The sequence below is a fragment of the Pedobacter jeongneungensis genome, from assembly GCF_000633455.1.
GTDB classification, from domain to species: domain Bacteria; phylum Bacteroidota; class Bacteroidia; order Sphingobacteriales; family Sphingobacteriaceae; genus Pedobacter; species Pedobacter jeongneungensis_A.
The window spans coordinates 115344-173014 of the sequence record NZ_AYMG01000011.1 but is presented as its reverse complement, the minus strand read 5'-3'; the positions used below and the strand labels follow the sequence as shown (position 1 = coordinate 173014).

The 57671-nt window shown below is 38.7% G+C and carries 53 protein-coding genes and 1 riboswitch (2 of these 54 cut by a window edge); of the genes, 27 read left to right on the top strand and 26 right to left on the bottom strand.

The genetic code is table 11. The features are described from left to right. A protein-coding gene (gene namA / locus U859_RS0111095) for an NADPH dehydrogenase NamA (RefSeq protein WP_025143443.1) crosses the window boundary here: on the top strand, positions 1 to 212 show its 3' portion. It extends 868 nt beyond the left edge of the window; only the last 212 of its 1080 coding nucleotides appear in the window; its start codon lies beyond the left edge, outside the window; its stop codon occupies positions 210 to 212. Positions 213 to 585: 373 nt separating this feature from the next. Here namA and U859_RS0111090 read toward each other — a convergent pair whose 3' ends face one another. Then, entirely contained in the window at positions 586 to 2898 is a 2313-nt protein-coding gene (locus tag U859_RS0111090; RefSeq protein ID WP_025143442.1) for a TonB-dependent receptor, read from the bottom strand. Positions 2899 to 3012: 114 nt separating this feature from the next. Beyond that, entirely contained in the window at positions 3013 to 3345 is a 333-nt protein-coding gene (locus U859_RS0111085) for a hypothetical protein (protein WP_162799918.1), read from the bottom strand. A gap of 162 nt (positions 3346 to 3507) precedes the next feature. On the opposite strand from U859_RS0111085, the gene U859_RS0111080 reads away from it, so the two are divergent. From U859_RS0111080 to U859_RS0111055, 6 genes are all read left to right on the top strand, one after another. Further along, a complete protein-coding gene (locus tag U859_RS0111080; protein WP_025143440.1) occupies positions 3508 to 3936 on the top strand; it encodes a hypothetical protein in 429 nt (142 codons plus the stop codon). Continuing rightward, on the top strand, positions 3936 to 4508 hold the full coding sequence (locus U859_RS0111075) for a TlpA family protein disulfide reductase (protein WP_037505351.1): 573 nt from the start codon (positions 3936 to 3938) through the stop codon (positions 4506 to 4508). The genes U859_RS0111080 and U859_RS0111075 overlap by 1 nt, the downstream gene beginning before the upstream one ends. Positions 4509 to 4615: 107 nt before the next feature. Further along, the gene (locus U859_RS0111070; protein ID WP_025143438.1) at positions 4616 to 5119 is read left to right on the top strand and encodes a GNAT family N-acetyltransferase; all 504 of its coding nucleotides are present in this window, start codon (positions 4616 to 4618) and stop codon (positions 5117 to 5119) included. Beyond that, positions 5119 to 5601 carry a MarR family winged helix-turn-helix transcriptional regulator gene (locus tag U859_RS0111065; RefSeq protein WP_025143437.1) on the top strand — a complete coding sequence of 161 codons (483 nt, stop codon included), beginning with the start codon at positions 5119 to 5121 and terminating at the stop codon, positions 5599 to 5601. Before U859_RS0111070 ends, U859_RS0111065 begins: the two co-directional genes overlap by 1 nt. A gap of 70 nt (positions 5602 to 5671) precedes the next feature. Beyond that, positions 5672 to 6730 (top strand): nucleoid-associated protein, encoded by a 1059-nt coding sequence (locus U859_RS0111060; RefSeq protein WP_025143436.1) that lies wholly within the window; start codon positions 5672 to 5674, stop codon positions 6728 to 6730. Positions 6731 to 7396: 666 nt separating this feature from the next. After that, positions 7397 to 7957, top strand: coding sequence for a transposase (locus U859_RS0111055; RefSeq protein ID WP_205314384.1), 561 nt, complete (start codon positions 7397 to 7399; stop codon positions 7955 to 7957). 133 nt (positions 7958 to 8090) lie between these two features. On the opposite strand, the gene U859_RS0111050 is transcribed toward U859_RS0111055, so the two are convergent. The 6 genes from U859_RS0111050 to U859_RS0111025 form a co-directional block, all read right to left on the bottom strand. After that, positions 8091 to 9437, bottom strand: a complete 1347-nt coding sequence (locus U859_RS0111050; protein WP_025143434.1) for a DUF58 domain-containing protein — start codon at positions 9435 to 9437, stop codon at positions 8091 to 8093. Positions 9438 to 9693: 256 nt separating this feature from the next. Beyond that, positions 9694 to 10671, bottom strand: coding sequence for an AAA family ATPase (locus tag U859_RS0111045; RefSeq protein WP_025143433.1), 978 nt, complete (start codon positions 10669 to 10671; stop codon positions 9694 to 9696). After that, positions 10652 to 11842: a DUF4350 domain-containing protein gene (locus tag U859_RS0111040; protein WP_025143432.1), complete on the bottom strand. Its 1191-nt coding sequence runs from the start codon at positions 11840 to 11842 to the stop codon at positions 10652 to 10654. Before U859_RS0111040 ends, U859_RS0111045 begins: the two co-directional genes overlap by 20 nt. Then, on the bottom strand, positions 11839 to 12567 hold the full coding sequence (locus U859_RS31045; RefSeq protein WP_025143431.1) for a DUF4129 domain-containing protein: 729 nt from the start codon (positions 12565 to 12567) through the stop codon (positions 11839 to 11841). Before U859_RS31045 ends, U859_RS0111040 begins: the two co-directional genes overlap by 4 nt. 1 nt (position 12568) lies before the next feature. Further along, entirely contained in the window at positions 12569 to 13453 is an 885-nt protein-coding gene (locus U859_RS0111030; protein ID WP_025143430.1) for a hypothetical protein, read from the bottom strand. A gap of 1 nt (position 13454) precedes the next feature. After that, positions 13455 to 14408, bottom strand: a complete 954-nt coding sequence (locus U859_RS0111025; protein WP_025143429.1) for a stage II sporulation protein M — start codon at positions 14406 to 14408, stop codon at positions 13455 to 13457. A 188-nt stretch (positions 14409 to 14596) separates the two neighbouring features. Here U859_RS0111025 and U859_RS0111020 point away from each other — a divergent pair, with 188 nt between their 5' ends. Beyond that, complete coding sequence (locus U859_RS0111020) at positions 14597 to 15340, top strand: RDD family protein (RefSeq protein ID WP_025143428.1); 744 nt, start codon at positions 14597 to 14599, stop codon at positions 15338 to 15340. Here the strand turns inward: U859_RS0111020 and U859_RS30370 are convergent. The 5 genes from U859_RS30370 to U859_RS0110995 all read right to left on the bottom strand — a co-directional run bounded on the left by U859_RS30370 (position 15337) and on the right by U859_RS0110995 (position 18325). Further along, positions 15337 to 15732: a DUF2752 domain-containing protein gene (locus tag U859_RS30370; protein ID WP_025143427.1), complete on the bottom strand. Its 396-nt coding sequence runs from the start codon at positions 15730 to 15732 to the stop codon at positions 15337 to 15339. The genes U859_RS0111020 and U859_RS30370 overlap by 4 nt on opposite strands. Further along, positions 15732 to 16082: a CD225/dispanin family protein gene (locus U859_RS30365; RefSeq protein ID WP_025143426.1), complete on the bottom strand. Its 351-nt coding sequence runs from the start codon at positions 16080 to 16082 to the stop codon at positions 15732 to 15734. Before U859_RS30365 ends, U859_RS30370 begins: the two co-directional genes overlap by 1 nt. Before the next feature lie 85 nt (positions 16083 to 16167). After that, complete coding sequence (locus U859_RS0111005) at positions 16168 to 16893, bottom strand: SGNH/GDSL hydrolase family protein (RefSeq protein WP_025143425.1); 726 nt, start codon at positions 16891 to 16893, stop codon at positions 16168 to 16170. Between the two features lie 43 nt (positions 16894 to 16936). Beyond that, on the bottom strand, positions 16937 to 17665 hold the full coding sequence (lipB, locus tag U859_RS0111000; RefSeq protein WP_025143424.1) for a lipoyl(octanoyl) transferase LipB: 729 nt from the start codon (positions 17663 to 17665) through the stop codon (positions 16937 to 16939). A 12-nt stretch (positions 17666 to 17677) separates the two neighbouring features. Further along, on the bottom strand, positions 17678 to 18325 hold the full coding sequence (locus tag U859_RS0110995; RefSeq protein ID WP_025143423.1) for a 4'-phosphopantetheinyl transferase family protein: 648 nt from the start codon (positions 18323 to 18325) through the stop codon (positions 17678 to 17680). 71 nt (positions 18326 to 18396) lie between these two features. Here U859_RS0110995 and dcd point away from each other — a divergent pair, with 71 nt between their 5' ends. From dcd to purD, 5 genes are all read left to right on the top strand, one after another. Beyond that, the gene (gene dcd, locus U859_RS0110990; RefSeq protein WP_025143422.1) at positions 18397 to 18933 is read left to right on the top strand and encodes a dCTP deaminase; all 537 of its coding nucleotides are present in this window, start codon (positions 18397 to 18399) and stop codon (positions 18931 to 18933) included. A 584-nt stretch (positions 18934 to 19517) separates the two neighbouring features. Continuing rightward, entirely contained in the window at positions 19518 to 22208 is a 2691-nt protein-coding gene (locus U859_RS0110985) for a carboxypeptidase-like regulatory domain-containing protein (RefSeq protein WP_025143421.1), read from the top strand. Between the two features lie 116 nt (positions 22209 to 22324). Next, positions 22325 to 23086 carry an enoyl-CoA hydratase/isomerase family protein gene (locus tag U859_RS0110980; protein ID WP_025143420.1) on the top strand — a complete coding sequence of 254 codons (762 nt, stop codon included), beginning with the start codon at positions 22325 to 22327 and terminating at the stop codon, positions 23084 to 23086. 136 nt (positions 23087 to 23222) lie between these two features. Beyond that, positions 23223 to 24104, top strand: coding sequence for an SDR family oxidoreductase (locus U859_RS0110975; protein ID WP_025143419.1), 882 nt, complete (start codon positions 23223 to 23225; stop codon positions 24102 to 24104). A gap of 284 nt (positions 24105 to 24388) precedes the next feature. After that, complete coding sequence (purD, locus tag U859_RS0110970) at positions 24389 to 25660, top strand: phosphoribosylamine--glycine ligase (protein WP_025143418.1); 1272 nt, start codon at positions 24389 to 24391, stop codon at positions 25658 to 25660. Between the two features lie 89 nt (positions 25661 to 25749). On the opposite strand, the gene U859_RS0110965 is transcribed toward purD, so the two are convergent. Both U859_RS0110965 and U859_RS0110960 read right to left on the bottom strand, forming a co-directional pair. Then, positions 25750 to 26904 carry a TlpA disulfide reductase family protein gene (locus tag U859_RS0110965; protein WP_025143417.1) on the bottom strand — a complete coding sequence of 385 codons (1155 nt, stop codon included), beginning with the start codon at positions 26902 to 26904 and terminating at the stop codon, positions 25750 to 25752. A gap of 143 nt (positions 26905 to 27047) precedes the next feature. Then, positions 27048 to 28229 carry a formimidoylglutamase gene (locus U859_RS0110960; protein WP_025143416.1) on the bottom strand — a complete coding sequence of 394 codons (1182 nt, stop codon included), beginning with the start codon at positions 28227 to 28229 and terminating at the stop codon, positions 27048 to 27050. Positions 28230 to 28300: 71 nt separating this feature from the next. Between U859_RS0110960 and U859_RS0110955 the strand changes: the two genes are divergently transcribed. Continuing rightward, the gene (locus tag U859_RS0110955) at positions 28301 to 29263 is read left to right on the top strand and encodes an SDR family NAD(P)-dependent oxidoreductase (protein ID WP_025143415.1); all 963 of its coding nucleotides are present in this window, start codon (positions 28301 to 28303) and stop codon (positions 29261 to 29263) included. After that, a complete protein-coding gene (locus U859_RS0110950) occupies positions 29263 to 30564 on the top strand; it encodes an HAD-IB family phosphatase (protein ID WP_025143414.1) in 1302 nt (433 codons plus the stop codon). The genes U859_RS0110955 and U859_RS0110950 overlap by 1 nt, the downstream gene beginning before the upstream one ends. A gap of 174 nt (positions 30565 to 30738) precedes the next feature. Here the strand turns inward: U859_RS0110950 and U859_RS0110945 are convergent, their stop codons facing one another. Continuing rightward, complete coding sequence (locus U859_RS0110945; protein ID WP_025143413.1) at positions 30739 to 32016, bottom strand: voltage-gated chloride channel family protein; 1278 nt, start codon at positions 32014 to 32016, stop codon at positions 30739 to 30741. Positions 32017 to 32035: 19 nt separating this feature from the next. Next, positions 32036 to 32097: riboswitch (Fluoride riboswitch) on the bottom strand. A 64-nt stretch (positions 32098 to 32161) separates the two neighbouring features. On the opposite strand from U859_RS0110945, the gene U859_RS0110940 reads away from it, so the two are divergent. Beyond that, a complete protein-coding gene (locus U859_RS0110940; protein ID WP_025143412.1) occupies positions 32162 to 33127 on the top strand; it encodes a tryptophan 2,3-dioxygenase family protein in 966 nt (321 codons plus the stop codon). A gap of 145 nt (positions 33128 to 33272) precedes the next feature. After that, positions 33273 to 34337, top strand: coding sequence for a branched-chain amino acid aminotransferase (locus U859_RS0110935; RefSeq protein ID WP_025143411.1), 1065 nt, complete (start codon positions 33273 to 33275; stop codon positions 34335 to 34337). Between the two features lie 167 nt (positions 34338 to 34504). On the opposite strand, the gene U859_RS0110930 is transcribed toward U859_RS0110935, so the two are convergent. The 5 genes from U859_RS0110930 to U859_RS0110910 all read right to left on the bottom strand — a co-directional run bounded on the left by U859_RS0110930 (position 34505) and on the right by U859_RS0110910 (position 40213). After that, complete coding sequence (locus U859_RS0110930) at positions 34505 to 34969, bottom strand: DUF4920 domain-containing protein (protein WP_025143410.1); 465 nt, start codon at positions 34967 to 34969, stop codon at positions 34505 to 34507. A 335-nt stretch (positions 34970 to 35304) separates the two neighbouring features. Next, the gene (gene radA / locus U859_RS0110925; protein ID WP_025143409.1) at positions 35305 to 36681 is read right to left on the bottom strand and encodes a DNA repair protein RadA; all 1377 of its coding nucleotides are present in this window, start codon (positions 36679 to 36681) and stop codon (positions 35305 to 35307) included. A gap of 506 nt (positions 36682 to 37187) precedes the next feature. Continuing rightward, entirely contained in the window at positions 37188 to 38738 is a 1551-nt protein-coding gene (locus tag U859_RS0110920) for a ribonuclease E/G (RefSeq protein WP_025143408.1), read from the bottom strand. 282 nt (positions 38739 to 39020) lie between these two features. Beyond that, positions 39021 to 39899, bottom strand: a complete 879-nt coding sequence (locus U859_RS0110915; RefSeq protein ID WP_029985645.1) for a tetratricopeptide repeat protein — start codon at positions 39897 to 39899, stop codon at positions 39021 to 39023. Positions 39900 to 39910: 11 nt separating this feature from the next. Next, positions 39911 to 40213: an HU family DNA-binding protein gene (locus U859_RS0110910; RefSeq protein ID WP_025143406.1), complete on the bottom strand. Its 303-nt coding sequence runs from the start codon at positions 40211 to 40213 to the stop codon at positions 39911 to 39913. 169 nt (positions 40214 to 40382) lie between these two features. On the opposite strand from U859_RS0110910, the gene mutY reads away from it, so the two are divergent. Together mutY and U859_RS0110900 are read left to right on the top strand one after the other, a co-directional pair. After that, entirely contained in the window at positions 40383 to 41444 is a 1062-nt protein-coding gene (mutY, locus tag U859_RS0110905; protein ID WP_025143405.1) for an A/G-specific adenine glycosylase, read from the top strand. 55 nt (positions 41445 to 41499) lie between these two features. Continuing rightward, complete coding sequence (locus U859_RS0110900; RefSeq protein WP_025143404.1) at positions 41500 to 41937, top strand: single-stranded DNA-binding protein; 438 nt, start codon at positions 41500 to 41502, stop codon at positions 41935 to 41937. A gap of 325 nt (positions 41938 to 42262) precedes the next feature. On the opposite strand, the gene U859_RS0110895 is transcribed toward U859_RS0110900, so the two are convergent. Continuing rightward, positions 42263 to 43684 (bottom strand): DUF4270 domain-containing protein, encoded by a 1422-nt coding sequence (locus U859_RS0110895; RefSeq protein ID WP_025143403.1) that lies wholly within the window; start codon positions 43682 to 43684, stop codon positions 42263 to 42265. Positions 43685 to 43705: 21 nt separating this feature from the next. Continuing rightward, positions 43706 to 44530: a glycogen/starch synthase gene (locus U859_RS0110890; RefSeq protein WP_025143402.1), complete on the bottom strand. Its 825-nt coding sequence runs from the start codon at positions 44528 to 44530 to the stop codon at positions 43706 to 43708. A gap of 149 nt (positions 44531 to 44679) precedes the next feature. Here U859_RS0110890 and panC point away from each other — a divergent pair, with 149 nt between their 5' ends. The 3 genes from panC (at position 44680) to U859_RS0110875 (ending at position 47022) form a co-directional block, all read left to right on the top strand. Further along, positions 44680 to 45531 (top strand): pantoate--beta-alanine ligase, encoded by an 852-nt coding sequence (gene panC, locus U859_RS0110885; protein ID WP_025143401.1) that lies wholly within the window; start codon positions 44680 to 44682, stop codon positions 45529 to 45531. A gap of 155 nt (positions 45532 to 45686) precedes the next feature. Continuing rightward, on the top strand, positions 45687 to 46037 hold the full coding sequence (gene panD / locus U859_RS0110880) for an aspartate 1-decarboxylase (RefSeq protein ID WP_025143400.1): 351 nt from the start codon (positions 45687 to 45689) through the stop codon (positions 46035 to 46037). A 4-nt stretch (positions 46038 to 46041) separates the two neighbouring features. After that, entirely contained in the window at positions 46042 to 47022 is a 981-nt protein-coding gene (locus U859_RS0110875) for a lysylphosphatidylglycerol synthase transmembrane domain-containing protein (RefSeq protein WP_025143399.1), read from the top strand. Between the two features lie 8 nt (positions 47023 to 47030). On the opposite strand, the gene U859_RS0110870 is transcribed toward U859_RS0110875, so the two are convergent. Continuing rightward, complete coding sequence (locus U859_RS0110870) at positions 47031 to 49409, bottom strand: outer membrane beta-barrel protein (protein WP_025143398.1); 2379 nt, start codon at positions 49407 to 49409, stop codon at positions 47031 to 47033. A gap of 105 nt (positions 49410 to 49514) precedes the next feature. Further along, a complete protein-coding gene (locus U859_RS0110865) occupies positions 49515 to 50585 on the bottom strand; it encodes a helix-turn-helix domain-containing protein (protein ID WP_051584683.1) in 1071 nt (356 codons plus the stop codon). Positions 50586 to 50763: 178 nt separating this feature from the next. On the opposite strand from U859_RS0110865, the gene U859_RS0110860 reads away from it, so the two are divergent. Then, positions 50764 to 51903: an acyl-CoA dehydrogenase gene (locus tag U859_RS0110860; RefSeq protein ID WP_025143396.1), complete on the top strand. Its 1140-nt coding sequence runs from the start codon at positions 50764 to 50766 to the stop codon at positions 51901 to 51903. 67 nt (positions 51904 to 51970) lie between these two features. Here U859_RS0110860 and U859_RS0110855 read toward each other — a convergent pair whose 3' ends face one another. Then, positions 51971 to 52315, bottom strand: a complete 345-nt coding sequence (locus tag U859_RS0110855) for a phage holin family protein (RefSeq protein WP_025143395.1) — start codon at positions 52313 to 52315, stop codon at positions 51971 to 51973. 18 nt (positions 52316 to 52333) lie between these two features. On the opposite strand from U859_RS0110855, the gene U859_RS0110850 reads away from it, so the two are divergent. The 4 genes from U859_RS0110850 to infB form a co-directional block, all read left to right on the top strand. Continuing rightward, on the top strand, positions 52334 to 52765 hold the full coding sequence (locus tag U859_RS0110850; protein ID WP_025143394.1) for a hypothetical protein: 432 nt from the start codon (positions 52334 to 52336) through the stop codon (positions 52763 to 52765). Between the two features lie 121 nt (positions 52766 to 52886). After that, a complete protein-coding gene (rimP, locus tag U859_RS0110845) occupies positions 52887 to 53351 on the top strand; it encodes a ribosome assembly cofactor RimP (RefSeq protein WP_025143393.1) in 465 nt (154 codons plus the stop codon). A gap of 2 nt (positions 53352 to 53353) precedes the next feature. Next, complete coding sequence (gene nusA / locus U859_RS0110840) at positions 53354 to 54598, top strand: transcription termination factor NusA (RefSeq protein ID WP_025143392.1); 1245 nt, start codon at positions 53354 to 53356, stop codon at positions 54596 to 54598. Between the two features lie 62 nt (positions 54599 to 54660). Then, positions 54661 to 57671, top strand: partial view of a translation initiation factor IF-2 gene (infB, locus tag U859_RS0110835; RefSeq protein ID WP_025143391.1) — the 5' portion only. 88 nt of this gene lie beyond the right edge of the window; only the first 3011 of its 3099 coding nucleotides appear in the window; the start codon lies at positions 54661 to 54663; the stop codon falls past the right edge of the window.

Below are 57671 nucleotides of genomic sequence, written 5' to 3'. Positions count from 1 at the left end.
AAATCGGCATTTATACCGGTGCTGTAGGGGTAATTGTTGAGGCGCACCAGGCCGAAGAAATTCTGGAGCAAGGAAAGGCAGATTTAATTTTTATTGCCCGTGAATCGCTGAGAGATGCCTATTTCCCTACACATGCCGCACAGGTACTTGGCGATGATAGCGAATGGCCAAATCAGTATGTAAGGGCCAAAAGGGAAACGTTTAAGAAGTAGTTGAGGACTTCAAATAGTACCGTCATCTCGACTGAAGCGAAGCGAAATGGAGAGATCTCTCCAGACAGATTTCTAGGCTGCGTTACACCCGATAGCTATCGGGTCCGCTCGAAATCGTCATTCCCAACTCGATTGGGAATCTTAATGCAATAAGCTTTAAGATTCCCGCCTGCGCGGGAATGACGATTGTACTAATAGACTCTGTCATTGATAATCCCGTTGAGGATCAGTTATTGTGAAGCAAAATCTATTTTAGATCTATCTACTCCACTGCGGTCGAGAGGACGATTCATCTAAAACGTACTTAAATAAAAAGCGGAGTGATCTCATCGATCAGCTCCGCTTTTTTGTCTATAAATGATATTAGAGGACTTTATTTAACCAGTGTAAAAGGAACATACAATCCGAAAGTGATGTTTCTACCGGTATTGTAAACACCTAAATTAGGATTTTCCTGATCAAAACGACCTGGTTTAAACCTGCTTAAAGCATCGTAATATTTCTGGTTTAACAGGTTATTGGCCGAAACGGATAGTTTAACAGGCTGTTTACCTAAATTAAATGTAGCACCGATTCCAGCGTTTAACAAGGTGTAACCGCTGGTTGGTGTTTCAAAAACATCATCCACACGGGTTTGTTTAAATGCCGAGTTGATGCCAACAGAAAGGTAAGCATCATTTGTACCTTTAAGTTTAGGCTCGAAACGCAGCTCATTTCTCAATGTTCCTGCCGGGATAAACGAAAGTGGTCTGTTTAGCGTATTGTTCTGTGCATGAACGTATCCAAAAGTATTTTCGAAGTGGATAAATGGAACCGGATGGATGGTTAAACTTGCCTCAGCACCATAAAGATTGGCATTTACCTGTCCGTAACGGTAAACATCGAAAAGTGTACCATCAACAGTTCTTTGTTCGCCATTGTTTGATGCGTAAATATAATTGTGGATGTAATTGTTATAAATGCTCGCACTTGCACTCACAATTTTTCCTTCATATTCTAAAGCAGCATCTACCTGATAACTGCGCTCCGGGCTTAATGCAGAATTCCCTATTTCATACCTAAAAGTACCTTCATGTACACCATTTGATCCTAATTCTGCCGGATTTGGTGCACGGAAAGCAGAGCCTGCGTTGGCTTTAAAATTTAATTCATCGTTAAACTGATGTGTAAAACCCAGGGCACCACTTACGTTAGAAAACTTGTTTTTAAAAGGAGCAAAAAGTTCTTCGCCATCATCAAACAATTGTTTTCCGTTATTTTTTCTGAAATCGTAGCGTGCACCGATACTAAAAGTATTATTCTCCCAGTTTTTCTTTGCATAAGCAAAAACACCTAAGCCGAAAGTATCATAGGCTGGGATTAAAAATTCTGTTCCTTTGTTTTGACTATGCGCATCATCTACACTTATACCAAAAACCGGCTGCCATCCATTGGTTTCATGGATATAATATTTTAAGTCGGCATTGTAAGTTTTAAGGTCGAAGAATAAGGCCGGGTCTGGTCCATCCAATTCGCGACGCTGGTTCTGCTGATAACCGAAATCGGCCTTTAAATTACCATTACCTATAATAAAATTGTTATTCAGGGCAATTTTAAAGTGTCTGATATCCTGACGAGGGTATTCTAAAGTACGGTTTTTATAATCGTCGTTGGTAAATGCACTACCATCTTCTTTTACAAAATTTCCATTATCATCTAAAGTTGGTTCGTAGAAACCAATGTTATTATGGAAGTTAGAAACGTTTAAATGTGTGTAACCCCAGCTTTTGTTTAAACCCACCATACCACTTAAATCGGTTTCGTTAAAACCCGAATTAGGAAAATATCCGGTAGGTGTTTTAAAAGAGTAAGCATTTTTATAAGTTCCGCGGGCTCTCCAAACAAAACCATTTTCGTTACCGTTTAACATTAATGAGTTGGCGGTAAGGCCATTGTTGGTAGAGTAATTGGTGATAAATTCACCTTTAACTTGTCCTTCAGGTGCCGAACTAGGTTCTAATAAGTTAATTACACCACCTAATGCGTCAGACCCATACATTAATGAAGCTGCGCCACGTAAAACCTCAATACGGTCTGATTTAAACTGATCAATTTCGATCCCGTGTTCATCGCCCCATTGCTGGCCTTGTTGTTTAATTCCATCATCTAAGGTTACAATCCTGTTGTAGCCTAAACCCCTGATAACAGGTTTAGAAATGGATGGTCCGGTAGTGATCTGCGAAACACCGGGAATTTTAGTCAATGCATCAATTAAGTTGGTTGAGGGCTGTAAAAGCTGATCCTTGCCCACTACTGCTGATGAAGCACTGTTTCTTTTGCTGGTACTGCTGATTAAACTTCCTGTAATTACAATTTCTTTTGTTTCGATTGCCGTAGGCTGTAAAGAGAATTCTAATGCAGCTGCGTTAGCAAGATCTACCACCTGTGTAGCAGTTTTATAGCCTACATAATGTACCTCTACCAGGTAACTTCCTTTTGAAGGAAGGTTGTTCAATGTAAATTCTCCATCGTTATTGGTTACGGCCGAAACCTTTAAATCTGGAATAAAAATGGTTGCACCTGGCAACGTTTGTTTAGTGCTGGCATCAATAACCTTACCTTTTATATTTTTTAAAGCGGCAGCGAAAACAGTGCTGCTTAATAACGTATATAGCATTACCAAGCCGATAAGCTGTAATTTTTTCATGTGTTGTATATGAATAAAAATGATGGAAAAGCAAAAACAATGGCCCATTTGAAGCCTGCTTTAGTTTCTCCTATAAATAAATTTGTTTTAGCGCGGTTGCGCCATAAGAAAAAATTAAGCCAAAGGGGGACCGCGTAAGCAGGTGCGCTTTATTTCGGTAAAGGCATTCTTTAACGTAGGTTCGGTACGGTTAAAAATTTTAGCAGATAAAAAGATCCTGTAAATGTGGTGTGTTTGAACGTAGTTTTTTTCAAAACTTGCATTACAGATTAAACAGGTTTCGCCGTGCGCCTGTACATGACTTACATGTTTACAATGTGCTTCTTTTTGTACAACAGGAACGGGATTGTGATGGTGAAGAACACTCCATGGAGTTAAAGCAATAGCAAACACAATCAGCATAAATGCCGATAAATACTTCTGAATGTTTTGTCTATGCTTTTTCAACTCGCCAAAAGTAGTAATTCTTAAGCAATTATATATATTTGAAAAGTAACATTGCTTTTATAGTGTTGTGACCTGCTATTTTATCAATGGTTTAACCTTAAAAGCCATGATTTCTGATGTTAGGTAAAGAAATCAGGTAAATGCAAAATCAAAATTAACAACATGTCGATATTTGAATGGTTTTTTGAACGGAATAATCCCGGGCCCACTGGTACCGTAGAAACTTATCACCATAAATTATACTGGCCACGCATCTGGATTCTCATTGCCGGGACTGCTGCCTTGATCGCATTCCTTTTTTTTATTTATTGTGTCCCTTTAAATCGGTTAGAAGCTTTCGAAATTGGAAATGCATGTTTAGGTACACTTTTCAGCATCGCTTATTTAGTGGCATCTTATTACATTTATGTTAAGCCAGATTATAATAATATGGGCTTTCTGGGTTTTATTGATAATCCCTTTAAATATACCGATGATGTTAACCGTTTTATGCTATTTTTTCAGGCCATATTACTTCCGGGCAAAATCATTTCCATACCAATTGTAAACATGTTTTCGTTATTGTTTACAGCAAAAAAATCGAACAGTTAATGAAATTTATCAGGAAAAATATATTTAACGCTTTATTTGTCATTTTCCTATTGGTAATTGTTTTTGTACCCGATGCAAAAGCTTTTTTTATTAAAGGATTAATGGAGATTGGTTTTTATAAGCCCAATGTTGAAGCGCCAAAAGAAGATGTTGCAGGTCTGAACGGCATACAGTTTAAAGATGCGAAAGGTAATCTGGTTGATCTGGGCGATTTAAAAGGCAAAGTTATTTTCCTCAACTTCTGGGCAACCTGGTGCCCGCCATGCAGGGCCGAAATGCCTTCGATCAATAAATTGTACACGCAATTTAAAGACGATAAAGATATTGTATTCATTTTTGCCGACGCTGACGGAGATTTTCCAAAATCGACTAAGTTTATGGCCGACCGTAAATATACAATGCCTGTTTATAAAGTAGAAAGCGATATTCCTGAAAAAGTATTTGCCGGCGCCTTGCCCACAACGGTTATTTTCGATAAGCAGGGCAGACTGTCTTTCAGGCACGAAGGCGTAGCAAATTATGCCGATCAAAAGATTATTGATTTTCTTAATAAACTTAAAAATAGCCGTTAACTTCCATCAGCCATAAGGCTTTTCCGAATCAATTTTGATGATGAAATGATATTTCTATTTGCAATATATGTAGTTAACTACATATATTTGTGAAATAATATTTAGCAATGCAAAACGACTTTAAAATTGAAAGATTAAATAATCAATTCTGTGAAGCGATTATCGGGTTAATTCTGCCCATACAACAAATAGAATTTAATGTAGATATCGATCTGGCCGCACAACCAGACTTATTGGATATCGAAAAAAACTACGATGGTACAGGTGGAGCTTTTTGGGGCGCGAAACTGAACGGCGAACTTATTGGTACTATTGCTTTGATTGCACAACCCGATCACCATGCCGGAGCAATCAGAAAGATGTTTGTTAAAAAAGAATTTCGTGGAAAAGAGCTGGGGGTAGCACAGGCTTTATTAAAAACCCTAATCGAATATTGCAGTGATAATAACCTGAATGAAGTATATTTGGGTACCAAAGATATATTGCAGGCTGCCTGCCGCTTTTACGAACGTAACGGATTTAAACAGGTGGCCATGGAAGATCTCCCGGTTTATTTTCCCCGCATGGCTGTTGACAATGTGTTTTATAGCCTGGATTTAAAATCTGTTTAATGGAACAAAATGTAATTGATGCTTCTGGCTTACTGGCCATTTCTACACGTTTACAAAGGCTCAGCGACCAGATCCGCAAGGATGGCCTGTTGATTTATAAAGCATTCGGGATTGATTTTCAGCCGAAATGGTTCCCGGTGCTTTACACTTTATATAAAAAATCGACCATGAGTGTGGTTTCTCTTTCTGAAGAAATTGGTTACGCCCATCCTTCTACCATCAGTTTGTTAAAAGAGCTGGAGAAGGAGAAACTGATCCGTTCTAAAAAGGATAAGGTGGATACCCGTAAACGCCTGGTTGAACTTACAGCACAGGGTAAAACGCTTCTATCAACCATGGAGCCCGTTTGGGAGGTGATCATTAAAGCCACTGCAGAAATTACAAATACAGAAAATAACCTGATGAAGGCCATAAATGAAGTAGAAGCAAGCTTACAAGAGAAAAGCTTTTTACAAAGGGCCGAAGTTTATATTAAAAAATGAGCGAATTATTGAATGAGTGAATTTTGAATGGCAGGAAAGGTTAACCAATGATTTTACTATTTTTGCCACCATGATTTCATTTTTCGAGGCTTCGCTTAAACAACTTTCTATCCACCATACCGGCAATAAACTGGTTGAAGAGTATTATAAATTATCTGATGCCCCTTTAAAAATCGAGGATGAACAGTTAGGCAATCTGTTGATGCAGTATTTCTTAAAGCCTTTTGAAAAGGTAAATGAAGTCTACCGTTTTTACCATCCTAATGATAATTTACAATTAAACGAAGTATTTCATTTTGCGCACGAGATTTTTGAAAACAATGCGCTTTTTCACGAAGACTCGCAACAACTGGCCAAATATTTATACGATGTGGCCAACCACCCCAAAATTAAATCGGGTGAATTGTATGTAGCTTATTTCGAAAAAGTGCAGATAGAGGGGGAGCAGTTGGATGTGTTGGGGATTTTTAAATCAGAAACCAAAGATACTTACCTAAAGGTTTACCCTGAGCTGGATGGCTTTAACATGAGTTATGAGCAGGAGGCCATCAGCATTAACAAATTGGACAAAGGCTGTTTAATTTTTAATGTAGATAAAGAAGAAGGCTATAAAGTTGTAGTGCTCGATCAATCGAAAAGCAGCAACGATTCTGCAGTTTACTGGAAAGATGAATTTTTGAAACTGAAAATCAGGAACGATAGCTATAACCAAACTAATAATGTTTTGGGCGTTTACAAAAACTTCGTTACGCAAAAACTGGATGATGATTATGAAATCAGTAAAGCTGATAAAATCGATCTCTTAAATCGTTCAATGAAGTATTTCAAAGAAAAGGAAACCTTTGATATTGAAGAATTCGGGAATGAAGTAATCGGTAATGCAGAAGGGATAGAATCGTTTAAAAACTATAAGAAAAATTACGAAGAGGAGTTCGAAAGCCCGATTGCCGATCATTTTGAAATTGCAGAATCTGCGGTTAAAAAACAGGCCCGGGCTTATAAAAGCGTGCTAAAACTGGATAAAAACTTCCACATCTATATCCACGGCAATAAAGACATGATTGAGAAAGGTTACGACGATGATAAATCGATGAACTTTTATAAGGTATATTTTAGGGAAGAGGAGTAGGGTTAGTCCTGAGTCGGTAGTCTTAAGTCGTGAGTCTCTTGGCGATTGTTGATTTTGGACTAATGTCAAAGACCAATTCTGATTCGTCGGTCTGTGTCCTCACAGATGGAAACAAATCTTCATTTAACAGATTTCAATTTCATTTCCCAGTAGTTATCGGCTATTGTTCTGTGAGGACACAGACCAAGGATAAGAGTCTCAGCAGGCCGAAGTTGAATTTATTTTCCTCCAACCCCTCGGTCTGTGTCCTCACAGACCGAAACAAATCTTCACTTAACAGATTTCAATTCTTGGTAGTTGTTGATTAATTGGTCTGTGAGGACACAGACCACGGACTCTTGGCGGTCGTCGATTTTGGACTCCAACCCCTCGGTCTGTGTCCCCACAGATCGAAACAAATCTTCATTTAACAGAATTCAATTTCATTTCTTAGCAGTTATTGGCTATTGTTCTGTGAGGACACAGACCAAGGATAAGTGTGTATCCTTATTGAAAGAAATTGAAGTTTTATTCCCTCGATCTGTGTCCTTACAGACCGAAACAAATGTTCATTTAACAGATTTCAATTTCATTTCCCAGCAGTTATTGGCTATTGTTCTGTGAGGACACAGACCAAGGATAAGAGTCTCAGCAGACCGAAGTTGAATTTATTTTCTATTTTTAATAATGGAAAATAATATTTTCAGACAAGATCGTAATTCAAAGATGCTTTTAGAGGAAGTTTATTTTTGGACAGATACGGTTAAAGATTGGAAGAACATATTTTCCATCGACAAGTATAAAATAGTGATAATTGATACTTTAAGGGAATTAGTCAATAGAAAAAAGATTATTGTTTATGCTTTTGTGATTATGCCAAATCATTTGCACTTAGTATGGCAGATGGTGGAGGCGAATGGAAAAGAGATGCCTCATGCAAGCTTTAATAAATTTACTTCCCATCAGATTTTTCAGGATTTAAAGGCTCATCATCTAGATATATTACCGTTTTTTAAAGTATCAGATGCAGAAAGAAATTTTCGTCTGTGGCAAAGAGATCCATTAGCTATTCTTATGGATACGAAGGATAAACTTGAACAGAAAATAGATTACATCCATCTTAATCCCTTACAGGAAAGATGGCAGTTATGCGAAAAACCTGAAGATTACGAATGGTCATCTGCTACGTTTTATGAAACTGGAATTGACAATTATGGATTTTTAACTGATTATAGAAATCTCCTTTAAGGTTTCGGTCTGTGGGGACACAGACCGAGGATAGTGTTTCAGTTTGATTTTTTTAGCAATCAGAATATTAGCAATTGTTGATCGTTGGACCAGGCCTTATGGCGGTCTTTGATTTTGGACTTAAGGCTGTAGACTAAATCCGCTGCTGTGCCTTCAATGCCAAATACTGATTAATAACGTTAACCGTAAGCTTTTGCGGTGGCGTAAGAATGGCTAAAATGCCATGTTTGTTCAATTCCTTAACCATGAGTTTTTTCTCGTAGATAAATTTCTCTGCAATGGTTTTATGATAAATGCCTTCTACATCTTTAGCCGGATCGGTGCTTAAACTTTTTAGTTCTGTATTTTCGAAAAATACAACAACCAGTAAGTGGTATTTTGCAATTCTTTTAAGGTAAGGTAACTGACGTTGAAGTGCCGATAAACTTTCGAAATTGGTAAAGAAAACCAAAAGCCCACGTTGTTTTACCACCGAACGTATCGTAGAATATAAAACTTCGAGATTACTTTCCAGGTATCTTGTTTTTTCTTTGTAAAGCACATTCATAATGCTGCCCAGTTGCGAAGCTTTGCGGTCGGCCGGTACGATAGCTCCAATATTTTCGGATATGGTAATTAAACCAGCCTTATCTTCTTTGAGCATGGCCACTTTTGAGAGCGCTACACTTGCATTGATGGCATAATCAAGCAGGCTTAAGCCTTCAAAAGGCATGCGCATCACCCGCGATTTATCGATGATGCAATAAATGTTCTGCGATTTCTCATCCGTATAGGTATTTACCATCAAACCGCCTTTTCTGGCAGTAGCTTTCCAGTTTATAGTACGGATATCATCGCCACCAACGTAATTTTTAATCTGGTCGAATTCGCTGCTTTGTCCAACTTTTCTGATTTTTTTGATCCCGAATTCAGTTAAATAGCGCGAAACAGCCATCAATTCGTACTGACCAAGATTAATAAATGAGGGATAAACAGGCAGCACTTTCGCTCCATCGAAATTATAACGTCGGCTGATTAAACCCAGTGGCGACCTGATATAAGTCCTGATAAACCCGAAATCATATTCTCCGCGTTTGGTTGGACGTAAGTTATAATGGATTGATTTTATTTCTGCCGGTTTTAAATGGAGCCTAAAATCTTTATCACGGATCTGAAACTGGAAAGGTACTTCGTCAATTACCCGGGCATGTACACCGAAACCATAACGGTTTTTAATTTCAATCTGGATCGGGTTGTCATCTCCGTTGCTCAAGCGTTTCGAAGTAAATCTTTTAACTTCAATCCCATTGCTATTTCGGTACAGGATAAAAAGATCAATAAAAAATAGAATAGCTACAGCTACAGTTACAATTTCGGGGATATCGCCCAGCCAGGCAAAAAAGAACTTCAACAAAAAAAGCACAATACAAAACCCCAGGCCCGTAAATAAACGGTCGGTTAGGAATAGATTGGTATAATATTGCTGAAAGAATTTTTTCAAAGCTGGTTAATCGGTTAATTGTTTGAACTGGTTAACTGTTATGGTAATTGCTAAATTGTTGGATTGCCACATTGCTAAACCGATTGCTGGATTTGAACATTGTGATTTGAACATTGGTAATTGTTTAAATCTGTTAACTGTGAACTGAAAATTGGCAACTGGTAACTGTTTGAGTTATCGATTACCTTCGACTCCGCTCAAGGTGACTTTATTAATAGTAATTAAGACTAAGGACTACAGACTCAAGACTGTGAACTTACCTTGGTACTTCTATTTTTTTAATAATCTGATTTACAATATCGCTTGTGGTTAATCCTTCCATTTCTTTTTCTGGCGATAATAATATCCTATGGGCCAGCACAGGTACTGCCACGGCAATAATATCTTCCGGTGTAACAAAATCACGGTCCTGGATAGCGGCGAAAGCTTTTGCACTGTGTACAATAGCCAATGATGCCCTGGGCGAAGCGCCTAAATAAAGCGACGAATTGTTACGGGTTTCGGTTACGATTTTAGCAATAAACTCCAATAACTTCGGTTCTACAAATAAATTGCGGATAATGGCTCTGGCTTCTTGTATCTGTTTTACTGATAATACAGGTTTTACCTCATTTAACAGCGTTTTGTTCACCAAAGTATGTTGTGCTGTTAAAATGGCAGTTTCTTCTTCCAGGGTAGGATATTTAACTTCGATTTTGAAAAGAAAGCGGTCTAATTGGGCTTCTGGTAAACGGTAAGTTCCTTCCTGCTCAATCGGGTTCTGTGTGGCCAAAACCATAAAAGGTTCATCCATAATGTAAGTATGTCCATCAATGGTTACCTGGCGTTCTTCCATCACTTCAAAAAGTGCAGATTGGGTTTTAGCCGGTGCACGGTTAATTTCATCAACCAGAATAATATTACCGAAAATCGGGCCTTTCCTGAATTCAAAATCACCGGTTTTGGTATTGAAAATCGGGGTTCCCAATACATCTGAAGGCATTAGATCAGGCGTAAACTGTACCCTCGAAAATTGCGCATCTATTGATTTGGCCAGTAGTTTGGCACTTAATGTTTTAGCAACACCCGGAACGCCTTCAATTAAGATATGTCCATCGGCAAGTAAACCAACAATCAAAAAATCAATCACCTGTTTTTGGCCTACTATGATATTTCCAAGTACGGTTCTAATCTGATTTACAGCCGCATTTAATGCACTTAAATCGGTACGTGGGTTAAACTGTTCTTGTTCCATTGCTTTGCGTAATTTTATAAAACTGTTCTATGCTTTCGTTTAAATTGATCAATTGTGTGTCGTTCAGATCACCCATTTTAGGTATTTCGATAAAATACCGGGTTAATGTTTTGGAAAGGGCTTCGTTAATGCCCGTTTTTTCCATTAATAACTGAGAGAATTTATTATCAATATCGTTGGTTTTAAGGTAATACCTGCTCCGCAGATGCTCCATAAAGTAGTTGATTTTTTTTAGGGCTAAATCGAGGTTGTTCCGCTCATTATAGTACACACTGCCTACCACATTAACAAAAGCCAAAGATGAATTAGTAAGCGGATCGGCAATGGGAATAATCCTTTGCCTGCGTTTGATGTCGTAGAAAACAAAAATAATCAAACTGAAAATACTCAGGTAATATGCAAATTTAAGTTCGGGGTGTTTAAAAAATACCCTGAGCACGTCCGTGGTGGTATTTTCCTGTCCTGCAAAATATTCATCAAAGATTATCTGGGTATTTCCCTGCAGGTAACTCAGGGTTTTAGCTGCGTATTCGGCCCCATATTTATCCAATAGGTTAAAATTGGTATAAAACCCAGGCTCTGCAATCAGGTAGAGATTTCCTTTACCATAACTGTAACGGATAAAGTTGGGTTTCCCATTCCCGTTTACACCGAGTACGGTAGCCTTGCTGGTATCAATCTTACTATAATACTGACTACCAATTCCTCTGTCGAAACCATAGTTCGCATCAGTTTTTAAGTTTGGGTTGGTAAAATTCAGCGTGCTTCCTTCGGCCGACATGGCGCTAACCGCTTGCAGTTTAAGATTCTTTTCTATTTTACCCAGGTCGTAACTGGCAATAAAGGCATCATTACCGGCCTGCATGTATTTAACCAGCTGATCGAAATCTGTTTTGCTGATTTCTGCTTTTTGGGCAACAATGATATATGCCGTTTTATTGAAATTTTTGGCCTTTAAGGTATTGTAAATGGCAGCTTTAGACTGCTGAATATTTGCTTTGGGCAAAATATCTTTTATCCTATGATACAAAATGTATGTTCCATATGGGATTTTATCTTTTACAGCATAAGTTGGTGCCCAGTTTGTTGGTGTAGGTTTGTTGTACTGAGCAATTAAATAAAGGAGGATCAGGAGCGCCCCAATAATCAGATATATTCTATAACCTTTCATTTAATCTGGCTGTTAAACTGGTTAAACGATTGCTTAATGGGCTCGAATTTTACTTCATCAACAGGGAAATCGCCATACCAGATATAATCGAACTGCAGGGTAAGCTTGCTGAAATCGTTTCTGAGCTCAGGCTTATTGATTTCCATTAAATAATTATAATTGGTTTTATCGGGTTGCCAGTTAATGATTTCGGCATCACTTAGTTGTTTTAGCGCCCTTAAATACAAAAGCCTAACAGCCAAACGGAATTTCCTTTCGGCAACTAATCTTTGCAGTTCCTGTTCGTAATCAATCTCATGGATGTTTTCGGTAATCACATCGTATGGAAGAATGGTTTCTTTTGATTTTTTCCTCAATATGTTTTCAGTACCGATCGTTTTGATTACAATGTATAAGATGAGCGCTACGCCAAGTCCGATAAAAATATACCTCGAAATTAAATTAGAGGTTGCTCCCTGAATCAACGATCCGATTAAACCCCAAAACCACCTCCAGAATTTATCCCACCATGATAACTGTTGCTGGCCAATTTCATCATATTGAAATTCTTTCTGCTCTTTATAGCTGCTGATCGAATCTTTATCAAATTTTGATGGTGTAATTTTAGCGCTATCAATTCTGATTTCCTTAATAACAGATTTAGGCTTAACAGCTTGTGCATTGCTGATTACCGGAATAAAAAACAAGAGGGAAACAAGAAGATATCGGGTAAGGGCACGCTGCATTTTAATATTCTTCAGGTCTGGTATCTACAGGTTTTTCGGTATTGCCAAAATTAGAAATGCGGTCCATTAATCCTGGATTTTCTTTCTGTTCAACCAAACTGAAATAAGCCAGCGAAATGGTGATGATTGGTATAATGGTAAAAACCTGACAGATCGATTGTAAAACGGTCGTAATCATCGTTAGCGTTAACGACATGCGCGGCGTTTTATGTGTAAACATACCGATCATATTAAATAATGTGGTTGGTAAAACCACCATACTCATGCAGGCGTACACAATAATCCATACGATGATTAAGGTACCAAAGGTAACCCAGAAATTATCTTTAATCACTGCAAAACTTCTGTTAAAAGAGTATCCCAACGAACCATTTTCGATCACCATAACCGGAAATATCATTGCCACATAGGGGAATAACCAAAAGAAAGGAACAACACAAAAGAAAAAGGATATAATCAGCATCAGGATTAATAAAAGTGAGCTGCCAAAAACCCTAAAAAAATAGTGTTTAAAATATCCCCAAACTTCGTCGGTTGTAGGCGTTTCGTTCCCTTTTTTTACATAAACAGCAATGTAAGAAAGTACGGCCACACTCATGCTGGCATAAGTGGCCAGCGAAAATAAAATAGATAAAAAATACTCCAGGGTATATATCGATGAAAAGCCAAACTTGTTTGTGTTTCCCTCAACACCAATGGTATTGAAGAGATTCACCATTTTATACTGTTGCAATAGCATGGTTAGCATACTGGCCACCACGAACAAACCGCAAAACATAAAATATACCTTAATCAGCGGTTTAAAATTTTGCCGCATAAAGGTAAACGTATCGTTTATCACCTGCCCGAAATCTCTTTTTTTTCTAAACTCTAATTTCCCGATCATGTTAATCTAGTGTAGGTTGTTTATGGTGAACTTTAATGGGATAAATAAATACATACCAAATAATAAAGGCTGCGGATGATAACAATATCAATGCGCTTAGCCATAATGGCATTTCGGTGTGGCGGGTAACAAAACTTTCGAAAAATGCAGCTACTATAAAAATCGGGATCAGGCCGATCACGATTTTTAACCCATCTTTTGCTCCCTTAAGCACTGATGCAATACGGGTGTAGGTTTTGGGAAATAAAAAGCTATTGCCTAAAATTAAACCTGCCGCCCCGGCCAGTACAATGGCCGAAATTTCGAGCGTTCCATGGATCCATATCACCAGGACGGATTGAAAGCCTAAGCCCTTGCTAAAAAAGAAATATTGGAACGAACCGAGCATAATCCCGTTCCTGAATAATGAAACGATAGAACCAAATGAGAATAAAATGCCCAACACAAAAGTGTATAGGGCTACAAAAATGTTGTTTGAGCCTATCTGCAAAAACATGATGAATGGATTGTCCTGTTTGTACACTCCAAAAGGATCGCCTTTGGCAATATTCTCATTGGTCATATTTACATAACCATCGCCCATAATCAAACGGACAAAAGTATCGTCGTATTTGGCCGATAAGGCACCGATGGCACACGAAATCAGGAAAAAAAACAAAGCGTAAAATACCTGTTTCCTATGCTGTAAAAATATTAAGGGCAATTCGGTTTTCCAGAAATGGATAAACCTGTTCGATTTCTCTTTTTTGTTTTTATAAACAGATTGATGCAATTTAGCGGCTAAGCCATTTAAATATGCTGTGGTTTTCGAATTAGGGTAAAAGGTTTTTGAATAAGCAAGATCGTTGGTGATTTCGATAAACTGGTTGGCCACCTCATCAGGATTAGCCTGCTGCATGGAATCGTAATGTTGCCACTTTTCCGAATGCTGTTTAACAAATAATGCTTCTCTCATTTAAAGGCGTTACCAAATCTGGCGTTAAAATAGTTAATTTTTTATGGAAATAAAATCCCGATTGATCTTGCTCCTAAAACAAATATACACAGATGTGTTATCTAAATTGAAAAAGATAAGAAAACTTTAGTTGGAAAAATTACTGACTGGTATGCCTCAATTATCTTTAAAAAAAATTATGTTTGAATATGGATAGCATCAGGATTAGCACTGCTCAAAATATTGATATTGATTATGAAATTGCCGGATTAGGAGAGCGCATTGCCGCGAGGTGCATCGACCTGGCAGGATTTGTATTTATTGCTGTGATTGCACTTGTTGTGATGGGCGCTGTATCTGTAGGGATATCAGGAGGTGCTGGTATGGTGGTGCTTTTTATTTTTGTGGCCATATTTGCTTTTTATGATCTGGTTTGCGAAATCACTATGGACGGGCAAACGTTTGGGAAAAAGGTGTTCAAAATAAAAGTAATCAGTATTGATGGTACACAGCCCACCTTCGGTCAGTATATTTTTAGGTGGTTGTTCAGGATGATCGATTTTGGCTTTCCGTTTGGATGGGGCGTAGTGGCATTGGTTTCTGTAGCGATAACCAAAAACCACCAGCGTTTAGGCGATATTTTGGCTAAAACCACATTGATTAAAACAAAACCACGTACCGAATTTGCCAATGTAGCTTTTAGCTTCAATTTGCCTGAAGAATATGAACCTAAGTTTAAAGAAGTATTACATTTAAACGATCGGGATATAGAATTGATCCACGAAGTATTAACAGGTTATTACCAGGCTGGAAATGCTGAATTGATTTATACCATGGCAGCCAAAACCAAAGAACATATTGTTGTAACTATCCCAGACGGGATGAATGAATTACAGTTTTTGGAAACTGTTTTAAAGGATTATAATTATCTAACGGCCAACATGACTGTTTAAGCCGCAAGATAGCTGAAAGGGGTGTAGGGTAAGTTTCTGGCGATCCAGAATAGCATTACAATAACAAAGATTATTTTTGGCGTATTTGGATTATACCAAAAACCAAGTACCGTGTTTTGATTTGTGAAGTAAGCATATGCTTTGGAAAACAGCTGCACGGCGAGTAATGGCAAGCTGAGTACAAGCAGCAGGTTGTATCCCATTGCTTTCTGAACGTTTAAATGAAGTAAAGCATGTATTGCCCTTTGTGAGCCACAGCCTGGGCAATCTAAATGGAGGTATTTATGGAAGGGGCACTCGGGAAAGAAATTGTACACCTCAGGATTGAATTTATAATAAATTACCACAAGTGATAACAATACAATTGATCCTAAGATGTACAGTAATTTCATTATCTGTAGTTACCCATCATGGCACCACCTAAACCAAGCACTACGAAGAAAAGGATATATAGTACCCCAACACCAATTCCTACAAAAAATCCGATTTTGGTCCATTTTCCGGCAGCAGCAGATGCAGCCTGAGCTCCGGCGTAATCGCCAGCAGCATGTTTGCTATTTACATTTGCAGCATTTACAATACCAGCTATTCCAAATGGTAAGCAGCAGAATAAGGTAACAAGGATCGATTCTACCAACCAGTTTTTTGGGGCAGGATTTCCAAATGATTGTTGTCCGAAAGGTTGTTGTCCAAACGGCGGTTGTCCGAAAGGTGCTTGTTCTTGAGGTTTTTGATCTTCCATAGTATCAATTTTAAGATTAATTTAATTTAAATAGTTAAACTAAAGTAATTTTTTTAATTCAAAAATAGAATAAATGGAAGTTAAATTATTTCAACACACTGGTCACCTTTGTTAATAAAGCTTCGGCCCATTCGCCATACATTTTGCCGCTTGGATGCAAACCATCGCCTGCAACTAAAGCCGGATCGTTGGTCGCATTTCTGGATGCCGGCGTAATATTCGTATAGCTTACACCTGCTGCAAGCGTGATTTCCTGGTTTGCGGCATTAAAATTATCAATTTCTGCTGCAATGGTTCCTACGTTTCTTCCCGAGTTTTTGCCAAAGGGCGTAGCGCCCCAATCAGGGATAGAAACAACGAAAACCTTAGTCTTATCGCCACCTGCAAATGCAATTGCCGTTTGTAACAATTCTGAGAACTCTTTTTTGTACGTGTTGATCGGATAACCGCGATACTGATTATTTACACCAATTAAAAGCGTTACAAAGCTATAGGTTCCGGTTAAGTTTTCCTTTTTAATGGCCGCCTGGAGCTCGTCGGTTGTCCAGCCTGTAGTGGCAATAATTTTAGGATTGGCTACATCCCTGCCTTTGGCTTTTAATAAATTTTGAAGCTGGTAAGGGAACGATTCTGCCTGTTTTACCGATTCGCCAATGGTATAAGAATCGCCAAGGGCGAGATAAGTAAAATTTCCTGTTCCGTTTGATGGATTTGTTGTTTGATCAATAACCGGCTCGTTAATCATAGGGGCTTGTTTTGTACAGCCCGAAGTTAAGAAAGAAAATAAAAAGAGGTTCAATAAAATCTTCATGGTTTAATCTACGAAGTAGCCTTAAACATAGTTTTATTCCTTATTAAATCAGCCTCATTTTAAAAAGCTCGGCAATATGGTTTTTCAATCGTCCTTTTACCTCCTCCATATCAAGTTGATAACCAAGCTCATTTGCTAAAGAGGTTACCGCTTTATCATCAATACCGCAGGGAACAATGTTTTTGAAATAATCAAGATCTACATTTACGTTAAAAGCAAAACCATGCATGGTAACCCAGCGACTGCAGCGTACACCCATGGCACAGATTTTACGTGCTTTTTCATTATCGGCATCTAACCAAACGCCGGTATAACCCGGGTAGCGGCCAGCTTCGATCCCATAATCCTTTAAGGTAAGAATTACCGCCTCTTCTAAAGTACGCAGGTAAAGATGGATATCAGTAAAGAAATTATCGAGGTCGAGGATGGGGTAACCAACAATCTGCCCGGGACCATGGTAAGTAATATCACCACCACGGTTAATCTTATAATAAGTAGCGTGTTTATCTTTTAAGCCCTGCTCATCCAGCAATAAATTTTCAGGATGGCCGCTTTTGCCTAAAGTATAAACATGTGGGTGTTCGCAAAAAACAAGGTGGTTTGGGGTAGGGTTTTGGGTGTTGTTTACGCGGTTTGCTGTTTTAATGGCCACCGTTTTATTCAGTAAATCTTCCTGTTTATCCCATGCTTCCTGGTAATCTGTTAAGCCCCAATCAGTAAAAGTGGTTGGTATTAAATCTGCTGCAATTACTTTTTCTTCTGTCTCGTTCATCGCACTGTTTTTTTAAGAATTGCTTGCTACATAACCCAACATGTAGCCATCTTTGGTTTTAAAATAATTTACGCTGAGCTCGCGGGTGCCGTTAGGAAGTTCAACAATTGCATTTAAAGAACCTTCACTTTTGAGTTTAAAGGGTTTAATGTGGATATGTTGTTTAAATTCCAGCCCCTTTTTGCCATGCCATTTATAAATCGCCTCTTTGGCACACCAGGCCACGTATAAACCTTCGGTATTATCACCAATTTGTTTCTGGGCAAGTTCTACGTCGCTCAAAAACTTGTGTTTAATGCTTTTTATTTTATGCTTGATCAATTCGATATCCACTCCAACAGGATGATCTTTGCTGATCATTACCGCTGCATAATCGTAAGAATGGCTTAAAGAAATATGATAGTCGAAATTAACCAGGTACGGTTTGCCATGTTCATCAAACTGGCAATCGATATATTCTGTTGTGTTGAGCATCGTTCTCAACAGCAACCTCGTGCTCAACCAATGCAGTAGCCGTTTGCCACTGTTTAGCGAGGAGATGATATCGCGCTCATGCTGCTTAAGCTGCAGTCCGGCCAACAATTCTTCTTCCGTTTCCTCAATTTTCCAGATTGCTAAAACAGAATGCTGATCAATATTTTTGTTGTAAACGATTGGCATTGATTTAATTGGAGATTACATGCAAAATTATCTTAAATAAATGATAATTTAGGCCAAAAATACGCATAAAAATGATATTATCTGATAGCAGGATATTAGAAGAAATTGAGAAGGGTACAATCATCATCGAGCCTTTTAAACGCGAGTGTTTAGGCACAAACTCGTATGATGTTCATTTAGGGAAATACCTGGCTACCTACAAAAGCCGTGTGCTGGATGCAAAGGCGCATAACGAAATCGAACATTTCGAAATCCCTAAAGATGGCTTCGTTCTTCACCCTGGTGTGTTATATCTGGGCGTAACATTAGAATATACCGAAACACACAAACATGTTCCTTTTTTAGAGGGCAAAAGCAGTACCGGACGCTTAGGGATCGATATCCATGCTACTGCAGGTAAAGGCGATGTGGGTTTCTGCAATACCTGGACGCTGGAAATATCTGTAGCACAGCCTGTTAAAATCTATGCCGGAATGCCTATCGGCCAGTTGATTTATTTTGCAGTTGAAGGCAATATCGAAACCATGTACAACTCTAAAGGAAACGCAAAATACAATAATAAAACCACCAGGCCGGTAGAGAGCATGATGTGGAAGAATAAGTTTTAGAGATTGGTTAATCGGTTAATTGTTTGAACTGGTTAACTGTTTGTGTGAACTGTAAACTGAAAACTGATAACTTTTTGGTTAATCGGTTAATTGTTTGAACTGGTTAACTGTTTGTGTGAACTGAAAATTGGAAACTGATAACTTTTTGGTTAATCGGTTAATCGTTTAAACTGGTTAATTGTTGGTTGCTAACTATAAACTGAAAATTGGCAATTGCTAATTATTTTGGAAAGGGGCATCATATCTTTTGGCGACTTGTAGCCCCGCCATTCGCTAATTCCGATGAAGGATCGGAACCGCTGCTGTCGGGTTTATTGACAAAGGTGGATGCACTAAACATTGTTTATAAACCCGATCCGATAGCTATCGGATGAAACGAACACGGAGTGCAACGGAGTAAAGTGTAAAGCGGGATTGCAAAGGCCAAGTGCACTAAACCTTCATTTTCAAGCTTATATTGATAAATTAATGTGTTTTTGTAACTGTTACTAAAAACTTAGAAGCCCAACTAATTTTCACGGTAACTTCATAAAAGTATGCAGTAGGTTTTGTACCTTGAGGCTTATTTATTTTTACCTAACCACATGAAACCCAGAATTATTCTCGCACTCAGTTTTGTCTGTTTATTAATCGGCTTTACCGCATTTAAGATGGACGACGATCCCTTTAGTCAGCTCTTACAAAAATTTGAAGATTACACCAGCAAATATCCCCAGGAAAAAGTTCACCTCCATTTAGATAAGCCCTATTATGCCATTGGGGACGACATCTGGTTTAAAGCTTACGTGGTAAATACCAAAACTTCGGAACCATCAAACATCAGTAAAATACTTTATGTAGAGCTGATTAACGAAAAAGATTCCCTCAAAAAAATGGTTAAATTACCTGTTATGGGTGGTATTACCTGGGGCGATTTTAAGCTCACGGATTCGCTTGGCGAAGGCAATTATCGCATCAGGGCATACACGAATTATATGCGGAATTTTGGTACAGAATTTTTCTTCGATAAAACAATTAAGATCGGAAATAGCTGGGCTAACAAAGTTTTTACAAAAACGACCTATAATTTTACGAAAGAAAACAATGCCGATAAGGTAACGGCCACCGTTCACTTCGAGGATAAAAATGGCGTGGCTTATAGCGAAAATGAAGTAAGTTACGATGTGCAGCTGGATTACCGCTCGGTTGCCAAGGGAAAAGCTAAAACCAGCTTAACCGGTGATGCGGTGATCAGTTTTACCAATAATCAGTCTTTCCAGAACAAGTCGGGTAAGATTATTGCCACCATCACACTTGATAGTAAGCAAAAAGTAATTAAATCGATCCCGATTACTTCAACCTCAAATGATGTAGATGTTCAGTTTATGCCAGAGGGTGGATCGCTTATTGAAGAACTGCCTCAAAAAGTTGCCATAAAAGCCGTTAATTCTAATGGCAGGGGAGAAGATGTTGAAGGTATGATTGTAGATGAGACCGGAGCCGAAGTAACCAATTTTGCTACCAGTTACCTTGGCATGGGGAATTTTGTTTTCAATAACCAGGCAGGAAAATCTTATTCAGCAAAGATTAAATTTAAAGATGGCTCGGAAAAAACTGTAAAGCTTCCTGCATCCGTTAAAAGTGGTTATACCATTTCGGTAAATAGTTTGGATACCGGTAAAGTAGTGCTTAAAATTATGAGCAGTGCCGATCTGGTTAACGGCGAAGAACTTAAAGTAGTGGCACAGCATGGTGGCAATGTATATTACGTTTCGAAGGCAAAAATGGATAAACAGGTATTGTTGGCCAATATCCCTAAAAAGAATTTGCCTACAGGTATCGTTCAGTTTACCTTGTTTTCTGGCAGTAACCAGCCAATTGCAGAACGTTTGATTTTTGTAAATAAAAAAGCTGATCTGATCGATGTATCCCTCAATTCATCTCAGGTTTCGACTACAAAAAGAGGAAAAGCCAGCTTTGCTTTCGATGCAGCAAATAGCGGTCAGCCCGTTTTGGGCAGTTTCTCTGTGGCCGTTACCAATGCAAGCAAAGTGGCTCCGGATGAGGATAATGAATCAAACATCCTGACCTCTTTACTACTTACTTCCGATCTGATCGGATATGTAGAAAAGCCTAACCACTACTTTTTAAAGGATGATCTTCAAACCCAAAAAGAACTGGATAACCTCATGCTTACCCAGGGGTGGAGAAGGTTTATCTGGAAGAACATCATCAATAATGTTGGCCCGAATATCACTTACCAGCCCGAACAATCGATAACTATTAGCGGAACGGTAACCAAAGGCAATAAACCAGTGCCAGGTGGAAAGGTGATGTTGATGGCAACCAAAGGCACCATGTATATTTTAGATACGGTAACCAATGCCGAAGGAAAATTTGTTTTCGATAACCTGAGTTTTGGTGATAGTACAAAGTTTGTGGTGCAGGCGAGGACTAAAACAGAACGTAAATTTGTTGATATTAACCTGGATGTAGTTCCCGGGCAGATTGTAACCAAAAATAAAAACGGGGCTGATATAGACATCAACGTGAACAATAGCTTGATGAAATACATTAAAGAAAGCGATAATTATTTTAACGAGATGACTCGTTTAGGACTGCTCGAAAGAACCATCAAACTAGAAGAGGTTACCATTACCGAAAAGAAAAACCCGGCTAAAAACTCATCGAATTTAAATGGTGCCGGAAGGGCCGATTTCATTATGACAGCCGATCAATTATCAACCTGTGTAACCTTATCACAATGTTTACAGGGACGTTTACCCGGTGTAATTTTTAGAGGCAACGTACCTTATTTAATGCGTAGCCAGAATACTCCGATTCAAATTATTGTAGATGGAATGCAGATGGAAGCCGATTTTCTGGATAATGTTATCCCATCAGATGTTGAAACCATCGAATTGTTAAAAAGTATTGGCAATACGGCGATTTATGGTTCGCAGGGCGGCGGTGGCGTAATCATCATAACAACTAAACGTGGTGATGGAGGCAGAAGCACCAACCGTTATGCACCGGGCATTGTAACCCTAAACCCTAAAGGATTTTCGATTTCGAGAGAGTTTTACTCGCCTAAATATGATTCAGCAAGCTCAAGCAGTAGAACCGATTTAAGAACTACCATTTACTGGAATCCACAGGTGGTTGCAGATAAAGATGGAAAAGCCAAATTCGAATTTTATAATGCCGATGAACCTGGAAACTACCGTGTTGTAATTGAAGGTATTGATGCAGCGGGCCATTTAGGCAGAAAAGTATATACTTATGATGTTAAATAGCAAAAAATAGATAAATTTGAATTAGTATGCATGCATAGTTATATTTAGTGTAATTGTCTTGATACTCAATACCTGAATCTCGATACCATATTTCAAATCTCTATACTATTTACAATATGAATACAATAAAAGTAAGTGTTAAAGACCGTTTAGCAACCATTACCTTAAACAGGGGAAAATCAAACGCTTTAAACCGCGAATTGATTACCGAACTGGATGATATGCTAAAAAATATAGCCGCCGATGATAACATTGGCGGCGTAATTTTAACCGGAACAGCACCATTCTTTTCTGCCGGGTTAGACCTGGTAGAGCTTTATAATTATAACGAAGAAGAAGCAAAATCGTTCTGGGAGTTGTTTTTAGGCTTCACAGCAAATATGGTTTCTTTCAAAAAGCCAATTGTAGCCGCAATTAGCGGGCATAGTCCGGCCGGTGGCTGTGTAATGGCCTTGGCTTGCGATTACCGTGTAATGGCCGAAGGACAATACATTATTGGCTTAAATGAAGTTCCGGTAGGTATTATCGTGCCTAATAGTATTTTTCAGTTGTATGCCTTCTGGATCGGCAAGGCCGAAGCAAGCCGCAGTTTGCTTTCAGGTAGATTGTATAACCCCGAAGAAGCTTTAAAAGCTGGTTTGATAGATGAGTTGGTAAAGAACGAAAGTTTATTAACAGCCGCCGAACGCAAGATTAAAAAATTTATGGAACAGGAAAGCAATACATGGTCGCAAAGTAAACTGAATATCCGCGAAGAACTTATTGCTGCGGTATCTGCCGATCAATCTGCTACCTTAGAAAAAATGCTGGCCCAATGGTGGTCGCCTGCAACACGCCATATTTTAAAAACCATTTTGGCCAATTTGCAGAGGAAATAAGTTTAGAGTTAACAGTTTTCAGTTGGCAGTTCACAGTTGGCAATTCGCTACCAACAGTTACCAGTTTAAACAATTAACCGATTAACCAATCTCAACAATTAACCGATTTCAACAATTAACCAGTTAACCAGATATTATGTTCAATTATAATTCACCAATGCTTAGAGAAGACGCTTTAAAAGGAAATACCATTGTAATTACAGGTGGAGGAACCGGACTGGGGAAAGCGATGGGCGTTTATTTTTTGAAGTTGGGCGCTAATTTAGTAATCACCAGCCGTAAGCAGGATGTGCTACAAAAAACTGCCGACGAGATGGAAGAAAAAACCGGTGGTAAAGTATTGGCGGTAGCTTGCGATGTGCGGGAGATTGAGCAGGTAGAAAATGTACTCGCCAAAACCTTAGAGAAATTTGGTTCTGTTGATGTATTATTAAATAACGCTGCAGGTAATTTCATTTCCCCAACCGAGCGGTTATCGGCAAATGCATTTTCATCCATTATCGATATTGTATTAAAAGGAACAGTTAATTGTACCCTTACTTTTGGTAAACATTGGATCAAGGAAAAACAAGCCGCAACCGTTTTAAATATCATTACCACTTACGCTTTTACGGGTTCGGCCTACGTAGTGCCATCTGCCTGTGCAAAAGGCGGTGTTTTAGCCTTAACCAGATCTTTAGCGGTAGAGTGGGGTAAATATGGTATCCGTACCAATGCCATTGCACCGGGACCATTCCCTACAAAAGGTGCATGGGAACGTTTATTACCCGGTGATCTGGCTAAAAAATTCGACTTTAAAAACCGGGTGCCTTTAAAAAGGGTTGGCGATCATCAGGAACTGGCTAATTTAGCTGCATTTCTGGTGAGCGATTTTTCTGGCTACATTAATGGAGAAGTAATCACCATTGATGGTGGCGAATGGTTGCAGGGTGCTGGTCAAATGAACGGTTTAGAGGCAATTCCTAACGAAATGTGGGATATGCTGGAGCAAATGACCCGAAGCGCTAAGGGAAGCTAGGGATAGAAGATTTATGGCAAATACACCTTTCTCTTTATTGTTTTAATGTTGAAACGTTGTAACGTTTGAATGTTATCCGGCAACTTTCCAACTTTCCAACCTTTCAACTCTTTTTAATGTTGTAACGTTTGAATGTTATCCGGCAACTTTCCAACCTTTCAACCTGTAACCTTTCAACTCTTTTTAACGTTGTAACGTTTGAATGTTATCCGGCAACTTTCCAACATTTCAACTTGTAACCTTTCAACTTTCTAAATACTAACAAAATCCTATCTTTGCCACATATGAATATCTTACTTTTAGGTTCAGGCGGCAGAGAAAGCGCATTCGCTTGGAAAATGAGCCAGTCTTCGCACTGCGATAAATTAATTATTGCTCCGGGAAACGGTGGTACAGGAGCATATGGTACTAATATCAACATCAATGTGAACGATTTTGATGCCATTAAAAAAGTGGTACTTACCGAAAACATCGAACTGGTAGTAGTAGGACCGGAGGAACCTTTGGTAAATGGTATTCATGATTTTTTCCTCGCTGATAAAGCTATTGCACACATTCCCGTTATCGGACCTAAAAAAGAAGGTGCTATTTTAGAAGGAAGTAAAGATTTTTCTAAACAGTTTATGGAGCGCCATGGTATCCCAACTGCGGCTTCAAAATCTTTTACTCCCGAAACTTTAGAAGACGGCCTGGCCTATCTTCAGAACCATGTGTTGCCGGTTGTTTTAAAAGCAGATGGTTTAGCGGCTGGTAAAGGTGTATTAATCTGCACTGAAACTATCGAAGCACAGGAAGAATTAAAACTAATGCTTGGCGGTAAATTCGGTGCAGCTGGCGCAACCGTAGTTATTGAAGAATTTTTAAGTGGAATAGAACTTTCGGTATTTATTTTAACCGATGGTGAAAACTATATTACCTTACCATCAGCGAAAGATTATAAACGCATTGGTCAGGGCGACACTGGTTTAAATACAGGTGGTATGGGCTCGGTTTCTCCGGTTCCGTTTGCCACGCCTGAGTTTTTGGCTAAAGTAGAAGAACGCATTATAAAGCCAACGGTAGAAGGTTTAAAGAAAGATAACATCGATTACACCGGGTTTATCTTTTTCGGTTTAATCAAAGTTGGAGAAGAGCCGTTTGTTATTGAGTACAATGCACGTATGGGCGATCCTGAAACCGAAAGTGTAATCCCTAGGGTTGAGAACGATCTGGTAGAACTGTTTTTAGCAACTGCCGGCAAAAAGTTGAATGAGGTTAACCTGGTTATTTCAGACCAAACTGCGGCTACGGTAATGATTGTAGCAGGAGGTTATCCGGGCGATTATCTTAAAGGTAAAGCCATAACCGGAATTGAAAACCTGCGCCACTCTAATGCCTTTCATGCCGGTACGCTTTTAGAAAATGATGTGGTTAAAACCAACGGTGGTAGGGTAATTGCCATCACCAGTTTGCAAAAAGATTTGTTCACAGCCTTACAATCGGCAACTGCTGATGCCGGAAGAATTTATTTCGATGGTAAATATTTTAGAGAAGATATTGGCTTTGATTTAATTTAAGCCAAAGCGTAGATAAAAAGAAACCCGCAGATTTTAATTAATCTGCGGGTTTTTTATTTCGTCATGCTGTCTCTATTTATCGGGAATTCTTATTTCGATTTGCTTCCCAATAACTCCTGAAGTTTATCCTGTAAAGCTTGTTCTCTTAATCCTTTGGCAACAATTTTTCCGTTTGGATCAATTAAAAAGTTAGCAGGGATAGATTGAATGCCATACATTTTGGCTACTTCATTGCTCCATCCGTTTAAATCAGAAACGTGTGTCCATGTTAATTTATCAGCTTCAATTGCCTTTAACCATCCAGCTTTCGTTGTTCTGGTAGTTCCTCCGTCTAATGAAACACCTAATACAGTAAAGCCTTTATCTTTAAATTTATTGTAGGCTACTACAACATTCGGGTTTTCCTGGCGGCATGGACCACACCACGAAGCCCAGAAATCAACCAATACATATTTACCTTTAAAATCAGATAATTTTACCGGCTTTCCGGCAGTATCAACTTGTGTAAAGTCCATCGCCATTGCACCTACTGCTGTTTTTCTTCCGGCTTCGAATATCTGGGCAACTTTTTTACCAGTAGACGTTGCTTTAAGTTCTGGCGAAAGTGCTGTAAAAGCTTTCTCTGCGGCCAATGCCTGATCAGGATCTACAGCCAACTGATTAATTGCTGTTAAACTGATATACGATTTCGGATTATTACCAGCATAAGTTATTAAAATAGGTGTTAAAGCTGCGGTGGCTTTATCGTAACGGCTCATGGCATCTTCTCTTACTTTTGGATCTTTTTGTTGTTCAGGAGTAAGTTTAGAATACTCAACATTAATGGCGTTGATCTGATCATCTAAAGGTTTAGTTAAAGCTTTTAATTTTTTGCTGTCATCGTTAATTACCGATCCGGTAATCGCCGCTGTTTTTATAGAGTCAGTTCCGGTTATTTTAATGTTTGCGGGTTCTAAAAACAGGGATGCGTAATCCAATACCTCGCCTTTGGCAGGACGGTTAACATAAGGGTTTTTGTTCAGGAACAAATTTCCGGCAGCAGGATCAGTTAAAGTACCCTTAAAGGTAAAGGCGCCGTTTGCCACTGTTGTAGAATCGGTGATAGATTTGTCACCAGCACGGTAAACCAGGTAAACCTTATCTCCTGTTTTTAATCCTTTTATATTACCATTAACTGTAAATGGCTTTTGAGCAAGTGCTGCAAGCGGCAATAAAGCCATTGCAGATAATAATGTTTTTTTCATGTGGGATAAGTTAATCGTTCTTCAAATATAGAAATCTGTACCGCTTAAACGTAAATAGCTGTGTAAAATTATGATGGTTTTTAGATGTTAATTATTTGGGGCTCAACAGGATTCTTTGAGTCAATTTTGGAATCACGTAAATTTTAATTTAGCTTTTGATAGGTCCGCCACCACAAATCAGGCATCTCACCATTAACAGCGGTTTGGTAATCATCATATCTACAGGGTACAAGGTGGTAACGCTCATTTTTAGATTGTCCGGACGGATAGGGAACCTGCATCCACCAGCGATCTGATTTTTTACTTTTTACAAACATCATCTCTCCCGAACCATCCTTTAAACTGGTGCGGTAAATCATAAATTGCGATTTTGGTGTTAATGGGAAATCTTTTTTACGGGCATAAAAGCCTTCTACAAAATACCATACCATTTGTGCCAGTAAAAAGGCGGTCTGTCCGTTGTTATCGTAAGCCGGGTTAAATTCATAAAAGCCAATTGAGGTCAGTTTATCGTTCATGCCTGCATAGCGAACAATGCGGCAAGCTTCTTCGCCATCAAAACCGTTTGGGGTAGTGTTAGCATTTGCAGCTGCATCAGCAGAGCGGATAGCGCCCATATCAAAACTAATCATGTTTGCATTGCGGATAATGGGTTCTGTTAACGTAATATCTTGTGCGAACTCACCTAAGCGGTGCACATCAAAATATAACTTATCCATTACGCTCAAACTTTCCTGATTTACAAAATAAGTTTGATAGCCGACATTGCTAAAATTGAACAGGTAATTGGGCTGGTGCAGAAAAATCTTATTCAGGTAACAATCCGATCGGGTTGCAATGCCCTCATGGTCATCATCGCCTATATCAAACTGATTATCAATAACCACAAGATCAACTTTTTGCTCCAAATCTTCGTAACCCAGGTACTGACCGTAGGTTAAATCCTGTCCGCCGCCAATAATAATCGGGATGATGTCTTTTTTGATCAATTCAGAAACCACCATTTTAATGGCAATATAGGTATCAGCAATGGTTGCACCATGTTTAATGTTGCCTAAGTCAACAATCTTGCTACTAAAAGCACCTTCGTTAAGTTTGTAAAATTTCTCCCTAAAATAATCTGGTGCAAGGGCAGTACCCTCATTATTAACGGCCCCCCTTCCATCAAGTACCCCAAAAATAGCCAGATCGTAAGTGTTTTCCTCGAAATCAGGAAAAGACTCAGTGTAAATCTGTGCTTTTAACCCCAGCTGACTTGTAAAAAATCCTTGCTTAGGTGTAAAACTATCGGGGTTTATGGGTGAAAAGAAATCCGTTAATGACATATATTTAAAACTCTCGGCTCAAATATCTATTTTTGAATGCGTATTTCCACATATAGCCCGAAAAAAATAAAATGATACTGGTAACCGGAGGAACTGGATTTTTAGGATCTGAATTAATTAAGCAGTTAACTGATAAAGGTTTAGCGGTACGGGCGCTAAGGCGGGAGAAATCTAAAATTCCTTCTCTGATCCAAAATATATCCCTGATCGAATGGTTCGTAGCCGATATTAACGAGCCATCTGCACTAGAAGATGCCTTTGTGGGGATTACCAAAGTGTACCATTGTGCCGCATTTGTATCCTTTAATCCTAAAGATAAAAAACAGCTTTTTCATGTAAATATCGAAGGCACTTCGAACATGGTAAACCTATGTGCCGAAAACAATTGCAGGCTGATACATGTAAGCTCGGTTGCTGCGCTGGGCAATGCCAAAAAGGGAAAAAAAATTACTGAAAAGGATTTTTGGGAATATGATTCAAAAGCGCATGCCTATGGGTTATCTAAATATGAGGGCGAAATGGAAGTATGGCGGGGCATTACCGAAGGTTTGGATGCCATCATCGTTAACCCATCTGTAATTATTGGTAAAAATGCAGGTTTTGAAGGGAGTGGTGCCATTTTTAAATTGGTAAAAGGCGGTTTCCCGTTTTATACTGATGGCGCATCGGGTTTTGTTGATGTTGAAGATGTGGCCAGGGCGATGATCCTGCTGATGGATGCTGAAGTTTCTGGAGAACGGTACATCATTTCCGCTGATGATTATCACTATAAAGATCTGTTCGGCGAAATTGCACAGGGCTTTAATGTTAAAGCACCCACAAAAGAAGCTAAGCCATGGATGCTCGGCATAGCATGGCGGGCCTTAAAATTTGTCTCCATTTTTACAGGAAAAGAACCCTCCATCACTAAAGATGCAGCGAAAAGCAGTGTAACCTTAAGTTATTATAACAACGATAAAGTAAAATCGGAAACCGGAATAGTTTTTAAACCAGTTGCCGAAAGCATAAAAGAAATTACCCAATATTTAAGATAATGCCCAAACAAAAAGCCTATTACATCATCGATTTCGACAGTACCTTTACCCAGGTAGAAGCACTCGATGAGCTTGCAAGGATTTCGCTCAAGAACCACCCCGATAAAGAAGCGATTTTCCAGAAAATTGAAGATTATACCAATTTTGCCATGGAAGGAAAACTTTCCTTCTCCGAAAGTTTGGCACAGCGCGTTAAACTGCTCGAAGCGAATGAAGATCATTTAAAACAGCTTATCAAGCATTTAAAAAAGAAAGTTTCGACCTCTTTCTCACGTAATGCAGAGTTTTTTAAAAAACATGCCGATGAGGTTTTGATCGTATCCGGCGGATTTAAAGAGTTTATCACGCCTGTAGTAAGCCAATACCACATCAAAAAGGAAAATATATACGCCAATACCTTTGTAACTACGGGCGATGGTAAAATTATCGATTACGATCATGCCAAACCATTAAGTGAAGAAGGCGGAAAAGTAAAATTACTCCAGCATTTAAAGCTCGAAGGTGAGTTATTCGGGATTGGAGATGGCTATTCTGATTTCCAGCTGCGCGAAAGCGGCATTATTAATAAGTTTTTTGCTTTTACAGAGAATATTTCCCGCGAAAGCATTGTTTCAAAAGCTGATCACGTTACACCAAGTTTTGATGAGTTTTTGTATGTAAACGATCTGCCAAGAGCCATTTCTTATCCAAAGAACAGGATTCTTTGTCTAGTAATCGGTGAAGTTGATCCATTAACCATTTCCATCCTTAAAAATGATGGTTTATCTATCCGTCATAAAACATCTTTCGAAGAGAAATATGTAAAAGACGTCGGAATTATCCTTTTGGCCGATGGCGAAAAAATAGATAAGGAGCAATTAAAAAATGCCGCTAAACTAAAAACCATTGGTTATTTAGGTAATGCAAAGAATAAAATAGACCTTGACCTTTGTACCAAACAAGGCATTGTGGTTTTTGACGATCCAAAAAATAATCCGCGTAATATCGATTTTATCCCAAAACGTGTTGCCGATTTTATGAATACCGGAGCAACTTATTTAAGCAGCAATTTCCCGAACCTGCAATTGCCAAAAATCGAGAAATCGCATCGTTTAATTCATATTCATAAAAACGTTCCAGGTATTATGGCGAAAATAAATACTGTTTTTGCCAAACACGATATCAACATTGTGAGTCAGTTTTTAATGACGAATTCAGAAATAGGTTACGCCATTACTGATATTAATGCACAATATGATAAACAGTTGTTTAAATCACTTAAAAAGATTGAACAAACGATAAAATTTAGGGTGCTGTATTAGTTTAATTTGTCATTCTGAGTGCAACGAAGAATCTTTCACAGAGTGCTGCTTTTTCAGTGCTTCGTTGGTGGCAGATTCTTCACTGCGTTCAGAATGACAAAAATGGAATAGTGCTTCTTAAGGGCTCTGTGCCCCACGCAAAACGCTTTACACTAATCGCCTGGCGCCACCCGCTTACCGCCTCTTCAACAATAAATGTTTAGGTGCCCCAATAGTCTGCGACCTGTAAATCCCGGTGTGGCCCGAAAATAGATAGGCAGTAACACAGGCCAGGGCAATATAAACTCCCGATGCTGTACCAAACAACTCTACCCCCATAAAAATACAGGCCAATGGTGTATTCGCTGCTCCTGCAAAAACGGCTACAAAGCCCATCCCGGCCAAAAGGCTATAAGGTAATGGAATAAACATACTCAAAAAACTACCTAATGTAGCGCCGATAAAAAAAAGCGGGGTAACTTCACCACCTTTAAAACCTGCACTAAGCGTAAGTGTTGTTAAAAATAATTTTATGGCGAAAGTGTAATAAGCTTCCTGTTGTGTAAAGGCTTCCGAAATAACAGGGATACCTAAACCAATGTAACGCGTATTCCCGATCAGGTAAATGACTGCTATTAAAATAATACCACCCACAAATGGCCTTAAAGGCGGATACTTGATTTTCCCAAAAAGTTTGGCTAAGCCATGATTTAGGGCAGAAAAACTTCTGGCCGTAAGACCAAATAATATACCGGCACCTAATGATAACAATAGGTTTATCGAATCCATTTCTGGTACATAGGCTATAGAATAGTGGGTATGGCCAACGCCCCAGGCTTTACAGGCATAATCGGCAATAACTGCGGTGATAAATGAAGGAAGAATTGAACTATAAGTTAAACTCCCAACAACAAAAACCTCTAATCCAAATACAGCTCCGGCTAGAGGTGTTCCGAAAACAGAGGCGAAACCTGCACTGATCCCACAGATCAATATTACTTTTCTATCCCTTGCTTTAAGTTTAAATAATTTCGTAAACTGATCGGCAAAAGCGCCGCCAATCTGAACAGCAGTACCCTCTCTTCCTGCCGATCCACCAAATAAATGGGTAATAATGGTACCTGCAAAAATGAGCGGTGCCATAATAATGGGGATTACTTTTTTGGGCGATTGTAGCTCTTCGATTAAAAGATTGTTTCCTTTAACCACCGATGTTCCCCAGTAATGATAAGCCAAACCAATTATTATACCCGCAAGGGGCAAAAAACCGATAATCCAGAGGTGTTGCTCGCGGTAGTTAGTCGCCCAGTTTAAAGTACTTAGAAATAGGGCAGAAGCTGAGCCGATAATCCCACCTAATAAGGCAGTGATCAACAACCACTTTAATGTGCTGAATAAAAGTAATCCGAAATCGAGCTTAATAAATCGGTTGATAGACAGAAGAAATCCTTCTGTTAGTTTTTTAACAGGCATTTTAAATCAATTTTAAATAAAAATCGTAGGAGTCATCAGCCTGTCTGGCGGTTTTGGCGGCACCCCATCGCCATTGCTTCAAATGTATAAAATTTAGTTATTTGTTACAAAATCTTTATCACCTTTGTGCAGCTAACTTTAAACCATGGATTTCACACCTGAAATAAAAGACAAACTAAACCAACTACAAGAAAAGTACACTGCAATGGGGCAGGATATGGCATCCTATTTAGATGGGTTGTTATATGCCGATTTTCTGACCTATTGGGATTACATCCACCTGGATACCCTGTTAAGCTTGCAGAGCCCAAAAACGCCAATTCCTGATGAAGAAATATTTATCATGTATCATCAGATTACAGAGCTTTATTTTAAACTTGCACTGCACGAATGCCGGCAGATTGCTGAACATGAAAACTTAACTGTCGAATTTTTCACTGCACGTGTAAAGCGGATCAATGCTTATTTTAACGCCTTAACCACTTCGTTTGAAGTAATGGTTGATGGAATGGAGAAAGAGCAGTTTTTAAAGTTCCGGATGTCATTATTACCGGCCAGCGGCTTCCAATCTGGTCAATATAGGATGATCGAGATTTGTGCCACTGATTTTATCCGTTTGGTAGATAAATCGAAACGGGAAGAATTGAGCTCAGCAACAATAGAAGAACAGTTTGAAAATATTTATTGGAAATTCGGAGCAACTGAGCTGGCTTCGGGTAAACAGACTTTAACCTTAAAACAGTTTATTAAAAAATATGCTGCCCAGTTTTTGCAATTGGCAAAGGACAGATCTTTAACCAACTTTTCAGCGTTATACCATAAATTGCAGGCTAATGGAGCCGATGTTTCAGCCCTTGCAGAAGAATTACGCAAGCTGGATCTGTATGTGAATGTGGAGTGGCCTTTATCGCATTATAAATCGGCAGTGCGTTATTTAGAAAAAGATCCTGTTGATGTTGCGGCAACCGGCGGAACCAACTGGCAGAAATATTTGCCTCCGCGTTTTCAGAAAAGAATTTTTTATCCCTTTCTATGGACTGATGAACAGATGGAAGAATGGGGTAGAGGATGGGTGCTTAGTGTACTTAAAACACTCAAAAACAAAGATTAATATTGGAAAAAGCTATTAAAAAAGCCTCTTTTTTATTAATTTGCGCGAAATAGTTAATGACAGAATGAGTGAATTATTGAATTAGAGAATGAGCGGGTAAAACACTCAGGCATTCAATCATTCACCCATTCAAAATTCAAATACAATGACCGAGACATTAGATATAAAAATCACTAAAACAAACGAAACACGTTTGACTGTTACTGATTTTTCGCAATTACCGTTCGGTAAGGTTTTTACCGATCACATGTTTACTGCCGACTATGAAGACGGCGAATGGAAAAATTTACAGATTCTTCCTTATGGTCCTATTCCGATGAGCCCTGCAATTTCTGCACTTCACTATGGCCAGGCAATTTTCGAAGGATTAAAAGCTTATCGCCAGCCTGATGGAAGAATCAGCGTGTTCCGCGCCGATAAAAACTTCGAACGCTTTAATAAATCAGCGGCGAGAATGTCGATGCCAACCATTCCTGAAGAGATTTTTATGCAAGGTTTGGCTGCATTAATCAATATTGATGAGAAATGGGTGCCTAACCAGGAAGATTATGCTTTGTATATTCGTCCGGTAATGTTTGCAATGGATCCGTATTTAGGCGTTAAAGCATCTGATACTTACAAATTTGCTTTATTAACTACGCCAACTGGTCCATATTACAGCAGTGCATTAAAAGTTAAAATTGAAACTGAATTTACACGTGCTGATGAAGGTGGTGTAGGTTTTGCCAAAACAGCCGGAAACTATGCACGTTCACTATATCCATTCGAACAAGCTAAAAAAGAAGGTTATGATCAATTAATCTGGACAGATTCTGTAACACATGAGTTTATAGAAGAAGCTGGAACAGCTAATTTGCTTTTTGTGATTGATGGTAAATTGGTTACCCCATCTGTGCGTAGCACAGTTTTAGATGGTGTTACACGTGATACCATTATTAAACTTGCAAAAGATGCCGGCGTTGAAGTTGAAGAACGTAGGGTTTCTGTTAAAGAAGTAATAGAAGGAATCGAAAACGGTAGTTTAACCGAAGCTTTTGCTGCAGGAACTGCCGCTACAGTAACACACGTTGGTGAAATGGGGTACAATGGTCAGAACTATAAACTAACTGATCCATCAACAAGGCACATTTCGAATGGCATTGCTAAAAAATTAAACGATATCCGTTACGGTTTAGCGCCTGATGAATTTGGCTGGAACTGGGTTTTGTAAACTGAAACCATATAAAAGATAAACCCCGATACAAAATATGTATCGGGGTTTCTTTTTGCTTTGAGTGTTTTGGTATCAAGAGGTAGGAATCACGTGTCTAAATATTAGCTTCTGACTTTTAACCTTTAGGTTTTCGGACCTCTGACTCCCGTCTTCCCGACTCTATTCTATTTATCTAAAATTACTACACCTTTAGCTTCAAAAGCCAGTTCTTTTTTAGGATCGGTAATTTTTGCAACTTCTTCAGGAGATTTTTTAGCATCTTCTGCATAATGGCGTAAAGTTTCTACCGATATGGTTTGTTTTTTTGCTAAGCCATCAAGCACTACCTTTTTTCCTACAATATCCATCGGCATAAAGAAGGCGTAATCTTTAAAGGTAACGCGCATCGGATCGCCGTTTGGCATTTCCAATGTCATCCAGCATCCTTTTTTCTTGCATACATCCACTACCTTACCTTCGATTTTCATATCTACGGTTTTTTTATCACCCATGGCAGCTTCCATCTTAGCGGCAGGTTTTACATCGCCTGGTTTTACCTCTTCCCCAAATTTTTGTCCAGTATAGGCTGCCTGTGCAAATGCAAATGCGGTGAATAGGCAAAAGCTTACGCTTAAAATTATCTTTTTCATCTTTTTAGTGGTTTATAATTATTCCGTTACTATCTTTTTCAAAGTTATTTAAAATTTTTCTAAATAGTAACGCAAAAAAAAATCCCCGTTAACATCCGTTAACGAGGAAAATCATCCCTATTTTCGTGTAGATCACATCCTATGATGTACAACATGATATGATAGGCAAACCTGAATCCAAAAGTATCATTCTTGTTGCATTTGATTGTAATGCAATGTAAATCAGGTGTTTGTATGTTTTTGTTGATATTGCTGTATTATAATGAGACTGTGGAAATGGGGAGTTTTATCAGCACAGTTAAAAAATATGTTGAAGTTTTTCCACATATTTATCTCTAACCGAAAACAAGACCAAAAACTTCTTCTATTTTACTTACTGCTTTAATCTCTAGATTGTATTTTTCTATTGCGATCCCTTTTAAATTGTATTTGGATATATAAATGGTTTCGAAACCTAATTTATCGGCTTCAGCAATCCGTTGCTCAATCCTGTTTACCGCTCTTATCTCGCCTGATAAACCAACTTCTGCCGCAAAACAATTTTTGGAAGAAACTGCAATATCCTGTTGGGATGAAATAATGGCAATTAAAACGGCCAGATCGATTGCAGGATCTTCAACCCTGATTCCCCCTGCAATGTTTAAGAAGACGTCCTGCGTACTTAACCTGAAGCCACAGCGTTTTTCAAGCACTGCTAAAAGCATATTCATTCTTTTGGTATCAAAGCCAGTAGCAGAGCGCTGGGGAGTTCCGTAAGCAGCCGGACTCACTAATGCCTGAGTTTCGATCAGCATGGGTCTGGCACCCTCTAAAGTTGCAGCAATGGCAATTCCGCTTAACTCTTCATCACGTTGTGAAAGCAAAATTTCTGATGGGTTAGAAACTTCTCTTAAACCGCTGCCCTGCATTTCGTAAATGCCCAGTTCTGCAGCAGCTCCAAAGCGGTTCTTTATTGACCGTAATATGCGATAAACATGATGTCTGTCGCCTTCAAACTGCAAAACCGTGTCAACCATGTGTTCGAGTATTTTCGGTCCTGCAATGGCTCCATCTTTGGTAATATGGCCGATGAGAAAAACAGGTACGCCGGTTTCTTTTGCAAAACGTAATAATTCTGCTGTACATTCTCTTACCTGCGATACGCTGCCGGGGGTGGAATCGATATGTGCAGAATGTAATGTTTGGATGGAATCGACAACCAAAATTTCCGGTTCCAATATTTCGATTTGTTTGAAAATATTCTGTGTGGAGGTTTCAGTTAAAATATAACAGTTCGAAGATGGATTTTCCTGGATCCGTTCTGCCCGCATTTTAATTTGCTGTTCGCTTTCTTCTCCCGAAATATACAGTAACTTTTTTCCTTTTATATTTAAGGCCAATTGTAGCATTAAGGTCGATTTACCGATACCCGGTTCGCCGCCGATCAATACCAGGGATCCTTCTACCAAACCGCCGCCTAAAACACGGTCGAGTTCTTTATCTCCTGTTAATATTCTCCGCTCGGTTGACGATTGGATTTCATCAACCTTACTTGGCTTACTTAATTTTCGGCTGGTGGTATCGCTTTTCCATGTCGGTACCGATGCAGAACTTTTTTCAACGATTTCTTCTACAAAGGTATTCCATTGGTTACAGGATGGGCATTTACCCAACCATTTTGCCGATTCGTAGCCACAGCTCTGACAGAAAAATGCACTTTTTGATTTTGCCAATTGATTAAAAATTTAGATTACGAATTTAACCTTTCTCGTTGATAAACCCTGCAGGTTTTTAAAACTCACGAGGTCTGAAATTATTTAGATTGGCCGTTCAGTTCTAAACCAGACAGACGTGGCAGCCCCCATTTCTTCATCGGGGCTTGAACAAATGGCGGGACTGATGTAACCCAATAGCTGCTGTATTTGCTGTTTGATAAAAACGATGATTTTTAGATAATACAATTGTTATTTTTTTGGAAAACAGGTTTCTGTGCATTTTCCGTTCCGAAAGTCCTGCCATTCGCTTCAATCTTTTTGAAGTCCTGTCATGCTGAGGTACGAAGCATCTGCAGCTATGAAACAGATGCTTCGTGCCTCAGCATGACAATATATTAAGAGTTGCTACAAACAAAAAGTATTTTTGCTGCTGTCAGGTTTAAATTACTTAGGTTAATCTTCCTGTTTTTTCTAAAAAAAAGCCCGGACTTTTAAATCCAGGCTTTAAATTAAATGCTTTTAAGTTATAATTTAATCTCTTCGTCTTTAGCAGAGATAAAGTGAAACTCATTTAAGTAATAAGATGATTGTGCCTTCACTTTAATCCATTGGCCGTATTTAAAGAACCAGCGGCGTTGAAGGTTGAAAATTCCTTTGGTAATATAAGCTTCTATGTATGGGTGTACACAAAGTGTTACACCTTTTTCATTCTGCTCTCTTAAAATATAATTAAGGTTGTTCTCAATATCATCCATTAAAACGATACTCGCTTTAATTTCTCCGGTCCCATCGCAGGCCGGACATTTTTCTACCGTGACAATATTCATCTCCGGACGAACACGCTGCCGGGTAATCTGTACCAAACCAAATTTGCTCGGAGGCAAAATTGTATGTTTAGCCCTATCCAATAACATCAGCTCACGCAAATAATCGAATAGCATTTTACGGTTTGTTGGTTTGTGCATATCGATAAAATCGATTACCACAATACCGCCCATATCGCGCAAGCGCAGTTGACGGGCAATTTCTTTAGCCGCCTCTTTGTTTACCTGTAAAGCGTTCTCTTCTTGATTTTCTTTACTGGCAGTACGGTTTCCACTGTTCACATCTATTACGTGAAGTGCTTCGGTATGCTCTACAACTAAGTAAGCGCCACCGGGTAAGTTTACTGTTTTTCCGAAAGCATTTTTAATCTGCTTTTCTATTCCGAAGTGATCGAAGATCGGTTCTTTCTGTTTGTACAGTTTAACGATCTTTTCCATTTCTGGAGAAATATCGTGTACATAAGAACGGATATCATCGTACAGCTCTGGTGTACTTACATAAACGTTTGTAAAATCAGGATTCAGAATATCACGGATTAACGTTGATGATCTGTCCATTTCTCCCCAAACCCTTTTTGAAGGTTCGGTAGAAGGCATTTTTTTAATGAAGTTTTCCCATTTAGCAATCAGATCCAAAAGATCTTTCTGCATTTCGGCAACTCCTCTACCTTCAGAAACGGTCCTGATAATTACCCCAAAATTTTGAGGTTTAATACTTTCGATAATCTTTTTTAAACGATTACGTTCGGTATTACTTTTTATTTTTTTTGATACAGATATGGTATTGGAGAATGGCACCAGTACCACATACCTGCCGGCAATCGAAATGTCGGAACTTAAACGTGGTCCTTTTGTAGAAATTGGCTCTTTGGCAATTTGTACAGGTAGGAGCATGTTTTTACTGAGCACATCAGAAATTTTGCCTGCCTTATTAATATCGGCTTCCAGCTTTAAATTATCTAATAATGTGCCTGTAACCGAGCCATTACGCTTGATCTTAGTTAGCTTAATTAAAGATTGCACCTGAGGGCCCAAATCAAAATAATGCAAAAAGGCATCTTTTTCATAACCAACATCCACGAAAGCAGCATTCAGGCCAGGCATAATTTTTTTAATGCGGCCCAAATAAATATCGCCTACGGCGTAGTTATTATTGATTTGTTCTTTGTGAAGCTCAACAAGTTGTTTGTCTTCAATCAACGCTATGGTAACTCCGGCAGGAGTCGAATTGATAATTAATTCTTTTACCAACAGCTACAGATTTAAGGCTTTCGCCTATTAACAAATGGATAGTAAATAAAAAACATTGATATAGCCAGAAAAATATACAATAAAAAAAATCATATAAATTGTTTAAACCTCATAGTGTTTACTATGAGGTTTAATAGGCTTAATCAAAATAAGAAACTATTTTTTCTTATGTCTGTTTTTTCTTAAACGTTTTTTACGTTTGTGCGTAGCCATTTTATGTCTTTTTCTTTTTTTACCGCTTGGCATAGTTTTAAGTTTTAAATGTTTTTATTAATCTGTTAATTAATTTTTATTCTTTAGTTCAGCCACCTTCTTATCAATGAAAGATGATAAGGTTGGGTTTGCCGCTAATTTTTTGCTTGCTAAATAAGCATCAACTGCTTCTTTGTTTTTGCCTAAATTTTCTAAGGCGGTGCCTAAGTAGAAATAAGCTTCAGGGGTTGGAGCTGCCGCAATTACGGTTTTAAAACGTGGAATTGCTTTGTCAAACTGACCTGATTTTATAGAGAATAAGCCTAAATTCATGTTCGCCTTAACGTTTTTAGGTTCTTTAGCTACAACTTCAAGCAACATTGCAATACCTTGCATTGGTGCGCCTAAGCCGTTTACTATTGTTACACCTAAGCCTGTTTTAGCTTCAATGTTAGTAGAGTCTTTCTCTAATGCGTTTTTGTAAGATGTATTGGCTTTCTGCAATAAAGCAGGTTGTGCCAGGCTATCTTGTGTACCTTCAAAGGCTTTTATAAACTGGTTACCAGCCGCCAACCACGATTTTGCTGATGGTTCGCTTTGGGCGACAATTTCTAAATAAAGGGCAGATGGCGTTATTTGCTCCACATCATCCCATTTTTGGGCCAATTGCTTTGCAAATTCGATCTTTTCTGCGCCATTAGCACCTTTGTAAGTGTTTTCTAAAGCTGTAATGTCTGTAGCCAGGTTTTTGTTGATTACATTTTTTGCAGCAGTAGATGATGTTTCGATGTTTAGTGCCGACGAAGTAGAAGCTGCTGCTGCCCCGGCCATTGGGCCACTGGCTGGCATTTTGCCGTTTTCTTCAGTTGGTTTTACTAAACCCTTAATGTCTCTTGTAAATAAAAATGCAACAAGCAATACAATCGCTCCAATAATGATGGTTTGTTTTGATCTGATGCTGCTATTCATAAATTTAAGACTTAGGCTTCTACGTTAATTTTTTTTGAATTGCTTTTCACTTTGTCAACAAATACTTTTGCTGGTTTAAAGCTTGGAACAAAATGTTCCGGGATAATTATTGCAGTGTTTTTTGAGATATTTCTCGCAGTTTTTTGCGCTCTCTTTTTAACAACAAAGCTTCCGAAGCCCCTAACGTATACATTTTCACCGCCAATCATGCTGGTTTTGATAACCTTGAAAAATGCCTCAACTGTTTCCTGTACATCAACCTTCTCAATTCCGGTTTTTGTTGATATTTCTGAAATAATATCTGCCTTAGTCATATTTTATTATTTATTATATTATGTGTTTTAATATTACTACTGTTTTGGGGTTGCAAAAGTATTGCTTTTTAATGAGATAGGGAAATAAAAGATGATTTTTTTATCTCCAGAGTTATCACCCAATTGCAAGTTTTTTTTAAATCGGATAAATACACCGTAATTTGCAGTAATGACATTTCAAAATGAACTCATCAATTGGTATCTGCTAAATAAGAGAGATCTGCCCTGGAGGCATACCAATGATGCTTATACCATCTGGTTATCAGAGGTTATATTACAACAAACAAGGGTAGAGCAGGGTCTTCCTTATTTCAATAAATTTTTAGAGAATTTCCCAACGGTTAATGATTTTGCCAGTGCCACCGAAGCTAAAGTTTTAAAGCTTTGGCAAGGATTGGGGTATTACTCAAGAGGTAGAAATATGCATGCCACGGCACAGATTGTGGTAAAAGATTACAATGGAATCTTCCCAAATCTGCATGATGAGCTGATAAAATTAAAAGGAATCGGCGAATATACGGCTGCCGCAATCTCTTCTTTTTCATCTGGAGAGGCACGAGCAGTGGTAGATGGAAACGTATTCCGGGTGTTATCCAGGTATTATGGTATTGATACGGCAATCAATTCTCCGGCGGGTAAAAAGCAGTTTTATACTTTGGCAAATGAGCTGCTTGATCAGAAAGATCCGGCATTGTACAATCAGGCTATAATGGAATTTGGGGCCATACAATGTAAGCCAAAATCGCCAAATTGCGGTGTTTGCCCGCTTAACCAAACCTGTTATGCTTTCGGTCATAAAATGGTAAATGAGCTTCCGGTTAAGCTAAAAAAGGCTGCGCAAAAGCACAGGTTTATCAACTACTTTGTTTGTTTTGATAATGGGCAGGTAGTAGTAAGAGAACGGCAGGCTGGCGATGTTTGGCAGCATCTATACGATTTTCCGAGCATAGAAATGCTTACACACGAGGATGCAAATAACGGGTTGTTTGTCGATCAGGTAAAAAAGACCTTTGGAAACGATGCGTATTTTGAGTTTATCAGCGCAAAAAAACATATATTAACGCACCAAATAATACACGTTCAATTTTTTGCATTAAAAAATTATATATTTAACTTTAATAAACAAAAGGAACTTAATTGGGTTTCTTTAAATAAGTTAGATGAGTTACCGCAGCCAAAAGTAATCCACGATTTTGTACAGGAATACTTTTTTAGTGATAAAATGGAGTAACTAACCATCTTGGCTGAGTATATTTATAGAACGAAACAACTAACCAAAAATATTTATGTCTGGGATTAACAAAGTTATTTTAGTAGGCCATTTAGGCAAAGACCCTGAAGTACGGCATTTAGACGGTGGCGTAACGGTAGCCAGTTTTCCATTAGCTACATCTGAAACGTACAACAAAGATGGTAAGAGAGTAGAACAAACAGAGTGGCATAATATTGTGCTATGGCGCGGTTTGGCCGAGGTAGCTTCGAAATACCTGCAAAAAGGTAAATTGGTTTATATAGAGGGGAAGCTGAGAACAAGATCCTTTGAAGACAAAGAAAAGGTTAAAAAATATGTAACAGAAATTGTTGCCGAAAACTTTACTATGCTGGGTAGAAAGAGCGATTTCGAACAAAGTCCGGCTACACCAACACATCAAAGCACTGAATCGAAAATCGAAGATGAATTTACCATTGGCCCATCGGATGAAAGTGGAGACCTTCCTTTTTAGCGAGAAATTGAATTAAATAAAAAAGAGCTGCCTTAGGGCGGCTCTTTTTGTTTGGGAATGCATGTTCAAAGGTCATATTTTAAATTTGTCATTCTGAGTGCAACGAAGAATCTTTACCACCATGGAATAAATTGCTGGCAGGCAACATCTAAAACCTTCAATTATTTAAAAGATTCTTCACTGCGTTCAGAATGACATAAGGGACTTAGTCGAGGCAATTTCCTTATCTTGATAATAATGATACGGCTTAAATAGACTAGTCGAATAAACAAAAAACTCCTGCTCTTTTTAAGAACAGGAGTTTTTTAAATCGATGATATCAATATTAATTAATCTTGGTATAATAGATATTCAGTTTCATTTTATTGGTGGCTGCGTTACCGGTCCCAATAATTGATCTTTCTGCCGAAGTTGCCGTAGGTACATTTTGGAAAAGGTTATAGGAAGTTGGCGCTAAGAAAGTGCCTTCGTCTTTTATCGTACCATCAATCAAGTTCTGAACATAGCTTGTAATAATGAAAATATAGCGGTTTTTTGTCGAATCGAAATATCCGCCAAATAGTGCCTCACCAGCTGCTGATATACCAGATGAGCTAACCGCGTAATTATTATAATCCGGAATGTTAGCTGGTTGGTGTGCGATATCCCAACGGTACAAAGAAAGTCTTTGTGCAGCATTAAATGGGTATGCCGGTGCACCGCCACCAAGCTCTACAACCAGTTCGGCTTTGTTAATTATTGCTTTTCCGTAAGTGCCTGTAAAAGCTGTAAGATCGGGAAAGTCGATTTTTGCTTTAACGCCGGCCAGGCCATGCAGGTAAGTTACACTATATTCTGCGGTTGAAGCGTCGAGCTGTGCACGTACAGGAGTTCCGGCATAGTCATGTTTAATGTTTGCCGCTACACCGGTAATTTGACTGCTTGAGTTTAATGCCCCTATTGGGAAGTTTACACTTGCCGTATCAATCCCGCTTGATGAATTGGTTTTTTTCCAAACCAACTGAACATAAGAATCGCTACCTGTGAAATTAAAGAAAGCGATACCGCCCGTACCTGTTGAAGATGATTTATTTACCTGTGCATACAGTCCTTTAAACGCATTTATAAACTTTGCATTTGAAGAAGTTCCTGCAGTACCCAGGTTTAAAATATTGTTCTGGATAAATGCTTTGTTAAGCGGAATCCTGATCTGCGCTGGTACTACCTTTAACGTATCGGCTTTGCCGGTAACAATATCATATACTTTAGTTTTGGTGTTCGGGGCCAGTTTGCCTGTAAAATTACCTAACAAAGTATTGTTGATAGCTTGAACATCGGAACTTTTATAATTGGTTACCGTATTGGTCAATTGAAATACATCTATACTGTATTTAGAATTGGTGGTATCGCCATAAAATTTAGTTACCGTACTCGATTCATCAAATTTTAATACTAAAATAGCTGAATCAAGTTGAGGTGCCGTTCCAAAATCGTAGCTGGTGCTTACCGGGTAAACCGTCATAGCTATGCCAGCCTCAGTTTTACCAAAAACGGGATCTACCATGTATCCTAATGGATAACGGGGCTGCCCTAATGTATTTGCTGCAGTTTCTTCAACCAGTTTAGTGCCCACTTTCGATACCACCAAGGTTCCTGTAATCGCACTGCTTGGATCAACATCTAAACCAACACCATCGGGGTTTTTACACGATGCAAAAAGAAAAAGACCTATCAACAGGGTTAATAAGTCTTGTTTTGTAAATTTCATATTTTAAATAATAATACCTGATTAAGCTACTGAAACCAATTCATCATTTGAAATTTCTTCATAAAAAGTATAGAAGTTTTCAAAATTCTCGGTTAAGTTAAAAGCTAATGTTGGCTTATTGGAATCTTTAACAAATTTTAACACATCTTTGCTTAGGTTTTCGTCTCCTAAAACCACTGCGTCTGAGTGAGTTATAGCACCAATGTGCATGCTGTCGCAATCAGATGGTAAAAATGCTTTAGTGTCATCTTCCGTCATGTTGGCCATTACTGCTTTAGTGGCGAAATTGGCATTCAATTTTTCTGTAAAACCATCTTCATATATAGAATACACTACTTTAGAGTTTTTGAAAGTAGGATCGTTTTTATAAGTGGTTTTAATGTAAGCAGGAACCAATGCACTCATCCAGCCGTGGCAGTGAACGATATCTGGTGCCCAACCTAATTTTTTAACCGTTTCTAATGCGCCTTTGCAGAAGAAAATCGTGCGTTCATCATTGTCGTCGAAGAATTTTCCGCTGGCATCTCTAAATACCTGTTTGCGTTGGAAATATTCTTCATTGTCTAAGAAATAAACCTGCATGCGTGCAGCTGGGATGGAGGCTACTTTAATGATTAAGGGATTATCGTTGTCATCAATAATGATGTTCATTCCCGACAAGCGTATTACTTCGTGTAAACGATTTCTTCTTTCGTTGATATTACCGAATTTTGGCATCAAGATGCGGATTTCGAATCCTTTTTCCTGCATAGCCTGTGGTAACTGGCGCGTAATTTCAGAAATTTTAGTAAGCTCGAGGAAAGGCGACATCTCGTGTGTAACAATCAGCAGCTTCGTTTTTGCCATCTCCATATTCTAAGAAAATATTAAGTTAAATAAAAGATAATGAGCTGCAAAGGTAAGCATAATAATACTATTTATCAATATAGCAAGCATTTGTTTGGTTTCGTTTAGATTAATTTACACCTTTACGGCTTTAATTTAGATTGTCCAAATTGGAAATATTTAAAACCAAAGCAGCGCTTAAGGCTTTTTTGCAGCCATTAAAAGCATCAGCTAAAAAAATAGCTTTAGTACCTACAATGGGTGCACTGCATAATGGCCATATATCGCTGATTAAGCTGGCCCAGCAAAATGCCGATATCATCATCTGCAGTATTTTTGTAAACCCCACACAGTTTACAGATCCTAAAGATTTAGAAAAATATCCCCGCCCTATAGAGCACGATCTGGCAATGTTAGCCGACGCCGGCTGTAATGGCGTATTTATGCCAAATGTAGATGAAATGTACCCAACAGGTGCCGACGAAGCATGGCATATTGATTTAGGTAATGCCGAATTTTTATTGGAGGGCGAATTTAGAAAAGGTCATTACCAGGGTGTAACCCAAATTGTAAAAAAGCTTTTTGATGCTGTGGAACCTGATGTGGCTATGTTCGGACAAAAGGATTTTCAACAGGTATTAATGATCAAGAATATGCTGGCTTATTTTAAATTGCCCATTACTATCATTACCTGCCCGATTATCCGCGAAGATGATGGTTTGGCGATGAGCAGCCGGAATATCCATTTATCACCAGAAGATCGTAAAAACTCACTGGTATTAAGTAAATCGCTGCAATTCGTTATTGATCATTTTAACGAATACTCATTAACGGAATTAGAAAGTAAGGCCAAATCATTCTATGATAACATTGATGGCGTTGAGCTCGATTATTTTACCATTGCCAACGGCGATACCCTTGAGCCAGCCAAATCAAAGGATGAAAATAACCTTGTTGCTTTAGTCGCTGCAAAAGTAGGTTCAACCAGACTGATCGATAATATGATTATAAATAAGGTATGATGTAGTCGGTTAATGGTTCATAGCCTTATGGTTGATGGCAAGGGCCCGAAGCTATCAACTATGAACCATTAACTATCAAGCCTTAACATCTTGCCGCTTTTGCGAAACTCCAAACGGATGACTGAAAACTCCAAACTGATTACTAACTTTGCCGAATGGTTATCACAATATTAAAATCGAAAATACACCGTGTTAAGGTAACACAAGCCGAATTGAATTATGTAGGCAGTATTACGATAGATGAAGATTTAATGGATTCAGCTAACATTATTGCTAATGAGAAGGTGCAGATCGTAAATAATAACAATGGCGCACGTTTCGAAACTTATGTAATTAAAGGCGAACGCGGCACCGGAACCATCTGTTTAAATGGTGCTACAGCACGTTTGGCACAACTTGGTGATATTTTGATCATCATGTCGTATGGCTCATTACCAATTGAAGAGGCTAAAAAATACAACCCGATCCTTGTTTTTCCTGACGATAACAACCACCTGCTAAAATAACTTTGTGACATTCGACCTCAAAACGGCGCTAAAGTACATTATCCTGTTTTTAATCGGGATAGGGGTATTATATTTAGCGTTTCGGGGTCAGGATTTGGGAAAGATCTGGCAGGAAATTAAAACCGCAAATTATTTTTGGGTAATTACTTCTGCTTTTGCCGTTTGGATTGCCCATGTGTTGCGGGCGCTACGCTGGCAGATGTTGTACCAATCTATTCATTACAAAGTGAGTTTCTGGAATGCCTATCACGCCGTAATGATTGGGTACCTCGCCAATCTTGCTTTACCGCGCTTTGGAGAGCTAGGCCGTTGCTCCGTGATCCATAAAACAGAAAAAGTGCCCATGTTTGCCTCTATAGGTACGGTAATTACCGAACGCCTTTTTGATGTACTGGTACTTTTTCTCACTAGCCTGGCTATGATCACCTTCCAATACGATATCGTTTCTGATTTTTTATACGATACGATTTATCTTAACCTTACCAAAAAAATAAGTACTTTAAATTATTGGTGGCTTGTTGGCCTAGGTGTTGTAGTATTGGTGTTGGCTATATTAATGGTATATTTTCTCCGGAAAAAAGTTAGTAAAAAATTTCTTCGTATTTTTGTAAGCCTTCGTCAGGGCTTTGGTTCTTATGGTAAACTTAAGCAAAAAGGCTTATTCTTAACCTATACATCAGGTATATGGGTTTTTTATTCACTTTCCATGTATTTCGCGTTTTCATCCATTGGGGCCACTTCCGGTTTACATTTTAATGCTGCATTTACCGCAATTGTGTTTTCTGGTTTTGCCATGGCGGCACCGGTGCAGGGCGGTATAGGTGTTTTCCATTGGATGGTTGCACAATCACTGGTGCTGTATGCCATATCGTTTAAAGATGGCTTGGCATATGCAACCATTATCCATTCCTCGCAGGTTTTGCTCATATTAGCTTTAGGTAGTTTTAGTTTAACACGCGTTTTATTTAAGAAAGAGATTAAATAGAATACGCCTTAATTCGCTCTGTTTTCTTCATCACTTTTCTTGTTTTCCTTTGCCCTGTATGTTGAGCGGCCAAAATTATAGGTTAAGCTGAAAACCAATCTGTTCGAAGCAAAATAATGGTAGAAATCGTTATTGAGAATGCTTTTCTCCCTAAAAATAAGTCTTCTTTTACTACTGTTAAAGGCATCATAAAGCACAATCTTAGTATTGAGCTTATTTTTTAGCCATCCCTTTTGCAACCCTAAATCGACACCATAAACGGGCGCAAAAATATAAAGCCCGCTGCCGCTTTTCGATTCATAGGTATAACTCACATCGAACAGCCAATCTTTTAAACTGAAAACCTGGCTGCCATTAATTTTATAATCGTAAATGGGGATTTTATAGGTTTGTTCAAAGTATGGTGTTAACTCTTTGTTGTAATAAAAACCGACGTTATGGTTCATCCGCCACCACCTATTTACAGTTATTGGAGAACTAACCTGCAGGTTGGCAAAATTTCGGTGAGGTATATTGCGACCTAGAAAAATCAGTTCATTTGTTGCTGCGTTGTATTCCGGATAACGGGAAATAACATCAGTTTCGCGCCCGGCATTTAATGAAATATTGAGCGTTTTTCTGCTGTACGACAAATTGATAAGGTTGGTTGTAGAGGGTTGCAGGTAGGGATTGCCAATCCAGTAATGGCGAGGACTGTAATAAAACCGAAAAGGATTTAACGCCGCAAAAGTGGGTCTTGTTAGTCGCTTGCTGTAATTGAAGCTAAGTTGCTCGTTATCGCCGATGGTGTAGGTGAGATTAAAACTTGGTAGCCATTTTAAAAACTTTCTTTCTGTAAATGTGCCCGTTGTTATAGAATAGGCCTTTGTAAGGGTATATTCTGTTCTTAAATTTAGGCTGTAGTTAATTTTATCTTTTTGGCCACTGTACGATAAGTAACCGGCACCAATGTACTCCTGGTAATTAAACTGGTTGCTGCGTTTAGGATCTGGATTAAAAACAGAATTAGCCAATGTATCGTACCGTAAATTATTTTTGGTGCTGGCATAGCTAAATTTACCACCAAACTCGAATTTTCCTTTACCCATGTTTAGCGTATAATCTGCCTGTGCAGAGCGGATTACAATATTATTCCTCGAATTGGTTTTCCAATAACTCAGAAGTGTATGATTAAGAATGTTTTGATTTTGAATATCTTCAGTTTGTCTGTTATCTATCTGTGCCAGGGAAGTAATAATATGAAGTTCGCTGTTTTTAAACCGGGCATCGTAATTAAGACCGCCTGCATAATTATGTTGTTTCGGGTGTGCGTCATTATCGCTTTTAATAAGGGCAATGGTCTGATCTAATCCGGCTGATTGCGTGATCAATTGATTTCCGGACTCGGCATTTCTGTTTACCTGGTAGGTGCGTAAAAAAGCTTCAAGGTTTTGTCCGCTTTTGAGTTCGTAACTTATCCTTGCCTGCACATTATAGTTCCGATTCGCCGTAACCGTTCGTGTATCTGTAATCAAGGCATTGGTACTAGCCAGGTATTGAAGCGCATAATACTTATAAAAAGTACTGCCGGTGGTGTGCCCCAGCTTTAAATCATATACAAGCCGTTTTGTTTTAAAAACCAATGCCAGATTATTGTCTGATAAACTATAATTGTTTTGTTGAAATTGCAGGTTATAATTGCCTTTTAGTCCTAAGGAAAGATTTCTTTTTAGTTTCACATCGATAATGCCCTGATATTCTCCATCATATTTTGAGGAAGGTTGGTTAATCATTTCAACTGATTCGACCATATCTGGCGATAAACTGCTTAAATAGGCGAGCATTTCATCATTGCTCATATTGGCAGGTTTTCCATCAATAAATAAGGTTGGAGTTGCCCTGCTGGCCATTTGCATGTTTCCATCAGGGCTAACCTGTAAGCCCGGGAGCTTTCTGAACACATCAAGTAAATTGGGGGCAGATTTAAAGAACAGGTTGTTGGCGATACCGATTTTAAGCTGACCATTTTTTGTGCTAAAGGCAGGCACTCCGCCGGTAATGGTTACTTCGTTAAGCAAGTTGACGTCTTCTGCCATGAAAATATTGTCGAGTGCTAGTATTTCTGCACTATTCTTATCAATTAATAATTCCTTTTGTACTTTTTGATAACCCATTAAGCTAATCGATAAGTTGTATTTACCATTAGGGATATCACTAAACCGATAAAAACCTGAAGTATCGGTGTTCGAATACCTTATTAATGCCGGGCGATCTTTATTGGTTAATGTTAAACTGACAGAGGGTAAGCCCCGATTGGTTTTGATATCGAGTACTTTTCCTGTAATCACTTGCGCACTCAGCAATGGACTTATCAAGAAAAAAAGGTAAAATAGCATTATGGGTTTCATCTTCTCAGGTTTGGTTTTTAAGATTGACCAAAACTAAAAGAGTAGTATAGAGAGCCGGTTTTGATTCTCAGATTTAGGAGTTCGGAATTATAAAACGGGACAAAACTACGATGCTGGAACAACCATTAGCTGTTCTTTGTAAAGCGTTGGAGTTGTTTGCTTATACTTTTTAAAAGCAGTATAGAATGTCGATTTAGAGTTAAAACCTACTTCATAGCCAATGGCCTCTAGCTTAATGCTGCTATTGTTAAGCATTAAACCACAAGCTTCATTTATTCTAAATTCGTTAATGTAGGCAGCAAAACTTTTACCCAAATTATCGTTAAGTAATTGAGAAAGCTGGTGCCCTGAAATATTGATCTTTTTTGAAAGATCATTCAATTTAAGGTCTGGGTTTTTATAAAGTTCTTCATCCAGAATAATTTTTTCAAGTTTTTCTGTTAAAACGATGGCTTGTTCCGGGGCGATTTTTTTGTTTGCATAACGAATCAAATCCTGATTGCCTGACAGTAAATTGCTGGTTTTCTTTCGGCTGATAAATAAAAAGGTATTTAAGTAAAGGACGAACGAAAAAAATAAAGCTCCGCTAATGCATGGGCCATTAAAAAAGGAGAAAATCGGAAGTTTAAATGCAGCTGGAACAATCACATTTCCAATAAGTACAGAAATTAACAATAGCTCTGTCGTAGAAATTTTTTCTCCTTTGGTAAAAAGTTTAATAAAAGTAGCCCTAAGTAGCCAGGTAGATAATATAATATAAATGGTAAACTGTATGGAAATTATTCTTCCGATATAATTTTCCCAGATATCAGGCTGATTGTCGTAAGGGGCAATGATACAGGCAACAATAATCGCCGAAACCCAAAAGAAATAAGCTCCTTTTTGTAGGACTGTTATCTTTGGATCCTGTGCTAAGGCTGATTTAATAAAGTAAAAGAGAGATGGACCAACTAAAGCACTTCCTAAAATGCCAATTTGGATATAAATACCAGGCAGTGCCGGATAAAAGTAAAAAAATAAAGATTTGCCGATCTTTAAACAAACTGACAGCAGTAAAAGCCCTAAAAAATAAGAGGGTAGTGATTTCTGCTTTTTGAATAATAATAAGTAGGCACTAATGATAAAGCCATTAAATGCACCTAAGGCACTAAAGAAAAATAATATTTGTTGGCCCATATCAATTTAACAAAAATAATAATCTTCTGTTAATGCCAGGCTTATGCTGGTTAATAATTCATTTTAAACGTGAAGTCCTTTTTAAAATCTACCCTGTGAAAATAAATTGCTATGCAGCCATAGTAATTTAAATCAGAAATGCTACATTTGATTTACTAACCTTTTATACATAAATGTTATGCATTTTGAATTAAGTGAAGAGCAATTGATGATCCAGCAGGCTGCCCGCGATTTTGCGCAGCAAGAATTAAAGCCTGGCGTAATTGAAAGAGACGAACATCAGAAATTTCCTGCCGAACAGGTAAAAAAACTTGGAGAACTCGGTTTTTTAGGGATGATGGTTGATCCAAAATATAATGGTAGCGGCCTGGATGCCATTTCTTACGTACTCGTAATGGAAGAACTTTCCAAAATCGATGCCTCTGCATCCGTAGTGGTTTCGGTAAATAATTCACTCGTTTGTTATGGTTTGGAAAAATACGGTAACGAAGCCCAAAAAGAAAAATACCTTAAGCCGCTGGCTGCCGGCGAAAAAATAGGCGCTTTTTGTTTATCTGAGCCTGAAGCCGGATCTGATGCCACTTCGCAACGTACAACGGCAGAAGATAAAGGCGATTATTATTTACTTAACGGCACCAAAAACTGGATCACCAACGGAAGTACCGCATCAACCTATCTGGTTATTGCTCAAACCCATCCCGAATTAAAGCATAAAGGTATAAATGCTTTTATTGTAGAAAAGGGAATGGAAGGCTTTACTGTTGGACCAAAAGAAAATAAACTGGGCATCCGTGGATCTGATACACACTCTTTAATGTTTAACGATGTAAAAGTGCCTAAAGAAAATAGGATAGGTGAAGACGGTTTTGGTTTTAAATTCGCCATGAAAACTTTAGAAGGCGGACGTATTGGTATTGCGGCCCAGGCTTTGGGTATTGCGCAGGGTGCTTTTGAGCTCGCCACACAATACGCAAAAGAGCGCAAATCGTTCGGGAAACCGATATCAGAACATCAGGCCATTGCTTTTAAACTGGCAGATATGGCTACACAGATAGAAGCAGCAAGGTTATTGGTGTATAAAGCTGCCTGGTTAAAAGATCAGGGTTTACCTTATACCCAGGCGGGTTCTATGGCAAAACTTTACGCCTCAAAAGTAGCCATGGATGTAACTATCGAAGCAGTGCAGGTACACGGCGGTTATGGCTTTGTAAAAGAATACCATGTGGAGCGTTTAATGCGTGATGCTAAAATTACCCAGATTTACGAGGGAACTTCTGAGATTCAGAAAATGGTGATTTCGAGAGAAGTAATTCGTTAGTCGTTTAGTCAAAAGTCTGTAGTCCTTAGTCCAATCCGACTCATGACTACAGACTCACGACTTCGGACTAATCTTTCTCTCCTGCTACAGCACTAAATACCGCTTTAATCAACGCTACAACGATGGCTAAAAATGCAGCTGCAATAAAACCTGAAGTGTTAAAAGAGGTCATCATGTTATCAACCAATAAAATCATTAAAACGGTAATGATAAATGATACCAGCCCCAAGGTTAAAAAATTAACCGGAAAAGTTAGCAACCTTAAAATAAAACCGATGGTTGCATTTGCAAGTGCAATCAGCACCGATGCAATAATCGCATTGCCATAACCATCAATGGTTACACCCGGAACCAGTTTTGCGCCGATAAAGAACGCCAGTCCTGTTAAAAGGATTTCGATAATAAATCTCATAATTGTTTATTTTTGTAAATGTTTAAACGCTTTTTTAAATGTTCAGTTATTGTTTGGGTTTCAATATTCGTACTTTCATGTTCGAATAGAAACAACAAACCAATCATTAAGTTTTCAGGAGATAGCACTTCAATAATAATCAAAAATATTGATGAGGCAAGCCTCTTGCAGGTTAAAAATGCCTATAAGGCTAATGCAGATACACTTAATCTGGTTTCTGTTTTAATTAAACCCGGCGAGTTAGATAGCATTCAGGACGAGCTGGAAGTGGCCGGAAAAGTTAAAATCCTTGGCGATTCGCTTATTTTTAATCCCGATCAGCCTTTTATTAAAGGCAAAGATTATTTGGTAGAAAGTTATATCGGCGTCAAATTCGCCACTGTTGGTAACCTGATTACAGGTAGCGCCAAACATAACTTACAGCAACAAAAACAAACACTTAAACGGTAATAATCAGCATAATAATTACAGCAAGTGTTTGATTTTTTCTAAAAATTTACTACATTTGCATCGTAATCGAAGAAAAGAGAAGGGGACAGTGTCCCCTTTTTCTATGAAATCAGGTTAAAATATGCAGGTAGAAAAGAGAGTTGCAGCCCTCGTTGAGGAAAAAATAGCAGACCGTCCAGAGCTGTTTCTGGTAGAAGTGAAAATGTTGCCAAACAATAAATTAATTATTCATGTTGATGGTGACGAAGGTATTAGCATACAGGATTGTGTGGCCATAAGCAGGCATGTTGGTTTTCATCTCGAAGAAGAAAATGCAATAGAGCAGGCTTATAATTTAGAAGTTTCTTCACCCGGTGTTGGTGAACCTTTAAAGCTGATCCGTCAATACAATAAAAATATTGGGCGTACGGTGAGTATTAAGCTGAAAGAAGGCTTGAAAAAAGAAGGAAAACTGCTAGCGGTTACAGAAAACAACCTACAGATTGAAGAGTCGGTTAAAGAAAAAGGCAAAAAGGCGGTAGCAATTCAAACAGATGTACCGTTTAATGATATATTAGAAACAAGTGTGTTAATTTCATTTAAGTAAAAATGAGTACTACAACAATTAATTTGATCGACTCTTTTCAGGAGTTTAAAGATTTCAAAAATATAGATCGCCCAACGGTGATCAGTGTGCTGGAAGAGGTTTTTCGTAGCATGTTGCGTAAAAAATACGGAACAGACGAGAACTGTGATGTTATCGTAAATCCGGATAACGGGGATTTGGAGATCTGGAGAACGAGAAAAGTAATGGAAGATGGCTTTTCTGAAGATGATGATTTAGAGATCGAGCTTGCTGAAGTTTCTAAATTAGACAGTACTTTAGAAGTGGGTGATGATTATATCGAGCAGATTACCTTGGAGAGTTTTGGTCGCAGGGCAATTTTAGCCGCTCGCCAAACCCTGGTTTCTAAAGTATTGGAATTAGAGAAAGACGAAATCTTTAAAAAATATAAAGACAGGGTAGGCGAAATCGTAACAGGTGAAGTTTATCAGGTTTGGAAAAAAGAAACGCTGGTTTTAGATGATGAAGGTAATGAACTTTTAATGCCTAAAACCGAGCAGATTCCGGCAGATTATTTCAAAAAAGGGGATTCTGTAAGAGCAGTAATCTCTAAAGTAGAAATGATCAACGCGAATCCGAAAATTATCATTTCGAGAACAGCGCCAGAGTTTTTACAACGCTTGTTCGAACAGGAAGTGCCGGAAATTTTCGACGGTTTAATTACGGTTAAGAAAATTGTACGCGAACCGGGAGAACGTGCTAAAGTAGCTGTAGAATCTTATGATGACCGTATCGATCCGGTTGGAGCATGTGTGGGTATGAAAGGATCGCGTATCCATGGTATTGTTCGTGAATTGAAAAACGAAAATATTGATGTGATTAACTTCACCAACAATATTTCACTATACATTACCCGTGCGTTGAGCCCGGCAAAAATCACTTCCATTAAATTGGATGATGAAACCAAACATGCATCAGTTTACTTAAAACCAGATCAGGTTTCATTGGCCATCGGACGTGGTGGACACAACATTAAATTAGCAGGCAAATTAACCGGTTACGAAATTGATGTGTACCGCGAAGCTGGAGAAGAAAGCGACGAGGATGTTGATTTAGAAGAATTCTCAGATGAGATTGATAGCTGGATCATTGATGAATTAAAGGCTATCGGTTGCGATACTGCTAAGAGTGTACTAGCACTTACAGTAGAAGATTTAGTAAAACGCACCGACCTTGAAGAGGAAACCATTAAAGAAGTGGTTCAAATTTTGAAGTCAGAATTTGAATAAGTGGTGTAATTGCCAAATAAACACTACTTTTGTATTAAATAAAAAACAATAACAGGAGCTAAATGTCAGACGACAAACCAATCATTTTAATTAAAGCTATTAAAGAACTTAATATAGGCATGGGTACGGCCGTTGAGTTTTTAAACAAAAAGGGGTTCTCTGCCGAGAAAAGCCCTATGTTTAAACTTACGGGAGACATGTATAATGCCTTGTTAAAAGAGTATCAGGGAGATAAGATCGTAAGAGAAGAAGCCAAACAAATAGTGATTGGTAAAATACGTCGTGACGAGCCTGAGACTGAAAAGCCAGTAGAAGCGCCGAAGAAGAATACCGATTTTGAGAAAAATGAAGAGATTTTAATAAAAAATGCTCAATCATTTACTTCACCGGTAGAAAAACCAAAGGTGGTTGAAACACCTAAGGTAGAAACACCGGCGCCGGCACCTACACCAGCTCCTGCGGCAGCAGTTGAGCCAGTAAAAGAAACTAAGGCAGAAGAAAAAGCAGAGGAAACCGGATTACCAGGTGTTAAAATTGTAGGTAAGATCGATCTAAACGATCTTAACTCAAAAACACGTCCTGTTAAGAAAGAAGAAGCACCTGCTGCGCCAGCGCCAGTTGCTAAAGTTCCGGAGCCAGTAAAACCAGTTGAACAACCTAAGGTTGAAGAAAAACCGGTTGAGGTTAAAAAGGAAGAAACACCAGCTGCACCAGCGCCTGTTGTACCAACACCTGTGGTTAAGGCTCCAGAGCCGGTAAAACCAGTTGAACAGCCAAAAGTGGAAGAAAAGCCAGTAGAAGCACCTAAGCCTGTTAGTAACGAGCCTGAAGTAATAAAAGCACGTACCGTTAAATTAACTGGTCCGAACATTATTGGTAAAATTGTTTTACCAACAACTCCGGATAGAAGAAACGGTCCGGTAGCATCATCTAGTGATAGTGAAGCTGCTAAACGCAAACGTAAACGTAAAAAAACTCCGGGAGCACCAGGTCAGCCGGGTCAACATGGTGGTCAGGGCCAGCAAGGACAGAATAATCCTGCAGGTCAAGGTCAGGGCCAAGGCGGCGCACCAGGCCAGCCTCGTCAACCTTATCAAGGTAACAGACCAGGTGGCGGTACTCCGTACCAAGGTAACAGACCTGCCGGACAAGGCGGTACTCCTTACCAGGGAAATAGAAACAACAACAATAACAGACCAGGTTTCCAAAATAGAAATGCTACACCAAGCGGACCTAAGGAAGAACCTACTGAGAAAGAAATTCAAGATCAAATTAAGGCAACACTTGCCCGTTTAAGTGGAGCTGGTAAATCTGGTAAATTTGCACAACGTGCTAAATTACGTCGTCAGAAACGTGATGATGTTGCTTACAATGCAGAAGAGGCAGCAAACGAGCTTGAATCGCAATCGAAAATATTAAAGGTAACAGAATTTGTTACCGCTAATGAGTTGGCGAGCATGATGGATGTACCGGTTACCAAAATTATTGGTACCTGTATGAGCCTTGGAATGTTCGTTTCCATTAACCAGCGTTTAGATGCTGAAACCTTAACCATTGTAGCAGATGAGTTTGGTTACGAAATTCAATTTGTTAAACCTGATGAAGATGAGGAAAACGTAATTGAAGAGGAAGACAAAGAAGAAGATTTAATCGAAAGAGCTCCGGTTGTTACGATTATGGGTCACGTCGATCACGGTAAAACTTCATTGCTGGATTATATCCGTAAAGCAAATGTGGTTGCTGGTGAGGCAGGTGGAATTACCCAGCACATTGGTGCTTACATGGTAACTACACCAAACGGTAAAAAAGTAACTTTCTTAGATACGCCGGGTCACGAAGCCTTTACAGCGATGCGTGCCCGTGGTGCTAAGGCTGCCGATATTGCCATTATTGTAATTGCTGCTGATGATGCGGTGATGCCTCAAACAAAAGAGGCAATTAACCACGCACAGGCAGCAGGTGTACCTTTGGTATTCGCTTTTACAAAAATTGATAAACCAGGAGCTAATTCAGATAAAGTGCGCGAGCAATTATCAGTAATGAATATTTTGGTTGAAGATTGGGGTGGTAAATATCAATCACAGGAAATCTCAAGCAAAAGCGGCTTAAATGTTGATTTACTTTTAGACAAAGTATTATTAGAAGCTGAATTATTAGAACTTAAAGCAAATCCAAATAAGAGGGCTACAGGTACTGTAATTGAGTCGGCATTAGATAAAGGACGTGGTATTGTAACTACGGTATTGGTTCAGGCCGGTACATTAAGAGTTGGAGATCCAATTTTAGCAGGTAGTTACAGCGGACGTGTTAAAGCATTAACCAACGAGCGTGGTGCTAAAGTAGAATCAGCAGGCCCATCACAACCGGTACAGGTTTTGGGTATGCAGGGTGCGCCTACAGCGGGTGATCGATTTAATGCTTTAGAAAGTGAAACTGAAGCACGTGATATTGCAAACAAACGGATGCAGTTACAACGTGAGCAGGGATTACGTACACAGAAACACATTACGTTGGATGAGATCGGTCGTCGTTTGGCTATCGGTAACTTTAAAGAGCTTAATATTATCGTTAAAGGTGATGTGGATGGTTCAATCGAGGCATTAGCCGATTCATTGTTGAAACTGTCTACTGAGCAGATCCAGATCAATATTATCAGTAAAGGTGTTGGTCAGATTTCAGAGTCTGATGTGTTGTTAGCTTCAGCTTCAGATGCGATTATTATCGGTTTCCAGGTTCGTCCATCAACAGGTGCACGTAAACTGGCAGAAGCTGAGCAAATCGATATCCGTTTATATTCTATCATTTACGATGCAATCAACGAGATTAAATCGGCAATGGAAGGTATGCTGGATCCAGAATTTGAAGAGAAAATTGTGGCTAACGTTGAGATTCGCGAAACGTTCAAAATCACTAAAGTGGGTACCATTGCAGGTTGTATGGTATTAGATGGTAAGATTACCCGTAACAGCAAAATCCGTATTGTTAGAGATGGTGTTGTAGTGTACACAGGTGAACTTGCATCATTAAAACGCTTTAAAGATGATGTGAAAGAGGTGAACAAAGGTTATGAGTG

Excerpts from the sequence above, each read along its gene's own strand:
- U859_RS0111090 (WP_025143442.1), bottom strand. The coding sequence starts at position 2,898 with ATGAAAAAATTACAGCTTATCGGCTTGGTAATGCTATATACGTTATTA.
- U859_RS0111080 (WP_025143440.1), top strand. The coding sequence starts at position 3,508 with ATGTCGATATTTGAATGGTTTTTTGAACGGAATAATCCCGGGCCCACT.
- U859_RS0111075 (WP_037505351.1), top strand. The coding sequence starts at position 3,936 with ATGAAATTTATCAGGAAAAATATATTTAACGCTTTATTTGTCATTTTC.
- U859_RS0111070 (WP_025143438.1), top strand. The coding sequence starts at position 4,616 with ATGCAAAACGACTTTAAAATTGAAAGATTAAATAATCAATTCTGTGAA.
- U859_RS0111065 (WP_025143437.1), top strand. The coding sequence starts at position 5,119 with ATGGAACAAAATGTAATTGATGCTTCTGGCTTACTGGCCATTTCTACA.
- U859_RS0111060 (WP_025143436.1), top strand. The coding sequence starts at position 5,672 with ATGATTTCATTTTTCGAGGCTTCGCTTAAACAACTTTCTATCCACCAT.
- U859_RS0111055 (WP_205314384.1), top strand. The coding sequence starts at position 7,397 with ATGGAAAATAATATTTTCAGACAAGATCGTAATTCAAAGATGCTTTTA.
- U859_RS0111045 (WP_025143433.1), bottom strand. The coding sequence starts at position 10,671 with ATGGAACAAGAACAGTTTAACCCACGTACCGATTTAAGTGCATTAAAT.
- U859_RS0111040 (WP_025143432.1), bottom strand. The coding sequence starts at position 11,842 with ATGAAAGGTTATAGAATATATCTGATTATTGGGGCGCTCCTGATCCTC.
- U859_RS31045 (WP_025143431.1), bottom strand. The coding sequence starts at position 12,567 with ATGCAGCGTGCCCTTACCCGATATCTTCTTGTTTCCCTCTTGTTTTTT.
- U859_RS0111030 (WP_025143430.1), bottom strand. The coding sequence starts at position 13,453 with ATGATCGGGAAATTAGAGTTTAGAAAAAAAAGAGATTTCGGGCAGGTG.
- U859_RS0111025 (WP_025143429.1), bottom strand. The coding sequence starts at position 14,408 with ATGAGAGAAGCATTATTTGTTAAACAGCATTCGGAAAAGTGGCAACAT.
- U859_RS0111020 (WP_025143428.1), top strand. The coding sequence starts at position 14,597 with ATGGATAGCATCAGGATTAGCACTGCTCAAAATATTGATATTGATTAT.
- U859_RS30370 (WP_025143427.1), bottom strand. The coding sequence starts at position 15,732 with ATGAAATTACTGTACATCTTAGGATCAATTGTATTGTTATCACTTGTG.
- U859_RS30365 (WP_025143426.1), bottom strand. The coding sequence starts at position 16,082 with ATGGAAGATCAAAAACCTCAAGAACAAGCACCTTTCGGACAACCGCCG.
- U859_RS0111005 (WP_025143425.1), bottom strand. The coding sequence starts at position 16,893 with ATGAAGATTTTATTGAACCTCTTTTTATTTTCTTTCTTAACTTCGGGC.
- lipB (WP_025143424.1), bottom strand. The coding sequence starts at position 17,665 with ATGAACGAGACAGAAGAAAAAGTAATTGCAGCAGATTTAATACCAACC.
- U859_RS0110995 (WP_025143423.1), bottom strand. The coding sequence starts at position 18,325 with ATGCCAATCGTTTACAACAAAAATATTGATCAGCATTCTGTTTTAGCA.
- dcd (WP_025143422.1), top strand. The coding sequence starts at position 18,397 with ATGATATTATCTGATAGCAGGATATTAGAAGAAATTGAGAAGGGTACA.
- U859_RS0110985 (WP_025143421.1), top strand. The coding sequence starts at position 19,518 with ATGAAACCCAGAATTATTCTCGCACTCAGTTTTGTCTGTTTATTAATC.
- U859_RS0110980 (WP_025143420.1), top strand. The coding sequence starts at position 22,325 with ATGAATACAATAAAAGTAAGTGTTAAAGACCGTTTAGCAACCATTACC.
- U859_RS0110975 (WP_025143419.1), top strand. The coding sequence starts at position 23,223 with ATGTTCAATTATAATTCACCAATGCTTAGAGAAGACGCTTTAAAAGGA.
- purD (WP_025143418.1), top strand. The coding sequence starts at position 24,389 with ATGAATATCTTACTTTTAGGTTCAGGCGGCAGAGAAAGCGCATTCGCT.
- U859_RS0110965 (WP_025143417.1), bottom strand. The coding sequence starts at position 26,904 with ATGAAAAAAACATTATTATCTGCAATGGCTTTATTGCCGCTTGCAGCA.
- U859_RS0110960 (WP_025143416.1), bottom strand. The coding sequence starts at position 28,229 with ATGTCATTAACGGATTTCTTTTCACCCATAAACCCCGATAGTTTTACA.
- U859_RS0110955 (WP_025143415.1), top strand. The coding sequence starts at position 28,301 with ATGATACTGGTAACCGGAGGAACTGGATTTTTAGGATCTGAATTAATT.
- U859_RS0110950 (WP_025143414.1), top strand. The coding sequence starts at position 29,263 with ATGCCCAAACAAAAAGCCTATTACATCATCGATTTCGACAGTACCTTT.
- U859_RS0110945 (WP_025143413.1), bottom strand. The coding sequence starts at position 32,016 with ATGCCTGTTAAAAAACTAACAGAAGGATTTCTTCTGTCTATCAACCGA.
- U859_RS0110940 (WP_025143412.1), top strand. The coding sequence starts at position 32,162 with ATGGATTTCACACCTGAAATAAAAGACAAACTAAACCAACTACAAGAA.
- U859_RS0110935 (WP_025143411.1), top strand. The coding sequence starts at position 33,273 with ATGACCGAGACATTAGATATAAAAATCACTAAAACAAACGAAACACGT.
- U859_RS0110930 (WP_025143410.1), bottom strand. The coding sequence starts at position 34,969 with ATGAAAAAGATAATTTTAAGCGTAAGCTTTTGCCTATTCACCGCATTT.
- U859_RS0110915 (WP_029985645.1), bottom strand. The coding sequence starts at position 39,899 with ATGAATAGCAGCATCAGATCAAAACAAACCATCATTATTGGAGCGATT.
- U859_RS0110910 (WP_025143406.1), bottom strand. The coding sequence starts at position 40,213 with ATGACTAAGGCAGATATTATTTCAGAAATATCAACAAAAACCGGAATT.
- mutY (WP_025143405.1), top strand. The coding sequence starts at position 40,383 with ATGACATTTCAAAATGAACTCATCAATTGGTATCTGCTAAATAAGAGA.
- U859_RS0110900 (WP_025143404.1), top strand. The coding sequence starts at position 41,500 with ATGTCTGGGATTAACAAAGTTATTTTAGTAGGCCATTTAGGCAAAGAC.
- U859_RS0110895 (WP_025143403.1), bottom strand. The coding sequence starts at position 43,684 with ATGAAATTTACAAAACAAGACTTATTAACCCTGTTGATAGGTCTTTTT.
- U859_RS0110890 (WP_025143402.1), bottom strand. The coding sequence starts at position 44,530 with ATGGCAAAAACGAAGCTGCTGATTGTTACACACGAGATGTCGCCTTTC.
- panD (WP_025143400.1), top strand. The coding sequence starts at position 45,687 with ATGGTTATCACAATATTAAAATCGAAAATACACCGTGTTAAGGTAACA.
- U859_RS0110870 (WP_025143398.1), bottom strand. The coding sequence starts at position 49,409 with ATGAAACCCATAATGCTATTTTACCTTTTTTTCTTGATAAGTCCATTG.
- U859_RS0110865 (WP_051584683.1), bottom strand. The coding sequence starts at position 50,585 with ATGGGCCAACAAATATTATTTTTCTTTAGTGCCTTAGGTGCATTTAAT.
- U859_RS0110860 (WP_025143396.1), top strand. The coding sequence starts at position 50,764 with ATGCATTTTGAATTAAGTGAAGAGCAATTGATGATCCAGCAGGCTGCC.
- U859_RS0110855 (WP_025143395.1), bottom strand. The coding sequence starts at position 52,315 with ATGAGATTTATTATCGAAATCCTTTTAACAGGACTGGCGTTCTTTATC.
- U859_RS0110850 (WP_025143394.1), top strand. The coding sequence starts at position 52,334 with ATGTTTAAACGCTTTTTTAAATGTTCAGTTATTGTTTGGGTTTCAATA.
- rimP (WP_025143393.1), top strand. The coding sequence starts at position 52,887 with ATGCAGGTAGAAAAGAGAGTTGCAGCCCTCGTTGAGGAAAAAATAGCA.
- nusA (WP_025143392.1), top strand. The coding sequence starts at position 53,354 with ATGAGTACTACAACAATTAATTTGATCGACTCTTTTCAGGAGTTTAAA.